Below are 57,446 nucleotides of genomic sequence, written 5' to 3'. Positions count from 1 at the left end.
CGTGACGTCAAAGCCCCGCTCTAACGCACGACCTCTTTCAACACAGCCGAAACCGGCGCCAGCGCCACCCGGCTCGCCCGGTCCTGCAGGCCCCAAAGCAGCAGTGCGGAAATCGTCTCGGGCCGCAGCCGCCCGACCATGATCACGCCGCCCTCTTCCTGCCCGGCGCGAAACGCCGCCTGATCCAGAAACCGCCGCACAGACGAAGCATTCTGTCCCTTGCTATCAAAGTCACGGAATACCGTCGCCGCCACCACGCCGGATTTCGCCGCCAGCTTCTGCGCCGTATTCAACCCTTTGGGAAACAACACCAATCCGTGTCCTGTCTCGGACAGAATGCCCGTCACCTGATCGGAAACCGCCTTGTCAGACTGCAGCCCCGAGCCATCGCCTTCCATCACCGCCACGACCTCGGGCAGCTCGCGCAGCGTGGCCCGCAGCAGCATTTCCGTGTCCGCAGGCGTGGCGCCCAACGGGATGTCGGACAGGGCCAGAACCTCGAACCCGGCCTTACGATACCGCGCCATTGCGGCCTGTCCCATCGGGCTTGTGGCATCCACCGCGAAGCTCAGCGGATAGGGAAAGCTCGACAGAGCTTCGATCCCAATCTTGCTGTCCCCCCGGTCGATCAAGACAATCGCCATCACAGGCTTGCCCTCGGGGTTGGCAAACGGCTCGGCATAGGTTTCGAACGGCGTGGCTGGCGTCATCACCACTGGCGCGGTCTGTGCCGTCTCGGCCCGGTCTGTCAGCGTACCGACTGGCGTGCCAATACGCGGCCGTGCCTCATCCGGCGCGGCCGGGTCCGTCACCGATGGCAACGGCACGGCCTCCCCGGCTCGTGGCGCGGGCGGCGCGCCTTCTTCGGCATCCGGCGTGGCATCTTCGGGCGCTGGCTGTTCCACTTGATCATCAGGCAAAGGCACGATCACCACAGGCACCGGAATCGGCTCGGCCTTTGGCGGAACCGGCTGCACCGGCTCGTCGGTCGTGACGTTCGGGGGGGCGGTCTGCGCAAAGCCGCTGTCCTCAGGTTGCGCGGGCGGCGCGGGCTGCGCAGGTTCGGTCGAGATCGAAAGATCCGCATCCGGCACCGGCGCCTGTGGGGCGGCGCCCGGTTGGTCGGATTGCACCGGCATATCGGCACCGGCGGGGGCATCGGGGCTGTTGCCATTCTCGGTGGGCGCTGTCAGGCCGCTGTCGGGACTGCCGGTTTCAGGCAGACCCGCAGGCAAGGTATCAGCTTTATCCAGCGGTCCCAGATCGTCCAGCCCCGGCGCTTCGGCGCGCGGTGCGGCGGCTGGCGTTTCAACCGGCTGAGCCCCCGGCAGGTCGGCCTCTTTATCCTCGCGCGCGCCATCGAAACCCGACCCGGCGGGCACATCCACGGCTTCGGCTTCGGGCCGCGGCGCATCAATCGTGCCAACAATAAGCGAGGCCATACCAACCCCAACCACGGCAAAAACCGCTCCCCAGACAAATCCGCTTACTACGCCGCGCGCCAATATTCTGCCCCTTCGACTATTCCGTCTCATTGTGCCTTGCAGGCCTTGCCCCCCTTGACGGTCCGGGGCAAGACTGAACAAGTATACCGCGACGATGCGACGGGCCTCTAGCCCCCAAAACACAAAGATAGGCCAGATGCTGCTTCTGATCGATAATTACGACAGTTTTACCTATAATCTTGTTCACTATCTGGGTGAACTTGGCGCCGATATCGTGGTGAAACGCAATGATGCGCTGGATGTACAGGCCGCAATGGCGATGAACCCAGCCGGGATTTTGCTGTCCCCCGGCCCGTGTGACCCGGATCAGGCCGGGATCTGCTTGGCGCTGACGGCAGCGGCGGCGGAAACCAAAACGCCACTGATGGGCGTCTGCTTGGGCCATCAGACCATTGGGCAGGCCTTCGGCGGCAAGGTCGTGCGCTGCCACGAGATCGTGCATGGCAAGATGGGATTGATCCGCCACAGCGGCAAAGGCCTGTTTGCCGGGCTACCCAGCCCGTTCGAGGCGACGCGCTATCACTCGCTGATCGTTGAGCGTGCCACCCTGCCCGACTGTCTTGAAGTCACGGCAGAGCTGGAAGACGGCACGATCATGGGGCTGCAACACCGAGACCTGCCGATCCATGGCGTGCAGTTTCACCCCGAATCCATCGCCTCGCAGCATGGGCATAAACTGTTGCAGAACTTCCTGAATGTTATGAAGGTTCCAGCATGAGCGATGCGTTGAAACCACTGATCGGGGCCGCGGCTGACCGCCCCCTGACCGAGGCCGAGGCCGAAGCCGCCTTTACCATCCTGTTCGAGGGCGAAGCGACCCCGGCCCAGATCGGCGGGCTTTTGATGGCGCTGCGCACGCGGGGCGAAACCGTTGGCGAATACACTGCTGCCGCCACCGTGATGCGGGCGAAATGCCACAAGGTCCGCGCCCCGGAAGGCGCGATGGATATCGTTGGCACCGGGGGCGATGGCAAGGGCACGCTGAACATCTCGACCGCGACCGCGTTTGTGGTGGCGGGTGCGGGCGTACCGGTGGCCAAGCATGGCAACCGCAACCTTAGCTCAAAATCCGGTGCGGCGGATGCGCTTACGCAAATGGGCGTGGGTGTGATGGTTGGCGTGCAAACCGTTGAAAAAGCGCTGGAAACCTGCGGGATCGCGTTCATGATGGCGCCAATGCACCACCCGGCCATGGCGCATGTCGGCCCGGTCCGGGCCGAGCTTGGCACCCGGACAATTTTCAACATCCTCGGACCGCTGACCAACCCTGCGGGGGTCAAGCGCCAGCTGACCGGCGTCTTTACCCGCGATCTGATCCGGCCCATGGCGGAAACCCTTGGCCAACTGGGCAGCGAGAAAGCCTGGCTGGTACATGGCAGCGACGGCACTGACGAGCTGGCGATTTCGGGCCTCAGCTGGGTCAGCGCGTTGAACGAAGATGGCAGCATTTCGGATTTCGAGGTGCACCCCGACGATTTCGGGCTGCCGGTGCATCCGTTCGAGGCGATCGTTGGCGGCACCCCTACGGAAAACGCTGTGGCCTTTCGGGCGCTGCTGGCCGGTGTGCCGTCGGCCTACCGCGACGCGGTGCTGCTGAATTCCGCCGCCGCCCTGCTGGTGGCGGGCAAGGTGACCGACCTGAAAGATGGCGTTGCGATGGCGCGCGACAGCCTTGACAGCGGAGCCGCAAAACAGAAACTCGACGCGTTGGCGCGCATCACATCGGAGGCATCATGACCGGCACCGTTCTGGACAAGATCAAGGCCTATAAGCTTGAGGAAATCGCGGCCGACAAGGCCGCCAAACCGCTGGAAACGGTCGAGGCTGAGGCCCACGCCGCGCCGCCCGTGCGCCCCTTTGCCGACGCTTTGTTCGAGGCGAGCCGCATCGGATATGGCCTGATTGCCGAGATCAAAAAGGCCAGCCCGTCCAAGGGGTTGATTCGTGCCGATTTCGACCCGGCGACCCTTGCCAAAGCCTATGAGGCCGGTGGGGCAACCTGCTTGTCGGTACTGACAGATACCCCTAGCTTTCAAGGCGCCAAAGAGTATCTGGTGCAGGCCCGCGCCGCCTGTTCGCTGCCGGTGCTGCGCAAGGATTTCATGTACGACACCTATCAGGTGGCAGAGGCCCGAGCACTTGGTGCCGATTGCATCTTGATCATCATGGCATCGGTCAGCGACGCGCAGGCAGCCGAGTTGGAAGAGGCCGCGACCCGTTGGGGCATGGATGCGTTGATAGAAGTGCACGACGCCGAAGAGATGAGCCGTGCCGCACTGCTGAAGTCGCGGTTGATCGGTATCAATAACCGCAATCTGAAAACCTTTGAAACTACGCTCGACACCACCCATAAGCTTTCGAAATACGCGCCGGGCGATCGCCTTCTGGTTTCCGAAAGCGGGCTGAGTACGCCCGAGGATCTGGCAGATCTGGCCCGATACGGCGCGCGCTGTTTCCTGATCGGCGAAAGCCTGATGCGTCAGGAGGATGTGACCACCGCGACGAAAACGCTGCTGGCCAACCCTTTGACCGCGCACGGGATGTAAGTATGAGCGGGCTGACACATTTCGACGCCAAGGGTGACGCGCATATGGTCGATGTCTCGGACAAGGCCGTGACGTCGCGGGTGGCTACGGCTGCGGGGTGGATCAAGATGGCACGCGAAACCTTTGATATTATTTCAGAAGGCCGCGCCAAGAAGGGGGATGTTCTGGGCGTCGCGCGTCTGGCCGGGATTATGGGTGCCAAGAAAACCCCCGATCTGATCCCACTCTGTCACCCGCTGCCGGTCACCAAAGTGGCGGTGGATCTGACGTTGGACCCCGACCTTCCCGGCGTGCAGATCGAAGCAACGGTCAAGACCACCGGCCAGACCGGGGTCGAGATGGAGGCGCTGACCGCAGTCAGCATCACCGCGCTGACTGTCTATGACATGTCCAAGGCCGTGGACAAAGCAATGGAGATCGGCGGCATTCGCGTGGTCCTGAAAGATGGCGGAAAATCAGGGCGGTACGAGGCGAAATGATCACGGTTGACGAAGCGCTTTCGCATCTTTTCTCACTGGTTTCGACCCTGCCGGAAGAGCTGATTCCGCTGACCGAGGCCGCAGGCCGGGTTCTGGCGCACGAGGTGCAGGCCACCCGCAATCAACCGCCCTTTGCCGCCTCGGCGATGGATGGCTACGGCGTGCGCGCCGATGAGGTTGCGCTGGACGCCAAGTTCAAAGTCATCGGAGAATCCGCTGCCGGACTAGGTTTTGACGGGGATGTGCGCGCAGGCGAGGCCGTGCGTATTTTCACCGGTGCGCCGGTGCCGGACGGCGTTGATTTCGTCCTTTTGCAAGAAGATTGCGACCGCTTCGGCTCGACCATCACGATCACCTCTGATCCGGGCGATAATGCCAACATCCGCCCCGCCGGGGCTGATTTTGTCATCGGTCAGCCCATCGCCGCCCCGCGCCGTCTGACCCCGGCCGACGTGGCGCTTCTGGCGGCAATGAACATCGCGCAGGTGCCGGTCCGGCGCAGGCCCGATGTGGCGCTGATCTCGACCGGGAACGAGTTGGTTATGCCGGGCGACACCCCCGGCCCCGATCAGATCATCGCGTCGAACACCTTCGGGCTTAAGGCGCTTTTGGATCAGGCGGGTGCGCACGCCCGTATCCTGCCGATCGCACGTGACAATGAAGCCTCACTGGCAATGGCCTTTGAGCTTGCCGAGGGCGCTGATCTGGTGATCACCATTGGCGGCGCATCCGTGGGCGATCACGATCTGGTCGGTCCAGTTGCTGCTGAATTGGGCATGGAGCAGGCGTTTTACAAAGTTGCCATGCGCCCCGGAAAACCGCTGATGGCCGGGCGCATGGGCAAGGCCGCGATGATCGGCCTGCCAGGGAACCCGGTGTCGGCCATGGTGTGCGGCCATCTGTTTGTGCTGCCGGTGGTTCACGCAATGCTGGGCTTGCCCGCCGGGCGGCGCGCAACACGGCAGGCTCGGTTGACAACGGATGTGGCGGCGAATGGCCCGCGCGAGCATTACATGCGCGCCCGCGTCGCCGACGGGCAACTAACGCTGTTTGATCGGCAGGACAGCTCGCTTTTGACCATCCTGAGCGAGGCCAACGCGCTGCTGTTGCGCCCTGTGGGCGATGGGCCGCGCGCGACGGGCGATCAGGTCGACTATATCCCGCTCTGAGGCGCAAGCGACCAGCCGCTTGACACAAAACAGGAACATGACTAGAACAAATCCAAACCGTCACACCGGAGGGAGATGTTCATGCTGACCAAAAAACAGCTCGATCTGTTGGAATTCATCCATAAACGGGTGCAACGTGATGGTGTTCCCCCATCCTTTGACGAGATGAAAGAGGCGCTGGATCTGCGCTCGAAATCGGGCATTCACCGGCTGATCACAGCGCTGGAAGAACGCGGGTTTATCCGCCGTCTGGCACACCGTGCCCGCGCCATCGAAATTGTCAAACTCCCCGAAGCCTTGGGCGGCGAAGCAAGCTTCACCCCGCGTGTGATCGACGGTGATCGCCCGACTGCATCACCGCGCGCTGCCATGCCGGTCAGCACGGTGCACGCGATGGAATTGCCGCTGGTGGGCCGTATCGCCGCCGGTGTCCCGATCGAGGCGATTTCACATGCGGCCACAACCGTGGCCGTGCCAGGTTCGATGCTGTCCGGTCAGGGCGAACACTACGCGCTTGAAGTAAAAGGCGATTCGATGATCGAGGCCGGGATCAACGATGGCGATGTGGTAATTATCCGCGAAACATCGGTGGCCAGTAACGGCGATATCGTCGTGGCGCTGGTCGAAGATCACGAGGCCACGCTGAAGCGGTTTTCGCGCCGCGGCAACGCGATCGCGCTTGAGGCCGCCAATCCCGCCTATGAAACGCGAGTGTTCCCCGAGGATATGGTCAAGGTGCAGGGCCGTCTTGTCGGGTTGATCCGCAGCTACTGAGCGGGCGCCGATGCCGCCTGTTTGCGCGGCTTCGGCCCAACACTCCAAAGCCGCACGCCCGTGAGGTCCCGAACCGAAATGATCCGCGATGGATCGCCGGAATACACCGCCAGCGCGCCGATTTGTGACAGGATATGTGGGTCAGTGACCCGGCACGGCAGGTTTTCCGGTAAAACCACATTGCTGATCAGCCACTCGCCTTGCAGACATGTGGCGTTTGTCGCCGCGCGTTTGCCGGACAGCGCCCGCAAGGTCAGCCCATTCACGCGCACCGTCTCAGGCCAGCGCACTGCTGCCTCGGCCTGATCCGCTCCGTCACCATCGTTTTCCAACCAGTTCCGTGCCGCAAAGCCTGCACCGCGCGGCTTGCTGAGCGCACGCCCCTGATCCGTCATCACTCCGACAAGGTTGCCGGTTGCGTCGATCAGAACCAAAGGGCGGTCCGCCCGCACCCACAGTCCTGCCGCCAGAAAACAGGCCCCCAAGCCGGTCCACCGCGCGCGCCCCTGCCACAAGATCACCACCAGCGCGCCAAACGCCATCGTCGGCAAGACCGCCCAAGGTGGGCTGACCACCTGCCCCAACGCGCCGTCCAGCCCCGCCACCCAATGCGCCACGCCCAAGATCCAGCGCAACCCAAGCCCCATGATCCACAGGGCCGGGCCTTCGGCGCCAAATGGCATCAGCAAGGCCGCCACAACAGCCGATGGCATCACCAACACCCCCATCAACGGCACCGACAACAGATTCGCAGGCAGGCCAAAATGCGATAGCTGATTGAAATGTGCGGCCCCCACCGGGCCTGTCGCAGCGCCCGCCACCGCAGAAGAGATCACAACCGCCATCACGGGGCGCAACCAGCGCGGCCCCAGCGTCCACCCTTGATCGCGGATCACGCCGAACACCGCGACCAAGGCGGTCGTGGCTGCGAACGACATCTGAAAACCGGGGCCAAGCAAAGCCTCGGGGCGCCAAACCAGCACGATCAATGCCGCGACAGCGACCGCCCGCAGAGACAACGCCCGCCGGTCGAACATCACAGCGATCAGCATGACGGCCACCATCACAAAGGCGCGCTCGGTCGCGATATTGCCGCCTGACAGCAGCAGATACCCCGCCGCAACGGACAGTGCGATGCCCGCAGACAACTTCTTGGCCGGTAAGCGCAGTCCGACAACCGGCGCCGCCGCAAACCCCAGTCGGAACGCAGCAAAAACGAACCCGGCCAGCAGCCCCATATGCAGCCCGGAGATCGCCAGAAGATGCGCCAGATTCGAGGCGCGCAGCGCCTCCAGCGTGTCCTGCCCCATTCCTGAGCGATCCCCGGTCATGATCGCGGCAGCAAATGCGCCGACTTCATCCGGCAAGGCACGCTGAACCTTATCTGACAGGACCATACGGGCCGCAAAAACCGGCATGCCCCCTTGGTTTGGTTCCAGCAACAGCACCGGCGTGCGACTGTAGCCCACGGCACCCACGCCTTGAAACCAGGCGTGGCGGCGGAAATCGAACCCACCGGGTTCAACCGGGCCAGAGGGCGGCGACAGGTGCGCGGTCAGGATCACTACCTGCCCCGGCGCAGGGTCATGCCAAGCCCGGTCACCGTGCAGCGACACCCGCACGCGCGCGGGCGTACGGGCTGGATCAGTGTCACGCAGAACCACCCTGTCCAGCGTCAACCTGAGCGCATCACTGCCCGAACGATCGATCCCGACCACGCGCCCCTCGACCGGGCCATAGTATCGCCAACCCAGAACCGGCTCCGCCACCGCATGCGCCCGGGCGCCCGCCAGCGCGACGCCCGCCGCAATCAGCATCACGGCCCAGATCAGCGGCGCCACCTCGGGCCGTGCGTGCCAGGCCAGCCCCGACAAAACCGTAACTGCAACTGCCAATCCGCCATAAATCGGCCAACCCGGCTCGCTCAGCAGCGCGAAATACCCCCCGATTCCGATCGACAGACAAACCGGCACCCAGTGAAAAAGATGGCCGCGCTGGCCAACAAGGGCCGCTCCGATCAGGGTGAACAGTTGCAACTCTTGTCCTCGCATCGGCGGGTCGATAGACAGGCGGCAACGCTAACCCCCACATGGTTACCGAAAGGTTAAGTCTCTCATGTCCTCGCAAATCGTCACCCGTTTCGCGCCCTCGCCCACGGGCTATCTGCATATCGGTGGTGCGCGCACCGCATTGTTCAATTGGCTCTATGCCCGTGGTCGGGGGGGAAAATTCCTGCTGCGGATCGAGGACACGGACCGCGAACGCTCCACTCCCGAGGCAACAGCCGCGATCCTGAAAGGGCTCGATTGGCTGGGACTGGACCACGACGGCGATGTGGTCAGCCAGTTTGACAGCGCGGACCGTCATGCCGAGGTTGCGCATCACCTTCTGGCCGAAGGCAAAGCCTATAAGTGCTTTGCCACCCAAGACGAGATCACCACCTTCCGCGATGCCGCGCGCGCCGAGGGGCGCTCGACCCTGTACCGCAGCCCTTGGCGGGACGCGGATTCCGCCAGCCATCCCGACGCGCCGTTTGTCGTGCGGATCAAGGCCCCGCAGGACGGCGCAACCGTGATCCGCGATCAGGTTCAGGGCGACGTGACCATCCGCAACGATCAGCTTGATGACATGGTTCTGTTACGTTCGGACGGCACTCCTGTGTACATGCTGGCCGTTGTCGTCGATGACCACGACATGGGTGTGACCCATGTGATCCGGGGGGATGATCACCTGAACAATGCCGCGCGCCAGATGATGATCTATGATGCGATGGGCTGGAACGTCCCGGTCTGGGCGCATATTCCGCTGATCCATGGCCCCGACGGCAAGAAACTGTCCAAACGCCACGGCGCTTTGGGGGTCGAAGAATATCAGGCCATGGGCTATCCCGCTGCCGGAATGCGCAATTACCTTGCGCGTCTGGGCTGGAGCCACGGAGATGACGAATTTTTCACCGATGCGCAGGCAAAAGAATGGTTTGATTTCGGCGGAATCGGAAAATCTGCGGCGCGGTTCGACTTCAAGAAGCTCGAGAATCTCTGTGGTCAGCATATCGCCGCATCGGATGATGCTGCACTGCTGCATGAGCTACAGGCATTTTTACGGATCACGAACCAGCCAGACCTAAGCCCGGCGCGGGCCACGTTGATACAGTCCGCGATGTACTGCCTCAAAGAACGCGCGAAGACCTTCCCAGAACTCGTTGAAAAAGCTGCATTTATCATGTCTGACCGCCCAATCGTACCAGATGACAAAGCTGCGGCTCAACTCGACAATGTATCCCGTGGTATACTGAAGCAATTGACGCCGCAGCTGCAAAATGCTAGCTGGACGCGTGACGATCTGGAAGCCGTCACCAACCGTTTCGCAGAAACGCAGGGCATCAAGTTCGGCAAGCTGGCAGGCCCCTTGAGGGCCGCTCTTGCGGGGCGTAGTGTGACACCCAGCGTTTTTGACATGATGCTGGTCCTTGGGCAGGCCGAAACGCTGGCCCGGTTGACCGACGCAGCTGCCTGAGGGGTGAATGAATTAACCTCTCCTCAAGGTAAATTGGAATAGCAAACGCCCATGTGGTCCGCACATGAGGCCAGTGATGAAGGGAACACCATGACTGAACCGACCAAAACGGCAACTCTGAGTTTTGACGGCAAGACCTTTGATTTGCCGATGTTCACCCCAACCGCTGGCCCGGAGGTGATCGACATTCGCAAACTTTACGGTCAGGCAGGCGTGTTCACCTACGATCCCGGCTTCACCTCGACCGCCGCCTGCGACAGCACCATCACCTATATCGACGGTGACGAAGGCATCCTTCTGCATCGCGGCTATCCGATCGACCAGCTTGCTGCGAAATCGCATTATCTCGAAGTCTGCTATCTGCTGCTTTACGGTGAATTGCCGACCGCGACCCAGCTGGAAGATTTCGAAACCCGCGTCACGCATCACACCATGGTGCATGAGCAGATGCACAACTTCTTCCGCGGCTTCCGTCGCGACGCGCATCCGATGGCCACGATGGTTGGTGTCGTCGGCGCCATGTCGGCCTTCTATGCCGACAGTGCAGACGTCAATGACCCCTGGCAGCGCGAGGTCGCCTCGATCCGTCTGGTGGCTAAACTGCCGACGATCGCCGCGATGGCCTATAAGTATTCGATCGGACAACCCTTCGTCTATCCGCGCAACGATCTGGATTATGCGGCGAACTTCCTGCACATGTGCTTCTCGGTCCCGGCCGAGAAATACGAGGTTGATCCGATTCTGGCCCGCGCCATGGACCGCATCCTGACCCTGCACGCCGATCACGAGCAGAATGCCTCGACCTCGACCGTGCGTCTGGCGTCGTCTTCAGGTGCCAACCCGTTCGCCTCTATTGCAGCGGGTATTGCGTGCCTGTGGGGCCCTGCCCATGGTGGCGCGAACCAGGCGTGTCTGGAAATGCTGCGCGAAATTGGCACCGTGGATCGTATCCCCGAATTCATCGCCCGCGCCAAAGACAAGAACGATCCGTTCCGTCTGATGGGCTTTGGTCACCGCGTTTACAAGAACACCGACCCGCGCGCCAAAGTTCTGAAAAACTCGGCGGACGAGGTTCTGGAACTGCTGGGCGTGCAAGATAACCCGCTGCTGCAAGTCGCCAAAGAGCTGGAGCATGTGGCCCTCAATGATCCTTATTTCATTGAGAAAAAGCTGTTCCCGAATGTCGATTTCTATTCGGGCATCATCCTCGAAGCGATGGGCTTCCCGACGTCGATGTTTACTCCGATCTTTGCGCTGTCGCGCACCGTCGGCTGGATCTCGCAGTGGAAAGAGATGATTGCAGATCCGCAGATGAAAATCGGTCGCCCGCGTCAGCTGTATCTTGGCGCCACCGCCCGCGACTATGTGGACGTCGAAAACCGCTAAGGTTTTAACAGCTTGAACTTAAAACGGCCGCCCAATGGGCGGCCGTTTTCATGCGTGGGCAAGCCTTCAATCAGCGGCTCAGCGGCCCTGATATTTCGCTGGGCGCTTTTCCAGAAATGCCATAACACCCTCTTGGAAATCACGGCTTTGCCCGCAAGCGCCCTGCTTGTGGCCTTCCACTGAAAGCTGCTGCTCCAGCGTGTTGTCCCAACTGCCACGGATCGCCTCTTTGACGTGACCATAGGCCAGCGTCGGCCCCTTCGCCAGATGTGCCGCCCGCGCCTTCCAGAGCGCTTCAAACTCGGCATCTGGCACGGCCTCCCAGATCAGCCCCCAGTCATCGGCCTGACGCGCACTGATCTTGTCGGCAAACAGCGCCGCGCCCATCGCCTTGGCCGAGCCCATATTCCGGGTCATCCAATAGGTGCCGCCCGCGTCGGGGATCAGGCCAATTCGGGTGAATGCCTGCAGAAAATAGGCGCTTTCCGTCGCAATCACCACATCCGCCGCCAGCGCCAGATTGGCTCCTGCACCGGCCGCCGCGCCGTTCACGGCACTGATCGTCGGGATCGGGCAATCATAGATCGCCTTGAGCATCGGCAGATATTCGTCACGCAGCGTGCGCTCCATATCCAGATTGCCCAAATTTGCCTGGTCGCTCAGATCCTGGCCTGAGCAAAACGCGCCACCGGCCCCGGTCAGAACCAGAACCTTGGCGTTGCGCCCGGCCTCTTGCGCAGCATGGGCAATCTCGGCTCGCATTTGGGTGTTGAGCGCATTCATCTTGTCTGCGCGGTTCAGCGTCAAAACCGCAATCGACTCGCTGATGTCCAGCGTAATGGTCTGATAATCCATGGATGGCCTCCCTGTCCGTTTGCGCGCAGCATATCCGCACGCCGGTCAGGGAAAAGCCAAAACCCCGCGTCACTCCTTCAGAATATCATTCAGGCGGGCCTGTTCCTCATCGCTCAACGCAGCACTGCCCTGCTCCGGTGCGGCCTGCCGTTTCCGCAGATACACCAGCCCCATCCCCAGCCCGCCCAACAGCATCAGCGGCCCAGCAGCCCAAAGCAGCCAGTTCGCCCCGCCGGTGGTCGGCCTCAGCAGCACATATTCGCCGTACCGATCAACGACATAGCGAACGACCGCCTCGTCACTGTCCCCCGCCACAAGGCGCTCGCGCACCATCAGGCGCAGGTCGCGGGCCAGTTCGGCATTGGAATCGTCGATGTTCTCGTTGCGACAAACCAGACAGCGCAAATCCTTGGAAATCGTCCGCGCCCGCGCCTCCAGCGCCGGGTCAGACAAAACCTCGTCTGGCTGCACGGCGAATGCAGGCGCGGCGATCAGGCACAGGATCAAAAATAGGCGCTTCATTCCGCAGGAACCCCCGCAACCTTGGCTTTGCGCGCCCCTGCCGCCACGCGATAGCGCCGGTCCGATAGGCTCAGCGCGCCACCAAGCGCCATCAAAATCGCGCCGCCCCAGATCCAGTTGGCCAGCGGCTTGAAGTAGGTCCGTACTGCCCACCCCCCGTCCGCCTGCGGATCGCCGATCACCACATAGATGTCGCGCAGAAACCTGCCGTCAATCGCCGCTTCGGTCGTGGGCATGCGCGCCACCGGATAATTCCGCTTTTCCGGGAACAGCTTGGCAATCGGGCGACCGTCTTTCGACAGGCTAACCGTACCGCGCGTGGCGAAATAATTTGGCCCCTCGACCTGCGCTACCTGATCAAGAACCAAAGTATAGCCCGAAACCTCGTAGGATTCCCCAAGCTGAACCACGCGAATATCCTCGGCCTCCCAAGCCATCATGCTGGCGATCCCCAGCATGGTAATGCCCAGCCCGCCGTGCGCCACGGCCTTGCCCCAATCAGCACGCGGCAAGCGCGTCATACGGCGCAACCGCCCCGCCCCTGCGCGCCCGGTGCGGCTCCAAAGATCCACCGCCGCGCCAAACACCAGCCAGCTCCCCAGAAACAGCCCGACCGGCCCCAGCAGGCTGCGCCCCGACTGCATCGCCCACGCCAGACCGGCCAACGCCAGCGCCAGCACAAATACCGGGATCAGTGGCTTTGCCGTCCGCGCGATCGACCCACGTTTCCACGGCATCATCGCGCCCACCGGCAGAACCAGTCCCAGCAGAACCATGAACGGCGTGAACGCCATATTGAAGAACGGCGCGCCGACGGACAATTTGCGATCAAAGGCAATTTCGGCCACCAGCGGCCAGATCGTGCCGATGAATACCACAAACGCACTGACAGCCAGCAGGATATTGTTCAACACCAGCGCGCTTTCACGACTGACCAGCCCGAATACGCCTTTGGCCTCCATCACACTGGCGCGCGCGGCATAAAGGATCAGTGCCCCGCCCATGAACACCGCCAGAATCATCAGAATGAACACGCCGCGCTCGGGGTCATTGGCAAAGGCGTGGACCGAGGTGATCACCCCGGATCGCACAATGAATGTGCCGATCAGGCTGAAGCCAAACGCCATGATCGCCAGCAAAATGGTCCAGCTTTTCAGCGCTTCGCGTTTCTCGACCACGATAGCCGAGTGCAGCAGTGCCGCCGCGATCAACCATGGCATGAAGCTGGCATTCTCAACCGGATCCCAGAACCAGAACCCGCCCCAGCCCAATTCGTAATAGGCCCACCATGACCCAAGCCCGATTCCGATTGTCAGGAAAACCCACGCCGCCAGCGTCCAAGGCCGCACCCAGCGGGCCCAAGCTGCATCGACCCGCCCCTCGATCAGTGCTGCCACGGCAAAAGAAAACGCCATGCTCAACCCGACATAGCCCAGATACAGGAACGGGGGATGAAACGCCAAACCCGGGTCCTGCAACAGCGGGTTCAAATCCTCGCCATCAAACGGTGGCACGGCCAGCCGCAAAAACGGGTTCGAAGTGAACAGGATAAAGGCAAAAAACGCCACCGAGATCGCCGATTGCACCGCAAGCACCCGCGCCCGCAGGCTGGGCGGCAAGTTGCCACCAAACCAAGCCGCCATTGCGCCAAACAGCGTCAGGATCAGCACCCACAGCAACATCGAGCCCTCGTGGTTGCCCCAGACGCCGGACACTTTGTACAGCATCGGCTTAAGCGAATGCGAGTTCAGGACCACCAGCCGCAGCGAGAAATCCGAGGTCACAAACGCATGCGTCAGCGCCCCGAAGGAAAAGGCCGTCAGCAGAAACTGCGCTGTTGCCGCAGGTTCGGCCACGGCCATCCACCCCGGCCAGCGCTTATGCGCCCCGATCAGCGGAACGACGGCCTGCACGCAGGCGACAAGGAAGGCGAGGATAAGGGCGAAGTGGCCAAGCTCTGTAATCATGACCTCGTTATAGAGCCTGGCATCGCGCGGGCCAATCGGTTTCAGCACGCACCGCGGTTCACATTGTCGCGGCCTTCACCGCCCCTCGCGCCCGCCACTTTCCCGCCAGTCTTCCAGCGCGGTATTGGCCTCTGGCGTGATCGCCTGTTGCTGCGCCGCCGCATCGCGCCCGGTATCTGCCGCGCCGGGGCTGCTGCCCTCAAGCGCCCGGATCGCGCCCACAACCTGCGGCACGCGGGTCATCGCCTCGGCCATACGAGCGTGGTACTCCTGCCCCTTGGTCTGATGTCGCGCCCCGAAATAGAATGACACGATCGCGCCCAGCAGCCACCACAAGGGCTCGGGGACGAGCGCGATTCCCTGCATTCGCGCCGCGAACCATACCGGATCGACCATCGCCGCCACGAACATGCCAAGCGTGCCAAGCGCCAACCCGGGTCGTGGCAGCCGGTTCAGTGCATCCATCAGACGGTCAAAAAGCCCACGTTGCGGGGCGATGAACTCGGCCCCGAACTGGTCCAGTGCTGCCCGCCGCACGATGACATCGCGCGCCGCACGCGCTTCGGTGTTTTCGTGAAACACCTCAACGGTGTCACGCAATACATTGCGATCATTGCCGAAAACCACATTGAACGCGCGCTCGATCAGCCCCATTTCGCCACCCTCTGACGGAATTCGGCGTCACTCAGATGATAGCGCGGGCTGATAAACGCCTCGGCCCGGTGGATCCAACCACCTTTGCCACCCGCCCGCGTGCGGGCGTATTTGCGGCTGGCCGGGCGCGAATCGGCCAGACGAAAGTAATAATTGCGCCGCGCGATCCCGTACGCATCAGCCAGATGCTTGGGCGCCGCCGCGTCCGCCACCTGCGCCGCCTGCGCCGTCTGCGCTCCAATCACCCCGTCCACCGCCACCTCATGGCCCATCTGCCGCAGCAGGCGTTGCAGGATCTTGACGGCATTCGCTCCGGCATTGACATACATGTCAAACACGCTGGGCCGCAGCCCCTCGGGCAAGGTATCAATCCGCGGGCGGGCATAGTATTCGGCAAGGAAAATCTCGACCGCCCGATCACGGCTCAGCGCGCGCACATCCGCCGTAGTTACCCGCCCGTCGCCGGTCAGATCCAGCCCAAGACGCCGCAGCGTATGAATGGTCACCCCGTAATTTGTCGCCCCGCCCGGATCATCCCGGTCATCTACAAAGCCACCCTCACGGGTGACGATCTCGTTCGCGATCTGCCTGACATCTTGCATGAAAAAACCCCGGCTTTATCCTGATACTTGGATAAGGCTGGGGCCAATTGGTTAATGCAGGTGCAATGCAGCGTGCGGGCGCGGCGAAATCAGCTGTCGGGCGCCTGATACACGCCCTGTTCCTTGAGCGCGTCCACGACCTCTTTCGGCATGTAGCTTTCGTCGTGTTTTGCAAGAATTTCAGAGGCTTCAAATACGCCGTTCACGTAGCGACCAGTGCCGATCATCCCCTGATTTTCCTCAAACAGATCCGGCAGAACCCCTGCATAGGTCACAGGCACAGACGCGCCGCCATCGGTCACGCTGAACCGGATCGTCTCGCCCTGACCGCGCTGCAATGTGCCTTCTTCAACCAGCCCGCCAATGCGAAACGTCTCGCGCGGGCCGGGCGGGTCCGCCATGACCTGACTGGGCGCGCGGAAAAAGTTGATGCCGTCCCGCATCCCATAGCCGATCAACCCAGTGGCCAGCAACAAGGCCACAGCCGCCAGCGCGACCACCTGAATCCGGCGTTTCTTTTTCAGCCCCTTCATCGGTCTCTCCCTGCCCGGTTACGGAAAACACGGAGCCAACATCAGCCCCGCCGTCTCTTCTTCACCTAACATCAGATTGGCATTCTGCAAGGCTTGCCCGCTGCTACCTTTTGTCAGGTTATCCAGCGCCGCGACCACAATCGCCCGCCCCGGAATACGGTCCGCCACCACCCCGATATGACAGAAATTCGAGCCACGGATATGCCGCGTGCTGGGATGCTGACCAAAGGGAAGCACCTGCAAAAAAGGCTCCTCGGCATAGGTGGCGGCCAGCGTTTCATGCACCGCGTCCGCATCGCCCCGCACATACACCGTCGCCAGAATACCCCGGTTCGCCGGAATCAGATGCGGCGTGAACTGCACCCTGACCGGCCGGCCGGCGACCGCGCTGAATTCCTGATCGAACTCGCCCAGATGCCGATGCGTGCCCCCGACGGCATAGGCGTGATAGCCCTCGCTCAGCTCGGCGTGCAGCAGGTTTTCCTTCAGGCTGCGCCCGGCGCCAGAGACCGCACATTTCAGGTCCAGAATGATCTCGTCCAGATCAATCACGCCCGCGGCGATCAGCGGCCGCAGCGCATATTGCCCGGTCGCCGCGTTGCACCCTGTGCCTGCCACCAACCGCGCGGTACGGATCTCATTGCGGTAAAACTCGGTCAGGCCATAAACAGCCTCTGCCTGACACTCCAGCGCGGCATGATCATTGCCATACCATTTCTTGTACTCCGCCGGATCACGCAGCCGGAAATCCGCCGAAAGATCGACAATTTTCAAGGACTTCGGCAAATCGCGGATCACTTCCTGACTGGTCGCATGCGGCAGCGCGCAAAAGCACAGGTCCACCCCCGAGAAATCAATTTCCTCGATCTTGACCAGATCGGGCAGCGCCAGATGGCGCAGGTGCGGAAACACGTCAGCCATTTTCAGACCGGCCTTGGAATTCGCGGCCATCGCCACGATCTCCATGGCGGGATGAGTGGCAATCAGCCGGACAAGCTCTGCTCCAGTATAACCCGAAGCCCCGAGAATGGCGATTTTATGCGGCATTCTTCTTGTTCCTTATGACGCGGGCCAATCGGGCCGCGCGGTGAGGTTGAAATATAACAGACGAACAGTAACCGCCTTGACCATGATCAATCAGGCGGCCTGAAACTCGATCTTTCGTCGCAGGAACTGCGTCGCCCGCGCTGAAACTGTGCGCGGGTCGCCTGTGGTCAAAAACATCGACTCGGTCCCGGTTCCGATCATCTTCGGGTGCCGGGTCAGGTAATCCGCCAGACTTTCAGCCACCAGATCAGCCTGTGAATAGACCTGCACATCCGGTCCAAGCGCGTCCTGAAACACGTCCTGCACCAGCGGATAATGAGTACACCCCAAAATCGCGGCTTCTGGCGTGGGCATCTTGCGCTTCAGCGCGTCCACATGGCCACGCACCAGCGCCTCGGCCAAGATCATATCGCCCTCTTCAATCGCATCGACAACTCCGCCGCAGGCCTGCGCCTCGACATCGACACCGATGGCGCGAAACGCCAGCTCGCGTTGAAAGGCGCGACTGGCCACCGTTGCAGGCGTCGCAAACAACGCCACATGCTTCACAGCCACCTCGCGCGGCGGCGAGTTGTCGCCCCACTGCCGCTCGGTCAGCGCCTCGATCAGTGGCACGAACACGCCCAAAACCCGCTTGTCGGTCGGGATCCAGCTTTCCTGCATACGCCGCAGCGCCGCCGCGCTGGCGGTATTGCAGGCCAGAATCACCAGATCACAGCCCGCCTCCCACAGCCGCGAAACCGATGCCGTGGTCAGATCATAGATGTCCTGCGCGTCGCGCACCCCGTAAGGTGTGTGCGCATTGTCGCCGAAATATACAAACGGCACGTCGGGCAAGCGTTTCGTGGCGGCATCCAAAACCGTCAACCCGCCCAATCCGCTGTCAAAAATGCCTACTGCCATGGCTCCGGCCTGTGTTGTCCCGGCTTACGCGCGGTGTTTCTCTTCGAACTCAAAGCCGTAGTCATAGGATTTGAGCGGTGTCGGAGACAGCTCATACGTCGCTTTGCGCAGGAAATCCATCATTGCTTTTGCATCCGAGCGTCGCGCCTGCAACTCTTCGCGCGCGATCGGCTGCCCGATGGCCACACGCACCGGTGTGTCCAACCGCTTGGCGAACTCCTTGATCAGCAACCCCATCCGCAGCGTCGAGTGCATGTGGCTTGCGATCTGAAACATCCGGCTGGTGTGGCCATCGAAGAACACCGGCACCACCGTGGCCTCGGATTTGGCAACCATCCGCGCGGTAAACCCGCGCCAGCCCGGATCCATCGGCTGCGCCAGCGGCTTGGCCGCGGTGGACACCGTGCCACCGGGGAAAATCCCGATCGCCCCGCCCTGTGCCAGATACCTCAACGCCTCTTTGCGGGTCTCAAGGTTCAGCTGCACCGCCTCTTTGGTCTGATCGAACGAGATCGGCAGGATCACCTTGCTCAAATCCTCGGCCTTGCGAAACACCTGATGCGCCAGAATGCGGAAATCGCCCCGCGTACGCGACAGGATATGCCCCATCATCAGCCCGTCCAGAATGCCATAAGGATGGTTGGCAATCAGGATCAGCGGGCCGGTTTTGGGGATATTGTCCAGTGATCCGGCCACCACCTCCAGTGACAGACCATAGCGTTCGACGATCACCTGCCAGAAATCCAGCCCATTCGCCACATCGACCTCGTACCCGCGCGCACGCTTGATCAGGCCAATGCGCCCGGTGACGTTTTCCATCACACGGATCATCGTCCGACCACTGCGGGTTTCCGCCGAATGGGCATAGCTTATGTCACGGGCAATATGACGGTGTTGTGTCATACGGATTATCCTCTGGAACTCGCCGCTTCAAATAAGCGGTTCGCGCGAGTCTGGCCAGCTTTTATGAACGTATTGTGAAGATCGGGGCCCAAGCCCCGATCCTGCGCCTTATTCCGCTGCGGTTGCCATGGGAGTTCCCCCAGCCCGAATCTGCGCCAACAAGGCTTCGCGGGTCTTGGCCGCCTTGGCCTCGTTTGCCTCTTTCACCGGGCCGAACCCACGGATCAGCAGCGGCAATTCCGCCAGCGCCACGATGCTGTCCAGCGTCGCGGGCGTCACCTTGGGCAGCACATCCGCCATATCTGCCTCATATTGCGCGATAAGCGCCCGCTCCATCCGCCGCTCGGCCGTGCGGCCAAACGGGTCCAGCGCGGTGCCGCGCAACCGCTTACCCTTCGCCAGAAGCCGCAACCACCGCAACATGCCGGGTCCGAATTCCCGCTTCACCGGGCGACCGTCGCTGCCCATCTTTGACAGGATCGGCGGCGCCATGTGGAAAGTCATCCGGTAATCGCCATCAAACTGCTCCGCCGCTTTCGCCTGCGTGTCCGACAGCAACCGCGCCACCTCGTATTCATCCTTATAGGCCAGCAACTTGTGATATCCCTTCGCCACAGCTTCTTTCAGGCGCGGGTCACTGACGCCGCCCACCAGCTTGCCATAGCGTTTCGCCAATCGGTTACCCTGATACGTCACCAGATGCGCCGCCCGGAATGCGATTTTCTCGTCCAGGGTCTTGGGCTTTTCGACCACCTTCGCAGGGGTCAACACCCGCGCGGCGTCCTGTGGGTAAAGCGCCGCCCAACGGCCAATCTCGAACGCGCGCAGGTTCTTCTCAACAGCCGCCCCGTTCAACTCGACCGCCTGTTCAATCGCGTCAAAGCTCAGTGGGATCAACCCGCGCTGCCACGCCGCCCCGAAGATCATCATGTTCGAGAAAATCGAATCCCCCAGCGTCACCTTGGCCAGCTCGGACGCATCAAACAGCATCACCCGATCCTGCAACCGCGCCTCAAGCGCCAGCGCCAACCGGTCCGACGGCAGCGAAAATTCCGTGTCGCGGGTGAAATCTCCGGTAATGATCTCGTGGCTGTTGACCACGGCCCCGGTCTGCCCGGTGCGCGTCAGCCCCAGCGTTTTCGCCCCGGCACTGACCACTAGATCGCCGCCGATCAGCGCATGCGCCTCGCCCGTGGCCACACGCACGGCGCTGATATCACCGGGCTGCTCGGCAATCCGGCAATGGATATGCACCGCGCCGCCCTTCTGCGCCAACCCGGCCATTTCCATCATGCCGGCACCCTTGCCATCAATCTGTGCCGCCTGCGCCAACACCGCGCCGATGGTCACAACGCCGGTGCCGCCGACGCCGGTAATCACCACGTTGAACGTGCCATCAATCGCGGGCAGCACTGGCATGGGCAGGTCTGGCAGGTCCAGCGACGCAGTCTGCGCCTTCTTCACCACCGCGCCTTCCAGCGTCACAAAGCTGGGGCAGAACCCTTTCACACAGCTGAAATCCTTGTTGCAGCTCGACTGATCAATCGCCCGCTTGCGGCCCAGCTCGGTCTCGACCGGAACGATCGACACGCAGTTCGACTGCACCCCGCAATCGCCGCAGCCCTCGCAAACATCGGTGTTGATGAATACCCGCTTGTCCGGGTCCGGGAACGTGCCCCGTTTGCGGCGACGGCGCTTTTCCGCAGCACATGTCTGGATATAGACAATGGCGGATACGCCCTTGATTTCGCGGTATTTCTCTTGAACAGACTGGAAATCCGCCCGCTCGAACTTTTCCACATCCTTGGGAAAGCGGTCCAGGTCCACCTCTTCCTTCGCATCATAGACAACAGCGATATTCCGCACGCCCATCGCCTTGATCTCGTCCACGATCCGATACGCTGTCAACCCGCCCTCATTCGGCTGCCCGCCAGTCATCGCCACCGCATCGTTGTACAAGATCTTGTAGGTGATATTCGCATCCGACGCCAAAGCCGCCCGGATCGCCTGCACGCCCGAGTGGTTATAGGTCCCGTCGCCAAGGTTCTGGAACACATGCCCGGTTTTCGAAAACGGCGCCTCGCCGATCCAGTTCGCGCCCTCTGCCCCCATATGGGTAAACCCAAGCGTCTCACGGTCCATCCACTGCACCATATAGTGACAGCCGATCCCGGCATAAGCGCGACTGCCATCCGGCACCTTGGTCGAGCTGTTGTGCGGACAGCCCGAGCAGAAATACGGCAAGCGGCTGGCGATCTCTTGCGCATTGTCATTGCGCCGTGCATCCGACAGCGCCGACAATCCGGCCTTGATGCCATCCGTGTCGCGGCCTTCCTCGATCAGGATACCGCCCAGCTTCTCAGCGATCCAGATCGGGTCCAGTGCGCCGCGCGTCGGAAACAGCTCTTCGCCGTGCATCGACCCCGCGCCGCCGCCCTTGTGCCAACCATAGACCCGCCGCCCGCGCCGGTCGTTAAAGATCGCTTCCTTGATCTGAACCTCGATCAGCTTGCGCTTTTCTTCGACCACCACAATCAGATCCAGCCCCTCGGCCCAGTCATGAAACCCGATCATGTCCAGCGGAAAGGTCTGCCCGATCTTATAGGTCGTGATGCCCAACCGCTCGGCCTCGGCTTCATCGATGTTCAGCAGGCTCAGCGCATGCAGCAGGTCCAACCAGTTCTTGCCGGCCGCCACGAAACCAATCTTGGCCCCCGGCTTGCCCCAAACCCGCTTGTCCATCTTGTTGGCGTGGCTGAACGCCTCGGCCGCGAACCGCTTGTAATCAATCATCCGCGCTTCTTGCGCGGTCGGCGTATCCACCAGCCGGATGTTCAACCCGCCCTCGGGCATCTCGACCTCAGGGAAAATCAGGTTCATCCGGTCGGGGCGGCCATCCACAACCGCAGTTGCCTCGACCGTGTCCTTCATGGTCTTGAGCCCGACCCAAAGCCCGGAAAACCGGCTCAGCGCATAGCCATAGATGCCATAGTCCAGAATCTCCTGCACACCTGCCGGGCTGACCACCGGCATATAGGCATCCACCATCGCCCATTCGCTCTGGTGCAACACGGTCGAGCTTTCACCGGTGTGGTCATCGCCCATCGCCATCAGCACGCCACCATGCTGTGACGTGCCGGCCATATTGGCGTGCCGCATCACATCGCCCGACCGGTCCACGCCCGGCCCCTTGCCGTACCAAAGCCCGAAAACACCGTCGAATTTGCCCTCACCGCGCAATTCCGCCTGCTGCGCGCCCCAAAGTGCCGTCGCGGCCAGATCCTCGTTCAGACCTTCGTGAAACTTCACATCCGCCGCTGTCAGCTGCTTGGCCGCCCGGTTCATCTGCATATCCACAGCGCCCAGAGGCGAGCCGCGATATCCGGTCACATATCCTGCCGTATTCAGCCCTGCGGCCGCGTCCCGTGCCTTCTGGATCAGCATCAATCGCACCAGAGCCTGTGTGCCATTCAGCAACACCGGCGATTTTTCCAGGTCGAAACGGTCATTCAAAGAAACTTTTTGGCTGGTCATGTGACGCCTCCCGCACGCAGTGTGACTTGCTCAAGTATAGGGCAACAATAGGTCAAATATACTGACCTTTGAAAGGAAAAAATGCGCATCCCCCAAGGGAACCCGCCGTTAAGACGTTTTACACCATAGTGTTTCGTGTATGAGGTGTGCGTGAATCGAAAGTTGCTGATATGGACTGGGACAAATTAAGAATCTTCCACGCGGTGGCCGACGCGGGCAGCCTCACCCACGCCGGTGATGTCCTGCATCTGTCCCAATCTGCGGTCAGCAGACAGGTGCGCGCGCTCGAGGAAAGCCTGAACACCACGCTTTTCCACCGCCACGCCCGCGGGTTGATTCTGACCGAACAGGGTGAACTGCTGTTTGAAGCCACGCGTGCGATGTCCAAACGGCTCGACTCTGCCGCCGCCCGTATCCGCGACAGCGAAGAAGAAGTGTTCGGCGAACTGCGTGTGACCACGACCACTGGATTCGGCTCGCTGTGGCTGGCGCCGCGCCTGCCCGCGCTTTATGAAAAATTCCCCGACCTGAAAATCGACCTGATGCTTGAGGAACGCGTGCTTGATCTGCCGATGCGCGAAGCCGATGTGGCGATCCGCATGAAAGAACCATCGCAGGCCGATCTGATCCGTAAACGGCTGATGTCGGTGCGGATGCTGCTCTATGCGTCGCCCGAATATCTGGCCCGCTACGGCACACCTGAGTCCATCGAGGACATCAATACCCACCGCCTGATCTGCCAGAATCCAACATCGGCGCAGGTCGGTGCCGGGGCCAACCTCGTGCAGCACCTGATGACCTACGACATCCGCTCGACCCTGACCGTGAATAACTATTTCGGCGTGCTTCAGGCGGTGATCAATCACCTCGGAATCGGTGTCCTGCCCGATTACCTGATGCAGGATTTTCCGAATCTCGTGCGCGTTCTGCCCGATGTTCAATCCGTCGAAGTACCGGTTTTCCTCGCCTATCCCGAAGAAATGCGCCAATCCAAGCGCATTGCCGCCTTCCGGGATTTCGTTCAGGACGAGATCATAACATACCGTAAACGGATGAAAGATCAGGCGCTTAGCTAACACCCTCCAAAGCTATGCACGCCATGCATACCGGGCATGCTGCACTTGCCGCATGAACGCGCTTGATCGTTTTACTTTCGCTGCCTATTTCAGCTTTCGACGATGATGGCGATGCAAATCACATCATCTTCATACCTCCCTGTTGGACTTCGGCCGAGCTTTACGCTCGGCCTTTTTTTTGGTCCCACCTGAGTGCAGAAAATTCCTTGCGCGGCGGTTTTCAACTTCCTCCAGCAGCGAATCCCCTCTACTGCTCCCCTTACGTTCCCCACTCCAAGGAGCCCGGAATGCCACAGACCGACACCACCAAACCCGCCTTCACCCTGCACCCGGCCTTTCACGTCACCGTGCAGCGTCCCGAGGCCCACCTGCCAGAGGTGCTGGAGGCAGTGCAGGCCGTCGATCCTCTGACCTATGGCTTCTATGATCAGGTCAGCTTCGCCACCACACCGGGCGTGCAGCGGTTTCGCTCGTGCCCCGGCGGGCGCAACCCCGCCAGCGAAACCGCCATGCAGGTGCCCTGCACTGAACTGTCCTTTGCCGTGCTCGACACCGATCCCGCGCATCTGAATCAGGTGCTTCAGGCGATTTTCGACAGCCACCCCTACGAAGAACCCGTGATCTTCGTCACGCAGGCCACTTATACCCGCCATGTCCCCGGCACCGGGCTGGATGCCCCCGCGAAATTCTGGAACCGTGACACGCCCGATTGGGTGCCCGCCACGCACCGCGACTAACTCAACACCGCCGCGCGGCTCTGTCCCCCTTCCCCCCCGCGCCCCCTTGTCGTAAAGAGACGCCGCAGCACCGCCTTCGGAGACATCACAATGCAAGACCCGGCCATCACGCCCGACCTGATCGCAGCCCATGGGCTCAAGCCCGACGAATACGCCCGTATTCTCGAGATCATCGGACGCGAGCCCACCTTCACCGAGCTCGGCATCTTCTCAGCCATGTGGAACGAGCATTGTTCGTACAAGTCCTCCAAGAAGTGGCTCCGCACCCTGCCCACCACCGGTCCGCAAGTGATCTGTGGCCCCGGAGAAAACGCGGGCGTGGTCGATATCGGCGATGGCCAGGCCGTCGTCTTCAAGATGGAAAGCCACAACCACCCCTCCTACATCGAACCCTATCAGGGCGCGGCCACCGGCGTTGGCGGCATCCTGCGTGACGTGTTCACCATGGGCGCCCGCCCCATCGCCGCGATGAACTCACTCAGCTTTGGCGCGACCGATCACCCCAAAACCCGTCAGCTGGTGCATGGCGTGGTCGAAGGCGTCGGCGGCTATGGCAACTGTTTCGGCGTCCCCACCGTGGGCGGCGAGGTTCGCTTTCACCCCGCCTATAACGGCAACTGCCTGGTGAACGCCTTCGCGGCCGGCTTGGCGGACGCGGATAAAATCTTCTACTCCGCCGCCTCTGGCGTCGGCATGCCCGTGGTTTACCTCGGCGCCAAAACCGGTCGCGACGGCGTCGGCGGTGCCACCATGGCCTCGGCTGAATTCGATGATACGATCGAAGAAAAGCGCCCCACTGTTCAGGTCGGCGATCCCTTCACAGAAAAACGCCTGATGGAGGCCACGCTGGAGCTGATGCAAACCGGTGCCGTGATCTCGATTCAGGACATGGGCGCCGCGGGCCTGACTTGCTCGGCCGTGGAAATGGGCGACAAGGGCGGTCTGGGCGTCAAACTGCAACTGGATGACGTGCCCCAGCGCGAACCCAACATGACCGCCTACGAGATGATGCTGTCGGAATCGCAGGAACGCATGTTGATGGTCCTGCGCCCGGACAAAGAGGCCGAGGCCCGCGCCGTCTTCGTCAAATGGGATCTCGATTTCGCCATCGTCGGCGAAACCATCGCCGAAGACCGCTTCCTCGTGCTGCATGGCAACGTGGTCAAAGCTGACCTGCCGCTGGCCACGCTCTCGGGCTCTGCCCCCGAATATGACCGCCCCTGGGTCGAAACCCCCGCCGCCGATCCGCTGACCGAAGTGCCCGAGATTGATCCCATCGACGGCCTGCGCGCGCTGATCAGCTCGCCCAACTATGCCGCCAAACAATGGGTCTATGAACAATACGACCAGATGGTCATGTCCGATACGGTCCGCACGCCCGGCCTTGGCGCGGGCATCATCCGCGTGCACGGCACCGAAAAGTCTCTGGCCTTCACCTCCGACGTGACCCCACGCTACGTCAAGGCCAACCCCTATCAGGGCGGCGCTCAGGCCGTGGCCGAGGCCTATCGCAACCTCACCGCCGTCGGTGCGACCCCGCTGGCCACCACCGATAACCTGAACTTCGGCAACCCCGAAAAGCCTGAAATAATGGGGCAGCTTGTTGGCGCGATCAAAGGCATCGGTGCCGCTGTCGCCGCCCTCGATATGCCCATCGTTTCCGGCAACGTCTCGCTCTATAATGAAACCGACGGCACCGGCATCCTGCCCACGCCCACCATCGGCGCGGTCGGCCTCATCGCCGCGCCCGAACTGGCCATCACCGGCACCGCCCGCGATGGTCACGTGGCGCTTGTGATCGGTGACACCACCGGCCATCTGGGCCAATCCGCCCTGCTGGCCGAAGTGTTCAACCGGGAAGAGGGCGACGCCCCCCACGTTGACCTCGCCGCCGAAAAACGCAACGGCGATTTCATCCGCGCCAACCATGTGCTGATCACCGCCTGCACCGACCTGTCCGACGGGGGCCTTGCCCTTGCCGCGTTTGAAATGGCCGAGGCTGGTGGCACCGGCGTCCACCTCGATACCGCCGACATGGCGCAGCTGTTTGGCGAGGATCAGGCCCGCTACCTCATCGCCTGCAACTTCGATCAGGCCGAGGCACTGATGACCACTGCAGCTCAGGCGGGCGTGCCAATCCACAGCGTCGGCAAATTCACCGGTGACACCGTGCGCTTTGGCCACGTCGAAGCCCCGCTGGCAGACCTTGCTGCGCTCTACCGGTCTGGATTTGAAACAGCGGTGGGCTGACCCGCCCCCGCCTTCACATTTGCAAAATATCCTCGGGGGGCGTCCGAATCCCGCAGGGTTCGGACGGTTGGGGGCAGACAGCCCCCTTGCCTCCGCGCTGACAGATTGCCGCCCTCTCCCTTGCGCCGCGACCCCTCCCGGCCTACATCTTGAACCGACGACGACAGGAGCATCCCCATGGCCATGCAAGCCCGCGAAATCGAAGACCTGATCCGCGCCGCCTTTCCGGCGGCCAAAATCACCATTACCGATCTGGCTGGCGACGGAAACCACTGGGCCGCCGAGGTGATCGACGAAAGCTTTCGCGGCCAGAACCGCGTGAAGCAGCAACGCGCGGTCTATGCTGCCCTCAAGGGCAAGATGGATGGTCCCAATGGCGACCTGCACGCGCTCGCCCTGACCACCAAGGCGCCCGAATGATCTCCATGGCCTGGATCGGCGGCACCCTTGCCGTCCTGCTCTTGGCCGCCATCACCGCCGAGGCCTGGATCAAGCGCAACCGGCCCCGCCGCCCGCTTGCCTCCTACCGCCCCGAGATGTCGCAAGCGCGGCGCAGCTTCAACTCCGGCGACGTGCTCCACGCTCCGTCGACCAGCGCCGCCTCAGACAGCGCCCGGCGCGACACTACGCGCAGCGAAGACCGGCACCCGCGCCTCGATACGAAAAACTGAACTGGCTGCGGCCATGGGACCACACCGCCCAGAACACTCGCAAGGACCAAACAAATGACCGACGCAAAAACCAACATCGACGAAACCGTGAAATCCAATGACGTGGTGCTGTTCATGAAGGGCACCAAGGACATGCCGCAATGTGGCTTCTCCTCCCGCGTCGCGGGCGTGCTCAACTATATGGGCGTCGCGTTCAAGGACGTGAACGTGCTGGCCGATGCCGACATCCGTCAGGGCATCAAGGATTATTCCGACTGGCCCACCATCCCGCAGCTTTACGTCAAAGGCGAATTTGTCGGCGGCTGCGATATCATCACCGAGATGACCCTCTCGGGCGAGCTTGACACCCTGTTCGAAACAAGCGGCGTTGCCTACGACAAAGACGCCGCCGAAAAGATCCGCGAAGCCAACGGCTAATCGCCAGGTCTGCACAAAGCAAAAGGCGGCCGGGGTTCCCCGCGCCGCCTTTTTTCTTGTCTCAAAGTCACGGACGGCCTCAGGCCTCTGCATCCTCCGGCGCATCCGCATCAGCATCCGCATCGGCCCCGGACAGCTTGTCCTCGACCTCGGCCGCCAGCGCCTCGGCGCGCGCGGCGATCTCGGCCAGCGTATCGGTGACAATCGCCGGGATCACCGGCACCTCCACCCGCTCCGGCTCTGGCGCAGGGGCTGCGCGCAGCCCCTCCAGCTCGGCGTCGCGCTCGGCAAGCGCCGCCTCGACCTCACCCAGCTTGTCCTCCAGCCCGGCCGTCTTGTCGGCCAGCATCAGCCCCGCCATCAACAGCATCCGCGCCTCGGGCAAGCGCCCGATCTGCGCTGCCAGAACCCCGGCCTCGGCGTCCAGCATCTTGGCGGCGGACTGCAGGTAATGCTCTTCGCCTTCCTGGCACGACACTTCAAAAGCGCGGCCACCGATCAGAATTTCCACCTCGGGCATCAGGTCTCCTCCCCGGTTGTGGCATCGCGCAACAGCGGTTCCAGCGCGATCACGATCGCGCCCGCTTCTGCGGCCTCTGCGGCGCGCGCGGTGTGCAGCGCTTCCAGTTCGGTCGCCATCGCCGCATTTATCAGGTCCGGCGCGCCCACGCCCTCGGCATTGGCCGCCCGCAGCGCGGTGTTGCTTTCCACCAACTGTTCGTTGATCTGACGCAGACGCTGCATTTCGCCGTCCAGCGCCGCCATCGCGGCGCGAGCCTCCGACAGCTCCAACTCAATCCCGGCCTCGCGCTTGTCCATCTTGGCCCGGATTGCCTTGACCCGTTCCTCCAGTTGCGCATTGGCCAACCGCTCGTCGTCCAGCGCCTGCCGCAGCTCTGTCAGCTCGGCTTCATCCACCACGGGCTCGGCCGCCTCGGGCGGAGCGGCGCTCAGCACCTCAACCCCGCGCGCAATCCGGTCCATCGCTGCGGTGATCCGGCGTTCCAGTTCGCTAATTTCGCTCATTCACCTCTGCCTTCTTACTGCTCAGGCTGCTCAACGATCCGGCAGCGAATCATTCTGGCAGCCCTTCAGGCCAAGTTTACCCAATGGTTCTAGAAAATGCGCCCCCTTCCGCGCCAATGGGTTACAGGGTGCGCTTGATCTTCACTCCCGGGCTGATATTGAGCACGCAACGATACGCCTAGATCAAAGGAAAGCCTCTCGTGGACATCTCTGCCCTGCGCACTGCAAACCCCGATCACTGGTCCAAGGCCGCGGCCATCCGCGCCCTGACGCTGGATGCCATCCACGCTGCCAATTCCGGCCACTCGGGAATGCCCATGGGCATGGCCGATGTCGCAACCGTGCTGTTCGAAAAGCACCTGAAATTCGATGCCGCAGCGCCGAAATGGCCCGACCGCGACCGCTTCATCCTCTCGGCCGGCCACGGCTCGATGCTGCTGTACTCGCTGCTGTATCTCACCGGCTATAAGGACATCACGCTAGAGGAAATCCGCAATTTCCGTCAGTGGGGCGCCAAAACCGCAGGTCACCCCGAATACGGCCATGCCGACGGGATCGAGACCACAACCGGCCCGCTGGGTCAGGGCATCGCCAACGCCGTCGGCTTCGCCATGGCCGAGGAAATCCAGCGCGCTCAATACGGCAAGAAGATCGTCGATCACTACACCTACGTGATCGCCGGTGATGGCTGCCTGATGGAGGGCATCAGCCAAGAGGCCATCGGCCTCGCCGGGCGTCACCAGCTCAGCAAGCTGGTCGTGTTCTGGGACAACAACAACATCACCATCGACGGCACCGTCGATCTGGCAGACCGCACCGATCAGGTGATGCGCTTCAAGGCCTCCGGCTGGCATGTGCAGGAAATCGACGGCCACGACGCCGCCGCCATCGACGCGGCGATCACCGCCGCCAAGAAGGCTGGCAAGCCCTCGATGATCGCCTGCAAAACCCACATCGCCCTCGGTTCCTCGGCGCAGGACACCTCCAAGGGCCATGGCGCGCTGACCGACGAGAAACTGATCGCCGACGCCAAAGCCGCCTATGGCTGGACCACCGGCCCGTTCGAAGTGCCCGCCGAGATCAAAACCGCATGGGAAGCCATCGGATCGCGCGGCGCCACTGACCGCGCCGCGTGGGACACCCGCCTCGCGACGATTTCCGAGCGTAAACAGGCCGAGTTCGCCCGCGCCTATGCGCTGGACGCCCCCAAGCGCCTCGCGCCGACCATTCGCGCGTTGAAAAAGCAGATCACCGACGAAGGCCCCAAGGTCGCCACCCGCAAATCCAGCGAAATGGTGCTTGAGGTGATTAACCCGGTGATGACCGAAACCGTCGGCGGCTCGGCAGACCTGACCGGCTCGAACAACACCAAAACCGGCGATCTGGGTGTCTTTGACATCGACAACCGTGGTGGCCGTTATATCCACTGGGGCATCCGCGAACACGGTATGGCCGCCGCGATGAACGGCATGGTGCTGCACGGCGGCATCCGTCCCTACAGCGGCACCTTCATGTGCTTCACCGACTACGCCCGCCCCGCCATGCGCCTCTCGGCGTTGATGCGCGTGCCGACCGTCTATGTGATGACCCACGACAGCATCGGCCTTGGCGAAGACGGCCCGACCCACCAGCCGGTCGAACATCTGGCCATAAGCCGCGCCACCCCCAACACCTATGTGTTCCGCCCCTGCGATACGATCGAAACCGCCGAGGCGTGGGAGATCGCGCTGACCTCCAAGGAAACCCCCTCGGTCCTGTCGCTGACCCGCCAGAACCTGCCGACCGTGCGCACCACGCACACCGCGAAAAACCTTGTCTCGCAAGGTGCTTACGTGCTGGCTGACTCCGAAGGCAAACGTCAGGCCATCCTGATCGCCACCGGCTCCGAGGTGGAAATCGCGCTGGCCGCCCGTGACCTTCTGCAAGCCGACGGCATCGGCACCCGCGTCGTCTCCATGCCCTGCATGGAGCTGTTCGAGGCGCAGGAAGAAGCCTACCGCAAGCGCGTCCTGCCCGCAGGCCCCGTGCGCGTCGGCATCGAGGCGTCGGTGCGTCAGGGCTGGGATAAATGGCTGCTGGGCGAGCGTGGCCGCGAAGCCAAAGCAGCCTTTGTCGGCATGAACAGCTTCGGCGCCTCCGCCCCGGCCGAGGTGCTCTATGAAAAGTTCGGCATCACCGCCGAGGCCGTCGTGGCACAGGTCAAAGCCCTGCTCTGATCCTTCCACAGCTACATCAAAGGCCCCGCGCGCCTGCGCCGGGGCCTTTTTTTGTGCAGCGACCATGCTCCAAAATCCAGCCAAGAACGGATGGGCTCAACTCAGACCACCTCACGCGGATTTCTGCAAAAGGCGCCTCGCTGTGTCAAATGTCGGCTTCGCGGACGAAGCGGACTTACGAGGCCTCGATATTCCAAGCATTGAACGGCTACGCTATTGTTGGCCGAAACCTAACAAGGGCGACATCTCCCATGCCAATGCCATGGACATACAGGCACGCTTCCAAGGAATGGCGGGCTTTTCTCGATGACGTGAAGGAGCGCATGTCGCTAGAGTCCGACAACATGGCTTATACGGCTGTGGATGCTGTTCTTCAGGTGTTTCGGCGCCGCTTGACGGCCCAGCAAGGCTTGGAATTCGCGGCTGTGCTTCCAAGCGTGCTTCGTGCGATTTTTGTGAATGGCTGGGATGTAAGCGAGGGTCCGGTGCCGTTTTCTGAACGCTCCGAGTTGATTGCCGAGGTAAAACGGGTTCGAGTGAACCACAATCTGACACCGGATAACGCAATTGAAGCGACAGCGTGGGCGGTCCGGCGCTGCACGAACAAGAGAGACTTCGAACGCGTGCTTCACATGATGCCAGAAGGCGCTGCCGCGTTTTGGCACGTCGATGTAGATGACCCAAAGGAGCTACAGCAACGGATCATCTAGCTGCGGCGCAGCAATCGACACGTCAGGCTCGAAGCCGCCAGTCACAAGATGACCACGCGCCTCAAGCCCTCAAGCCCCGCGCAGCCCCGCCACCGCGCGCCACAACGGCGTGATGATGCGGGTCACAATCGGGATCAGCACCAGACCCAGCGCCACGCCCAAAACGCCGTCAATTGCCGCCGTCGTCAGCCATTCCATCGCGGCTTCCATCTGCTGCGGCACCGCATGCCCAACCATCAGCGCAACCGCGTGGATCTGCTCGTACAGCCATGGAAGCCCCAAGACATCCAACCCGTGGATCACGATCGATCCGCCAACCCACAGCATCGCCGCCGTCCCCACCAGCGTCAGCACATGCAAAAACCCCGGCATCGCCTTCACAATCCCCCGTCCAAGCGAACGGGTCATCCCCAACCGGCCATTGTCCGCCATATGCAGCCCAACATCATCCGCTTTCACGATCAGCGCCACACTGCCGTACACCAGCACCGTAATGCCAATCCCCACCGCCGCCAGCACCGCCGCCTGCATCCAGATATTCCCGGTTGGGATCGCCGCCAATGCGATGGTCATGATCTCGGCTGACAGGATGAAATCGGTCTTGATCGCCCCCGCCGCCTTCTGCTCTTCCAGATGCGCCGGGTCATCGGGGATCGCCCCCTCCTCCTCATGCACCGCATGCGGGAACACCGCATGGTGGATCTTCTCCGCCCCCTCGAAACACAGGTAACACCCGCCCAGCATCAGCAGCGGCATGATCGCCCAGGGCGCGAAACTGGACAGCAGCAATGCAACCGGCAGCAAGAACACCAGCTTGTTCTTGAACGAGCCCTTGGCGATCCGCCACACGATCGGCAACTCGCGGCTGGCCTCGAAACCGTGGATATATTTCGGCGTCACGGCGGCGTCATCAATCACCGCGCCCGCCGCTTTGGCCCCTGCCTTGGCCGCCTGCCCCACCACATCATCCAATGAGGCCGCCGCCACCTTGGCGATTGCCGCCACATCGTCCAGCAATGCCAGAAGACCACTCATGCCCGTACCTCATTTTCAGCCGTTTCGCCCAACTTAGACGAAGCAGCCCTGCAAACAAGCCTTGATCCTGCGGCATCCTCCGGCAGGAAAGTCGTTAGCGCAACCAAGGCAGGTTTGCGCTAACACTTTAATAAATCTCTATTTTTTAACTTTCAGCAAAGCCAATGCCCGTTTATATCACGCATGAATTTCATTCGCTTCAGGAGTTGAGAACATGACCATCACCGTCGGCATCAACGGATTTGGCCGTATTGGCCGCAGCACCCTTTCGCACATTGCCGAAAGCGCGCGCGAAGATATCAAAGTGGTCAAGATCAACGCAACCGGCCCGCTTGAAACCGCCGCCCACCTGATCCGTTTCGACAGCGTGCATGGCCGTTTCCCCGGCACCGTGACCGTCGGCGACGGCACCATGGACCTTGGCCGCGGCGCGTTCGAGGTGATGTCGACCTATGACATGGATGAACTCGACTGGTCCGGCGTCGATGTCGTGCTGGAATGCACCGGCAACTTCAACGACGGCGAAAAAGCCGCCAAACACATCGAGCGCGGCGCCAAATCGGTGCTGATCTCGGCCCCGGCCAAGAACGTGCAGAAAACCATCGTCATGGGCGTCAACGACGACCAACTGACGGCGGATGATGTGATGGTCTCGAACGGCTCGTGCACCACCAACTGCCTGGCGCCGCTGGCCAAGGTGCTGCATGAAAGCATCGGCATTGAATCCGGCATCATGACCACGATCCACTCCTACACCGGCGATCAGCCCACCCTCGACCGCCGCCACAAGGACCTCTACCGGGCCCGCGCCGCCGCCATGTCGATGATCCCCACCTCGACCGGCGCCGCCAAGGCCCTCGGTGAGGTCCTGCCCACCCTCAAAGGCAAACTTGATGGCTCGTCGATCCGCGTGCCCACACCCAACGTGTCGGCCGTGGACCTGACCTTCATCGCCGCCCGCGACGTGACCGAAGAAGAGGTCAATCAGATCATCGCCGACGCCGCCGCCGGTCCGATGAAAGGCATTCTGGGCTACGATCCCGCGCCCAAAGTCTCGATCGACTTCAACCATACCGAGGAAAGCTCGATCTTCGCCCCCGACCAGACCAAAGTCATCGGTGGCCGTCTCGTGCGCGTTCTCAGCTGGTATGACAACGAATGGGGCTTCTCCTGCCGCATGGCCGATGTGGCCGTTGCGATGGGCCGCCTGCGGGGCTAAGCCTTCGCCACAGCTTGCACCTTTTGCGGCGCTTGGGCATAGTTCCCCCAGCGCCGCAATACGGGAACAGGGCCGGGCATGACCAATCAGATATCGATCGTGCTGGGGCTGTTGATTGTCTCACTGGTGGTGGCAGACATGCTGCTGACCGGGGGCGACACCATCCTGTTCCTTGCTCGCAAATTCGGCGATCTGATCGAATGGACCGCCTTCTGGCGCTGATCCCCGCCCCCGACGCCACGTTACCCCCGGCACCACTTGCCAGGCTCCGCCGCGCCGACCATCCTGCCCCCAATCACAAAGGGAACCGGTGATGAGCCTCATTTCGACACTTCTGGAACTGGCGCTTCCCGCCGCAGGTGCGGTTGGCCTCGGCTGGCCGGTGACCAAGACATGGCGCACCAAGCGCAAGGTCGAAGCCGCCGTGCCGCCACGCGGCAAGTTCATCCAGATTTCCACCGGCAAGCTGCACTATGCCGACAGGGGCACCGGCCCGGCCATTCTGATGATCCACGGGCTGGGCGGACAGCTGGGCAATTTCGACATGGGGCTGATTGATCTTCTGGCGCGCGACCACCGGGTCGTGGCGATTGACCGGCCCGGCATGGGCTGGTCCGAGCGTCCCGCCCATACCCCCGCCAATCCCCGCGCGCAGGCCGCGCAGATGATCGAGGTGATCGACGCGCTGGGGCTGGACCGCCCGCTGATCGTCGGCCATTCGCTGGGCGGTGCAATCGCCCTGTGCCTGGCGCTCGAGCACCCCGAGAAAACCCGCGGCCTGGCCCTGCTGGCGCCGCTGACCGTGGCCACCGCGGAACCGGCGCCGCCGTTCAAACCGCTCGCCATTCCCTCGGGCCTCAAGCGGTTTGTCCTCAGCTGGACCTTTGCCACCCCGGCCTCGATCCGCAATCAGCAGGATGTGTTCGATTATATCTTCGGCCCCGAGGACGTGCCCACCGGGTACAGCGTCGATGGCGGCGGGCTGCTGGGTCTGCGCCCGAAATCCTTCCGCAACACCTGCCGCGATTTCCTCGCCTCCGGGCGCGATCTGAAATGGATGAGCAACGGCTATGACGGGCTGCGCGTGCCGGTGCATATCCTGTTTGGCCGCGAGGACCGTATCCTTGATCCGCAGATACAAGGCGTCGAGCTGACCAACCACCATCCGGCGATAAAACTCACGCTGACATACGGCGGCCATATGCTGCCGCTGACGCAACCTGAGGCCTGCAACAGCTTCATCCGCACCGCCATGGCAGACGCGGACAGCGCCACAGCGCTGACCGCCTGACCAAACGCCCGGCGCATTATTTTCCCAGCTTGGCCAGCAGCTTGGCCTTCACAGCCGGGGTCACGAAGCGCGAGACATCGCCATCCAGCCGGGCGATTTCCTTGACCAGCTTGCTGGCAATTGCCTGATGCTTGGCCTCGGCCATCAGAAACACCGTCTCGACCGAACTGTCGAGCGCGCGGTTCATCCCGACCATCTGGAATTCATATTCGAAATCCGCGACCGCCCGCAGCCCGCGTACGATCACCTGCGCACCCACATCATGAGCGCAGTTGATCAGCAGGTTTTCAAACGGATGCACCACGATCTCGGTGCCGGTCTGCTCTTGCAACCGGGCCATCTCGACCTCGATCATCGCGACCCGCTCCTCAAGGGAAAATAATGGCCCCTTGTCACGGTTGATTGCCACCCCGATCACCAGCCTGTCCACCAAAGTGGCCGAGCGGCGGATGATGTCGATATGACCCAAAGTGATCGGGTCAAATGTACCCGGATAAAGTCCGATACGCATTTGCGCGCTCCTCCCTCAAGAAGCAAAAGGTATTGTCGCGCGCACGCAATATTATTGCGCCCCGGAATGCAAGGGCTAATGCCCCATAATCATCCCTTCCAAGGCATCCTTCTCCATTGCCAGCTCCTGAAGCCGCGCCTTGACCACGTCGCCGATGGTGACAATGCCGACCAGAACACCGTCTTCGACCACCGGCATATGCCGGAACCGGCCCTCGGTCATCCGCGTCAGCACCGTGTCGGCGCTGTCATTGCGCGCACAGCAGACCGGATTGCGGGTCATCATGTCCTCGACATGCTCGTGCAGACAGCTCGCGCCGCGCACCGCCAATGCCCGCACGATATCGCGCTCTGACAGAATGCCGCTGGCCACCTGCCCGTCCAGTGACACGATCACGCCCCCAATCCGGCGTTCCGCCAGAATTTGCGCCACATCGGAAATCAACGTGCCCGGCCTGACGGTCACCACCGCATCGTCGCCCTTGGCCCTGAGGATCTGATGAACAAGCATGTAGGCAACCTCCGCAATATCGTTTCATTACCCCAGCGTCCCCCGCCTGCGACAATCTGTCAAGTCATAGCTTCAAGCCGCTCCACCTCCGCCCGCAACCCCTCGGCCAGCTCCACCGCAAACCGGTTCAGCCGCTCCATCCGCCGGTCATCGGCATGGCGTATCAGGTAAAAACTGCGCGTCAGACTGACCTCCTCGGTCAGAACCTTGCGCAACCCCCGGGTCGAGGGAATGGCGAAATCGTGCACGATCCCGATACCGCCGCCCTGACGGATACAGTGGAACTGCACCGAAACCGAATTCGACGCCAGCGGCACCTTCTCCACGCCGACCTCACTCAGATAATCCAGCTCCTTGTCGAAGATCATGTCGGGAATATATCCGATCATCCGGTGCCCCTTCAGATCCTCCATCGTCTCGATCTTCGGATGCTGAATCAGATACCCGCGCGCCGCCGCCAGATGCAGTTTGTAATCGGTGATCTTCTGCACCGTCAGCCGCCCCGCCGTCGGCGGGCTGACCCCAATCGCCATATCCGCCTCGCGCTTGGACAGGTTGAACACCCGCGGCAGCGCCACGATCTGCACCTCCAGATCCGGGTTGGCCTCGACAATCTGCGCGCAGACCTGCGGCAGCAAATAGTTGGCACAGCCATCCGGCGCGCCGATCCTGATCTGCCCCGACAGATTGCCCGACTGCCCCGCCAGCTCCTCCATCGCCGCGCCCATCGCCTGTTCGGCACGCTCCGCATGCGCCAACAACCGTTGCCCCGCATCTGTCAGCGCATAGCCCTGCGGGCTTTTGCCAAACAACGGCGTGCCCAGTTCCTCCTCCAACCGCGCCACCCGGCGGCCAACCGTGGCCGGGTCCACCTTCAGGTCGCGCCCCGCCCCCGACAGGCTTTCCTCCCGCGCTACCGCCAGAAATACCTTCAGATCATCCCAGTTCATGCCCGCACCCTCTGCATTTTTGCAAAACCTTTTTGGAAACTTGCCTCTGTTCATCGGAAATTTGCAAGCCTAAGCTGCCGCAAATTGCGTAAGCGGAGGAGTCCCCATGCAAGAGCTGACCCACTACATCAACGGCGAGCACGTCAAAGGCACGTCTGGCCGTTTCTCGGACGTGTTCAACCCCGCCACCGGCGAAGTGCAGGCAAAATGCCCGCTGGCCAGTGTCGAAGAGATGAATCAAGCCGTTGAAATCGCCGCCGCCGCCCAACCCGCCTGGGCCGCCATCAACCCGCAGCGCCGCGCCCGCGTGATGATGAAATTCGTCGACCTGCTGAACCGCGACATGGACAAACTGGCCGAAGCCCTGTCCCGCGAGCACGGCAAAACCCTGCCCGACGCCGCCGGAGACGTGCAGCGCGGCCTGGAAGTCGTCGAATACTGCATCGGCGCGCCGCAGCTGCTGAAAGGTGAATTCACCGACAGCGCCGGCCCCGGCATCGACATGTATTCCATGCGCCAGGCGCTTGGCGTGTCGGCGGGCATCACGCCCTTCAACTTCCCCGCCATGATCCCGCTGTGGATGTTCGCCCCCGCCATCGCCTGCGGCAACGCCTTCATCCTGAAGCCGTCCGAGCGTGACCCCTCCGTGCCCTTGATGCTGGCCGAACTGATGGAAGAAGCGGGCCTGCCAAAAGGCATCCTGCAAGTCGTCAACGGCGACAAGGAAGCCGTCGACGCGATCCTGCACCACCCGGTCATCCAATCGGTCGGCTTCGTCGGCTCGACCCCGATTGCCGAATATATCTACGGCACCGGCTGCGCGAACGGCAAACGGGTGCAGTGCTTCGGCGGCGCCAAGAACCACATGATCATCATGCCCGACGCCGATCTCGACCAAGCCGCTGACGCGCTGATCGGCGCAGGCTACGGCGCTGCGGGCGAACGCTGCATGGCGATCTCGGTTGCCGTGCCCGTGGGCAAGGAAACCGCCGACCGCCTGATCGAAAAGCTGGTGCCGCGCATCGAAAAGCTGAAAGTCGGGCCCTATACCGCTGGCAACGACGTCGATTACGGCCCCGTCGTGACCGCCGCCGCCAAAGCCAACATCCTCAAGCTGATCGAAACCGGCGTCGAGCAGGGTGCCGAACTTGTGGTCGATGGCCGCAACTTCAACCTGCAAGGCTACGAAGACGGCTTCTTCGTGGGCCCGCACCTCTTTGACCACGTCACCAAAGACATGGACATCTACAAAAAAGAGATCTTCGGCCCCGTCCTGTCCTGCGTCCGCGCCAATTCCTATGAAGAGGCACTGGCACTGGCGATGGACCACGAATACGGCAACGGCACCGCGATCTATACCCGCGACGGCGACGCCGCCCGTGACTTCGCCAACCGTATCAATATCGGCATGATCGGCATCAACGTGCCCATCCCGGTGCCGCTGGCCTATCACACCTTCGGCGGCTGGAAGAAATCGGCCTTCGGCGACCTGAACCAGCATGGCCCGGACGCGTTCAAGTTCTACACACGCACCAAAACCATCACCTCGCGCTGGCCCTCGGGCATCAAGGACGGCGAAGAGTTCAACTTCAAGCCGATGGACTAAGACCAATACCGGGAAACGCCCTGTCCGGGGCGTTTCCCAACCACCGCTGACCCAACGGGGCGCCTTCGGCGCACAGGATAAGCCCTGCGGGCAGATTGGGGTTCCACCCCAAACCCCGGAGTATTTCTGTCAGAAAGAAACCTGCCTGCTTCTTTCTGATCCAAATACTCAAATTCCGGCAAACAGGTCGGGTCCAGCCGGTGCCGGTTGCCGAGGCGGCGACAAATATGCTGAAGTCATCAGGTCATCAAGCATTGTCAGGGAGGATTGTCATGCCCACAGCTCAGCCCGATTTCACCCTCGGCGTGGAAGAGGAATATCTGCTTGTCGATCTGGATACGCTTGATCTGGCCCCTGCGCCAGAAGCCCTGATGCAGCGGTGCGGGGCGGCCCTGCAAGGTCAGTTCAGTCCGGAATTTCTGCAATGTCAGGTCGAAATCGGCACGCGCGTCTGCGCTGATGTTGCCGAAGCGCGCGACGATCTGAAGCGCCTGCGCTCGACCGTGGCGGAGATTGCGCGCGACTTCAACCTTGCGCCCATTGCCGCCTCTTGCCATCCGTTTTCCGACTGGCGCGATCAGCATCACACCGACAAGGACCGTTACAATCATCTGCGTGGTGATCTGGCGGGCGTGGTGCGGCGGATGCTGATCTGCGGCATGCATGTTCATGTCGGTGTCCCCGCCCCTGATCAGCGTATCGACCTGATGAACCAGCTGCGGTATTTCCTGCCGCATCTGCTGGCACTCAGCTGTTCCTCGCCGTTCTGGCAGGGCGAGGATACCGGCCTGTCGTGCTATCGCCTGACCGTGTTCGACAATCTGCCCCGCACCGGTCTGCCGCCGCAATTCGACAGTTGGGGCAGCTATGAGCGGTCGGTTCAGACCCTGATCGATCTGAAGTTGATCGAGGACAGTTCGAAAATCTGGTGGGATCTGCGGCCCTCGGCCCGGTTTCCCACCATCGAAACCCGGATCTGCGATGTCTCGCCCCGGCTTGAGACCGCGCTGACCCTTGCCGCGCTGGTTCAGGCCCTGACCCGGATGCTGTGGCGGCTGAGCCAGAAAAACCAGCGCTGGCGGCTGTATGACAACTTCCTGCTATCGGAAAACCGCTGGCGGGCGCAGCGCTATGGTCTGACCGGCGGGTTGATTGATTTCGGCGCCCGCGCGATCACCCCATTTGAAGCCCTGATCGACAACCTGATCGAACTGGTCGCCGAGGATGCCGACGCGCTTGGCACCCGGCCCGAGATCGAGAACATGCGCAATATTCTGGCCACCGGTACCTCTGCCGATCAGCAGCGCCGCATTTATCAGGACGCTGTGCATGCGGGCGACACATCGCAAGCCGCGCTTGGCGCCGTGGTCAAACATCTGATCGAGGAGTTTCACGCCGATCTTTGATCCCCATTCATGGCCTGTCTGCCGTTGCTGGCGAACCGGCCTTCATCTCATCATCCGACCCCGCACTGCTCTGGGAGGAGCCTCATGGATTTCGCACTGACCGAAGAACAAACCGCCATTTTCGACATGGCCCGCGCCTTTGGCGAAGAACGTATCGCCCCCAACGCCCGCGCCTGGGAAGCCGCAGGCATCATCCCCAAAGAGCTGTGGCCCGAGATTGGCGCGCTTGGGTTTGGCGGCATATACGTGTCCGAAGACAGCGGCGGCGCGGGCCTCAACCGGCTTGACGCCACCCTGATCTTCGAGGCGCTCAGCATGTCCTGCCCCTCGGTCGCGGCGTTTCTGTCGATCCACAACATGTGCGCCAAGATGCTTGACGCCTTTGGCAGTGACGACATCAAGGCCCGCTTCCTGACCCCGGCGATCAGCATGGACACGGTCCTGTCCTATTGCCTGACCGAACCCGGCGCCGGTTCTGACGCCGCCGCGCTGAAAACCCGCGCCACCCGCAGCAACGAAGGCTATGCGCTGACCGGCACCAAGGCGTTCATCTCGGGCGGCGGATATTCCGACGCCTATGTCGTGATGTGCCGCACCGGCGACGACGGCCCCAAGGGCATTTCCACCGTCGTGGTCGAGGATGGCACCGAGGGGCTCAGCTTTGGCGGGCTCGAAGACAAGATGGGCTGGCGCAGCCAACCCACCCGGCAGGTGCAATTCGACGACTGCAAGATCCCCGCCAGCAATCTGGTTGGCGACGAGGGGGAAGGCTTCAAATACGCGATGAAGGGGTTGGACGGCGGGCGGCTCAATATCTCGGCCTGCTCGCTGGGGGCGGCGCAGGCGGCGCTGAATACCACACTGCAATATATGGGCGAGCGCAAGGCCTTCGGAAAATCCATCGACCAGTTTCAGGCGCTGCAATTCCGCCTCGCGGATATGGAGATCGAGCTGCAAGCCGCGCGCATCTTCCTGCGTCAGGCCGCGTGGAAGCTGGATCAGGGCACGCCCGACGCCACGCAATTCTGCGCCATGGCGAAAACCTTTGTCACCGAGGTCGGCAGCCGCATCGTCAACCAATGCCTGCAACTGCACGGCGGCTATGGCTATCTGGCCGACTATGGCATCGAAAAGCTGGTGCGTGACCTGCGGGTGCATGAAATCCTCGAAGGCACCAATGAAATCATGCGCATGATCGTATCGCGCCAATTGCTGAGTGACCGCACATGAGCGATGTTTTCATCCGCACCGAAGGCCACGCCGGCCGCATCACCCTGACCCGTGCCAAGGCGCTGAACGCGCTCAGCTATGACATGTGTCTGGCGATCGAAACCGCGATCGACCAATGGGCCAAAGACGAGGCTGTTCGCCTCGTGATCCTCGATGCTGAGGGCGACAAGGCGTTCTGCGCGGGCGGCGACATCGCCCAGCTGTATCAGACCGGCAAGGCGGGCGATTATGCCTATGGCCGCAATTTCTGGGCCGATGAATATAGGCTCAATGCCAAGCTGGCCGAGTATCCCAAACCCATCGTCAGCTTCATGCAGGGCTTTGTCATGGGCGGCGGCGTTGGCTTGGGGTGTCATGTCAGCCACCGGATCGTCGATACAAATTCGGTGATCTCGATGCCCGAAACCGGCATTGGCCTTGTGCCCGATGTGGGCGGCTCGCTGGTGCTTGCGCGCGCGCCGGGGCGGCTGGGCGAATACCTTGCCGCCACCAGCCTACGGCTGAACGGTGCCGATGCGGTCTATGCGGGCTTTGCTGACCACCTGATCCCCCGTGACCGTTGGCAGGACCTGATGCAGGCGCTGATCGCCACCGGCGACCCTGCCCCGCTGGCCGCCGCCGCCGATACCGACACCCAAGGCAGCTATCCGCAGATGCAGCACTGGATCGACCGGTATTTTGGCGGCGAAACCCTGTCTGACATCGTCAACAGCCTCAACGCCCCCGGCGATGACACCGACGAGTTGGCATTCGTCGCCAGTGCCCTCAAGGCGATCCGCCGCAATTCGCCACTGTCGATGGCCTGCGCGATCGAAATCATCCACCGCCTGCGCGGCCCCTCTGCCGATATCCGCCGCGCGTTGGAACTGGAATACCGCTTCACCTACCGCGCGATGCAGCACGGCGATTTCCTCGAAGGGGTCCGCGCCGCCATCATCGACAAAGACCGCAACCCGCAGTGGAAACATGGCCTCGACAGCCTTCCGGCCGTCGCCGTCTCGCAAATGCTGCTGCCACTCGGCAAAGACACACTCACACTGGAGGAGGACACCACCATGCAAATCGCATTCATCGGCTTGGGCAATATGGGCGCGCCCATGGCCACCAACCTGGCCAAAGCAGGCCACACCGTCACCGGCTTTGACACCGCAGGCACCACCGCCGAAGGCGTCACCAACGCCGCCACCGCCGAAGACGCGGTGAAAACCGCCGACGTCGTCATCACCATGCTGCCCAACGGCGCGATCCTGCGCAGCGTCGCGGCACAGGTGATCCCTGCGATGAAACCCGGCGCCACCCTGATCGACTGCTCCACCGTCGATGTCGAAAGCGCCCGCGCCGCCGCCGAAATGGCGACCGCCGCTGGCCTGCAATTCGTCGATGGCCCGGTCTCGGGCGGCACTGTGGGCGCGATCAACGGCACGCTGACCTTCATGGCCGGTGGCTCCGATGCTGCCTTCGCCACCGCCAAGCCGCTGTTCGACATCATGGGCCAGAAGGCCGTGCATTGCGGCGAGGCGGGCGCCGGTCAGGCCGCCAAGATCTGTAACAACATGATCCTCGGCGTCACCATGATCGCCACCTGCGAGGCCTTCGCCCTTGCCGACAAGCTCGGCCTCGACCGGCAGAAGATGTTCGATGTGGTCTCGACCTCGTCGGGCTACAGCTGGTCGATGAACGCCTATTGCCCCGCGCCCGGCATCGGCCCGCAATCGCCCGCCGACAACGACTATAAACCCGGTTTCGCCGCTGAACTGATGCTCAAGGACCTGCGCCTCAGCCAGCAAGCCGCCGAGGCCGCTGATGCCGACACCCCGATGGGTCAGGCCGCCGCCGCCCTCTATGAACAGTTCGTCGAAGCCGAAAACGGCAAAGGCATGGACTTCTCTGCCATGCTGCCCCGGTTCGAAAAACGCGGCCGCGGCTAAACCACTAAAATCGTGACACGCCCCCATTACCTGCGGTAGCATCAAATTACTGTTTTTGCATATAATGGGGTATTCGAAATGTTCACGAAAAACGAAGGAACCGTCGACCGCGTTCTGCGCGTGGTCGTCGGTCTGGCGCTGATCGCTGGTTACTTCCTCTATCCAGAGGGCAGCTACAGCGGGCTGTTCCTGCTGGGGATCATCCCCCTGGTCACTGGCCTTCTGGGCAGCTGCCCGCTCTACTCCATCTTCGGGATCAGCACCTGCCCGATGAAGAAGTAAGCCAAATCCCGCTGAGCGGCCCCCCGCTCAGCGGCCCCCCTGACCTTGAAATTCATATGCCGAACTCCGAATATATTACTATTCCAAGGAGGAAGCTATGACCAACACACTCAAAGCACTGATGATCACCGCCCTCGTTGCCCTTCCCGTCGCCGCATCGGCCGGGAATGGCGGTAACGGCGCTGGCGCCATGAAAGGCGCGACCCACGCCACCCAAAGCCTGTCGCAGGATCAGGTCCGCGCCAAGGTCCGCACGCAGACCAGAAGCCGCGAACAGGTCCAACTGAACACAATGCTGGACGTGCAGCGGCGGTTGCAGTTTCAGGACTCGCTCAAGATCCAACGCCGCAGCGAGACCCAAACCGGCTTCATCACCCGCTAAGGCGCCCGACACACGAAAGCCGCCCTTCGGGGCGGCTTTTTCTCAAACCCGATCAGATCGCGCGCCCGAAGCACGCCCTGCCCCCGCCGTCACCTGCCATTTTCCGCATAAGATCGCCAATTTTGGCGCAATCGCGGCATATCCCCAAAATTCAAATCCATTTCGCCGCAATTGCGGTATTTCGCCACCAAACCATCCCCGGCTCGCCCATTTTCGGCCCAAACCCGCCGCTACTCCATCCCGACCGGAGCGGCACACACGCATGTCTCATTTTCACCAATGAGGCCCACTTGGGCCTTTCATATTCAATTGCATTTCGCAGTTCAGTTAACGAGGAAAACGAATAAAAATGGCGACCATTTACGAAATCGGCGATTCTGACTATTTTCACCAACCCAGCCAGACCATGGCGGTCGGCGACACATTTGAAGCCACCTCGACCATCGGCGACTTTGGCGACAAGGTCTGGGTCTACCTCGAAGCTGGCCAAAGCTATACCATCTCCGCAACCGGTATTGTGCCCGAGGGCCAACAAGTCCTGTATTTCAACAACTACCAAGGCGCAAATGGTGCGGTCACCGAAACCGGCCACGTGGCTGATTCCTTCGGCATGATTTCCGACGCCAGCGTCGTCGACGGCACAACCTCCTATGTTCTGACCGCATCCATCTCCGGCAACTATGAAATCACCCTGTCGCGCGGCAACTGGGATTCGGGCGTGCTGACAACTCAGATCACCGTCACCGAGGCGACGCTTTTCAACTTCACAAATGGCGCCGATACCGACACCGGCACCAGTGCCGCCGACGATCTGAACCTGCTCAATGGCAACGACGTCTTCGCCGCAGCAGGCGGAGCCGACATCATCAACGGGGCCGCAGGTGACGATTCCATTCAGGGCGACGCAGGCAATGACACCCTGATCGGCTCGGGTGGCAACGACACGCTGGATGGCGGTGCCGATAACGACGTGCTGAACGGCGGCAATGACCTCGACGTTCTGAATGGTGGCGTGGGCAATGATACGCTCTCAGGTGGCCGCGATGCCGACACGCTTGACGGTGGTGCCGACAACGACGTTCTTGAAGGCGGCGCAGGCGCCGACATGCTGACCGGTGGCTCCGGTGCCGATGTCTTTGTCTTCAACACCACCAGCGGCCAGGACACCGTGACCGACTTCGAAAACGGCGTCGACAGCTTCGACGTGCAGGCCCTTGGCGTCACCGGCATGGCCGATATGACCCTGACTCAGGTCGATGCCGACGTTCTGGTTGATCTGGGCGGCGGCAACACCGTCACCATCGAAAACTTCGATCTGGCGGATATCGACCTGGCCGACTTCGGCCTCAGCGCCGCCCCGATCATGGGCAGCTCCGGCAAAGACAACATCAGCGGCGGCAGCGCGGCGGATGCGATCTACGGCGAAGGCGGCAACGACAAGCTGATGGGCAATGAAGGCAACGACACGCTCGACGGTGGCAACAACAACGACCGCCTGTATGGCGGAGCGAACGACGACAACCTGTCCGGCGGTCAAGGCAACGATCAGCTTTGGGGCGGCACCGGCGCCGACACCATCGACGGCGGTCGCGGTCGGGATGTCATGCACGGCGATGCGGGGGCCGATGTGTTCGTCTTCGCCGCCAACTCGGGCACCGACACCATCACCGACTTCGAAGCAGGCGTGGACATGCTCGACCTCTCGGCGCTTGGTCTGGGTGGGATCGGCGATGTGGCGATCACACAGTTTGGCGCGGATACCCTCGTCAGCCTCGACGCCGGGTCCGGCAACACCGTCACCTTGCTTGGGGTCGACGCGCTGGACCTCGACATCACAGACTTCTCGTTCTGATCAAACAAAGCAAACTCCCCCCGCCGGGTTTCTCGCGGGGGGATTTTCAGGTCGCAACCGGCTTGCCTCGCGGGTCGGCCGGACTTTGGCATATGCATGTCATGTGCATGCGATGTGCATGCAAATCACACACCGCTATTCAGCAGCCACCTTGCGCCCAGACAGCATCGCTTTGAGGTAGTGACCGGTATGGCTGCGCGGCTCTTCCGCCACCTGTTCCGGCGTGCCCACGGCCACGATCTCGCCGCCGCCATCGCCGCCCTCAGGACCGATATCGATGATCCAGTCGGCGGTTTTGATCACGTCCAGATTGTGCTCGATCACCACAACCGTATTGCCCTGATCAACCAATTCATGCAGCACTTCCAATAGCTTACGCACATCTTCGAAATGCAGCCCCGTCGTCGGCTCATCCAGAATATACAGCGTTCGCCCGGTCGATCTGCGCGCCAGCTCCTTGCTCAGCTTGACCCGCTGCGCCTCGCCGCCTGACAGCGTCGTGGCCTGCTGCCCGACCTTGATATAGCCAAGCCCGACCCGCATCAGCGCATCCATCTTTTCGCGGATGCTGGGCACTGCCTTGAAAAACTCCTGCGCGTCTTCGACATTCATATCAAGAACGTCCGCTATGCTCTTGCCCTTAAAGCGAATTTCCAAAGTCTCACGATTGTATCGCGCGCCCTTGCAGGTCTCGCAGGTGACATAGACATCGGGCAGGAAATGCATCTCGATCTTGATCACCCCGTCACCCTGACACGCCTCGCAGCGCCCGCCCTTGACGTTGAAACTAAAACGCCCCGGCTTGTAACCTCTTGCTTTTGCTTCAGGAAGCCCGGCGAACCAATCGCGGATCGGGGTAAAGGCCCCGGTATAGGTCGCCGGGTTCGACCGCGGTGTGCGTCCGATCGGGCGCTGATCAATGTCGATCACCTTGTCCAGATGCTCCAACCCCTTGATCGTCTCACAAGGCGCCGGCGTCTGCCGCGCCCCGTTCAGCCGCATCGAGGCGGTTTTGAACAGCGTTTCAATCGTCAGCGTCGATTTCCCCCCGCCCGAAACACCACTCACGCAAACGAATTTTCCCAAGGGAAATTCAGCAGTTACATCACGAAGGTTATTCCCGCTGGCCTTGACCACGGTCAGCTTTTTCTTGTTGCCCTTGCGCCGCTCGGTCGGCACCGCAATCTCCCGCGTACCGCTCAGATACTGCCCGGTCAGACTGGCAGGGTCGGCCATGATCTGCTCGGGCGTGCCCTTGGCCACCACCTGTCCGCCATGCACCCCGGCCCCCGGCCCGATGTCAAAGACATAGTCCGCCTCGCGGATCGCTTCTTCGTCATGCTCGACTACAATGACCGTATTCCCCTGATCGCGCAGGTTCTTCAGCGTCAGTAACAGCCGGTCATTGTCGCGTTGGTGCAACCCGATGGACGGCTCATCCAACACATACAACACCCCCGTCAGGCCCGAACCGATCTGGCTGGCCAAGCGGATACGCTGGCTCTCGCCGCCGCTCAATGTTCCACTTGAACGTGACATCGTAAGGTATTCTAATCCCACGTTATTCAGAAACCCAAGCCGCTCCCTGATCTCCTTCAGGATCGCGCGCGCAATCTCGTTTTTCTGTGCGGTCAGGTGTTCAGGGACGGTCTTGCACCACTCAAACGCCTCGCGGATCGACATCTGCACGACCTGCCCCACATGCAGCCCGGCAATCTTGACCGCCAGCGCCTCTTCGCGCAGCCGGTACCCGCCACACGCCCCGCACGGCCGGTTGTTCTGATAGCGCTCGAACTCCTCACGCACCCAGTTGGAATCCGTCTCGCGATACCGCCGTTCCATATTCGGAATCACGCCCTCGAACACCCGGCTGACCTGATAGACCCGCCCGCCCTCGTCATAGCGAAACTGTATCTCTTCCTCGCCTGACCCCCGCAGGAACACCTGCTGCACATGTGGCGGCAGGTCTTTCCATTTGGTGTTTTTATCGAATTCGTAATGCTTTGCGATGGCTTCGATGGTTTGCAGAAAATACGGGCTTTTCCCCTTGCGCCACGGTGCCAAAGCACCGTCGCTGATCTTCAGCGCGGCATCGGGCACGACCAGACGTTCGTCGAAAAACAACTCCATCCCCAAGCCGTCACAGGTCTGACAGGCCCCGAAGGGTGCGTTGAACGAAAACAGCCTCGGTTCGATCTCGGGGATGGTAAAGCCACTGACAGGGCAGGAAAAATTCTCGCTGAAGGTGATCCGCTCGGGCGTATCCGTCGCGGTTTCAAGGATCGCGATCCCGTCCGCCAGATCCAGCGCGGTGCGGAAACTGTCGGCCAGACGCGTCTCCAACCCCTCACGCACGACAATCCGGTCCACGACCACGTCGATGTCATGACGGAATTTCTTGTCCAGAACCGGCGGATCATCCAATTCGTGAAACTGCCCGTCCACCTTGACCCGCTGAAAGCCCTGTTTACGAAGCTCCAGAAACTCTTTGCGATACTCGCCCTTGCGATCGCGCACGATGGGCGCCAGCAGAAAGGCGCGCGTGCCCTCCTCCATCGCCATTACGCGGTCGACCATGTCCTGCACCTGCTGCGCCTCGATGGGCAGGCCGGTGGCGGGGGAATACGGCGTACCGACGCGGGCAAACAACAGCCGAAGATAGTCGTAAATCTCGGTCACGGTTCCCACGGTCGAACGCGGGTTCTTGCTGGTGGTTTTCTGCTCGATCGAAATCGCCGGGCTCAGGCCGCTGATGTGATCCACATCGGGCTTTTGCATCATGTCCAGAAACTGCCGGGCATAGGCCGACAAGCTTTCGACATACCGCCGCTGCCCTTCAGCATAGATCGTATCAAACGCGAGCGAGGATTTCCCCGACCCCGACAGGCCGGTGATCACAACAAGCTGATCACGCGGAATATCGACGTCGATGTTCTTTAGGTTGTGCTCGCGCGCGCCGCGCACCTCGATTTTCTTGAGATCAGCCATTCGTGCCCCCGTGTGACAGTAAACAGATAGTTGACGCGCCCGGAATTTCCAACAGAAAAATAAGAACATGTCAGGAACATTAACCATCCCTGACTCGAGGTTTCGCTGAAATATTCATCGCAAAACCCTATGCCGTGCTGGAAAAAGCCATTTACATTCCACTATTGGAATTTATATTTCGCACACATCTTGAATTCACCGAAGACTCGGCTCAAATCTCAGTCAACCAAGAGACTAGCGACAAAGGACGTTCCCATGTTCGGCTTCATGCGCCAATCTGCCCCGGCTTTGCCTTTGACCGAAGCGATTTCTCAGGTCGCGTCCGGCGAAATGATTCTGGTCGACATCCGCGATCACAACGAACTGACGCAGACGGGGAAGGCCGATGGCGCGCTGCATATTCCGCTGATGCGCCTATCGATGGTGGCAGACCCTCGGCATCCGGATTTTCACCCGGATCTCGACCTGACCAAGCCCATCGGGCTCTATTGCGCCTCTGGCGCGCGGTCGGCAATGGCGGTCAATGTGATGCGTAAACTGGGCTATGAAAACGTCCATAACCTCGGCGGGCTAAGCCACTGGGTGGCCGCTGGCGGGTGCTGCGTACCAAAATAAGAGCGAAAAGGCCCCCAAACAGGGGGCCCCTTTTGCGCAGTCAGACGTTCCGCATTTAGAAATGAATTGCTTTGCCAAAGGCGTCCAGAACGCTTTCGTGCATCATTTCTGACAGGGTCGGATGCGGGAAGACCGTTTGCATCAGGTCCTCCTCGGTGGTTTCCAACTGGCGCCCCACCACATAGCCCTGAATAAGCTCGGTCACTTCCGCCCCGATCATATGCGCGCCCAACAGCTCGCCGGTTTTGGCGTCAAAGATGGTTTTGACCATCCCCTCCGGCTCGCCAAGGGCGATGGCCTTGCCGTTGCCGATAAACGGAAAACGACCGACCTTGATGTCATATCCCGCCTCAACGGCCTTCGCCTCGGTCAGGCCAACGCTGGCCACCTGCGGATAACAATAGGTGCAGCCCGCGATGCTTTCGGGCTTCACCGGGTGCGGCGTCCCGCCCGCGATCAGTTCGGCGACCATGACGCCTTCGTGGCTGGCCTTATGCGCCAGCCAGGGCGCACCGGCGATGTCGCCAATGGCATACAGCCCGTCAACAGCCGTCCGGCAATAGGCATCGGTCACCACATGGGTGCGGTCGATCTGCACCCCAAGCGCCTCAAGCCCCAGATCCTCGACATTGCCGACGATCCCAACCGCAGAAATCACCGTGTCGAATTCCTGCGTCTCGACCTTGCCGCCGATTTCGATATGCGCCGTTACCTTGCCCTTGGCCCGGTCCAGCTTTTTCACCGCCGCCTTTTGCAGGATCTTCATCCCCTGCTTTTCAAACGCCTTCTTCGCAAAGGCGGAAATCTCGGCGTCCTCGACCGGCAGAATGCGGTCCATGACCTCGACCACAGTCGTGTCCGCTCCAAGCGTGTTATAGAAGCTGGCGAATTCGATCCCGATCGCGCCCGACCCGATCACCAACAGCTTTTTCGGCATCCGCACCGGCGTAAGCGCATGTTTATAGGTCCAGACCAGATCGCCATCGGCCTCAAGCCCCGGCAATTCGCGCGCCCGCGCACCGGTGGCCAGAATGATCGATTTCGCGGTCAATTCTTCGGTTCCGCTGTCGGTCGTGACGCTGACCTTGCCCTTGGCAGGCAATGTCGCCTGCCCCATGAACACCGTGACCTTGTTTTTCTTCAGCAGATGACCGACACCGCCGTTCAGCTGCTTGGCCACCCCGCGCGAGCGTTTCACCACCGCGTCCAGATCAAAGCCAATGCTGTCGGCGCTCAGACCAAATTCCTTGGCCCGGTGCATCAGATGAAAGACTTCGGACGACCGCAACAGCGCCTTGGTCGGGATGCAGCCCCAGTTCAGGCAGATACCGCCCATATGCTCGCGTTCGACCACGGCGACGCTCAGCCCCAACTGCGCACCGCGGATCGCCGCAACATATCCACCAGGTCCCGCCCCGATCACAATTACATCAAACGACTTGGCAGCCATGCGCCCCTCCGATTCCAAATTTAGTTTGATATTAAACTATTTTCAGAAACGCATCAACGCAGCATATCAAATCGCCGCGCTTCGCCACACAGCAAAGCGCCAACGTATTGATAACAAGAAAGGTTTCAGAAAACCCCGGCGCTGACAGGCTTACCCCTGCTGCAATTCTCGCACTTTTTTACCGTATCCGCCGGTCTCGAGAAACTCATTCTCCAACGCCGATCCATGACGATGCAGGGCATCATTGCGATACGGGAAACGCCCGAATTCCCGAATGACTTCCCGGTGCGCCTGCGCGTGCAACAGGTTGGCGGCACTATCCGCCGACATCCGCTCGTGCATCAGCCGCACACAGCGGTCCTGATCACACAGGTTTTCCGAATGCATCAGCGGCATATAGAAAAACTGCCGCGCGGGTTCATCAATCGCCAGATCCCACTTGCGGTCGATCGCCACCTTGGCCGCCGCAAGCGCCGCCTGATCGCTGGAAAAGGCCTCGGCGGAACCGCGGAACATGTTGCGCGGAAACTGGTCCATCAGAATGATGTAGGCCAACATCCCGCTGGGGTACGTCATCCACAGCCCATATGACCCCTCAGAGGCGGACGTCCACGCCGATTTGAAGCGGTCGGTAATCATCTGATCCAGTGCAGGATCTTCCTGATACCATCCTTTGGGTCCGACCTCATCCAGCCAAAATGCCAGAATCTCGTCCACGCTCACCATCGGGGTTCTCCTCTTTCCGCTCCGGTAATTTCCTTCATGTAAGTGTTACATATCAAAAGGCGAATAAGGACAGTAAAAAATTGCGACAAACCGGTTACATTACAACACGCTGCCGCTTTCCGCGTCATCGTGAGCGCTATCAATGGCGTATTCCCGCGCAAACTCGACCGCGACCGAGGTCGCAGACGGCGACACCGGCGCATAGGCCATCGAGTCGTCGTGCTTGGGCGACGCACGTTGGGTCATCCGGTATCCGGCATAAACCGACAGCGCGATCATCAGCCCAGCCATCAACAGGAAGTAACCCGGCGGGCCAAACGCTCCCATCATCCAACCGGTGATCAGCGGGCCTGCAATCGCCCCCACCCCGTTGATGAACACCATCCCCCCCGAGGCCGCCGCCATATCCTCATTGTCCAGAAAGTCGTTGGTATAGGCGATCAGCAGGGAATACAGCGGGTTCGACGTGCCCCCGATCAAGAACGCCGACACCAGCAGAATGGTGAACGACCCACCCAGCGCCATCCCGACGACCGCGCCCATCCCGCCCACGGCCGAGGTGATCAGGATCAGCATCCGCCGGTCCATCCGGTCCGAAGCCCAGCCCAGCGGATATTGCAAAAGCGTGGCCCCGATATAAAACGTGGCCACGAAGATCGAAATCTCGGTCAGCGTCAGGCCCACCTGCGCGCCATATACCGCCGCCATGCCGAATTGCGCCGCAAAGACGCCGCCCAACAGAAACATGCCAACACAGCCCAGCGGTGACACGTTCATGATCTGCCGCAGGTTCATTGGCTTGGTTGTGTCGAAGGCCGGCGTCGGACTGACCGACAACAGGATCGGCGCGACCGAGACCGAAACCAGAACCGACGGAATCACGAACAGCACATATCCCGAAGGATCGGCCACCAGCAGCAAGCCCTGTGCGGCGACAATCCCCACCATCATCACGATCATATACAGCGACAGCGCCTGACCGCGGGTCTCGTTCGTGGCCGCATTGTTCAACCAGCTTTCCGCCGTCACATAGACGCCCGAGAAGCAAAACCCGATGATCACCCGCCCCACGGTCCAGACCCAGGGGTTGGTGAACGTCGGATACAGGATCAGCACCGCCGAGATGAACGAGGCCAGCGCCGCAAACACCCGCACATGCCCCACCCGGCGGATCATTTCAGGCGCCATGCGCGATCCGCCAAGAAAGCCCACGAAATAGGCCGACATCACCACCGACATCTCGAAGGTGGTAAAGCCCTCCAACTGGCCGCGCACCCCCAAAAGCGTGCCTTGCAGGCCGTTGCCAACCATCAACAGCAAAATCCCCAGAAGAAGCGCCCAGGCATTGGATAGAAACTGAAACATCGGACTCTCCAGAGAGGGGATAAACGCGTCTGGCTGCAATAGGCCATTCCCAGATGCGCATAGGGGTTGATTGCGACACATCCGTGTCGCAGACCGAAGTGTTGCCTGTCAGCGCGCCGGGATCAACAGCGACGCATCACCATACGAGAAGAAACGATACCCCTCGGCAATGGCATGGGCATAGATATGGCGCACGGTGTCCTGCCCCATCAGCGCCGAAACCAGCATCATCAGCGTCGATTTCGGCAAATGGAAATTGGTCATCAGCGCATCGGCCACGTTGAACGTGAAACCGGGATATATGAAAATATCGGTGTCGCCTTGCCAGGGCGCGATCTGCCCGCCGCGCGCCGCCGTTTCGATCAGTCGCAACGCGGTGGTGCCCACAGGTATCACCCGCCCGCCTGCCGCTTTGGTCGCGGCAATCTCGGCGGCGGCCGTGGCGCTGACTTCGCCCCACTCGGCGTGCATCTTATGCGTGGTCACATCGTCAACCTTGACCGGCAGAAACGTGCCCGCCCCGACATGCAGCGTCACATGGGTGAACGCCACGCCCTTGGCCCGCAGCGCCGCCAGCAGCGCATCATCAAAATGCAACGAGGCCGTGGGCGCCGCCACAGCCCCTGAATGGCGGGCAAAGATCGTCTGGTAATCGGTCTTGTCCTGCTCATCCGCCGCGCGTTTGGCGGCAATATAGGGCGGCAACGGCATCGCCCCGGCCTGCGCCAGCGCCGCGTCGAAATCATCGCCCAGCAGGTTGAACTCCAGTACTGCCTGCCCGTCCTCCTTGGCCAGCAGCGTCGCCGACAGCGCATCCGAAAAGCGGATCACCTCGCCCTCGCGCACCTTCTTCAGCGGCTTGAGCAACGCCGCCCAAGCCCCACCCGCCCGCGGCTCCAGCAAGGTCGCCTCGATCCGCGCCTCGGTCTCGCCCTCGGGGCCCATGCGCCGCCGCGTGCCAGACAGGCGCGCCGGAATCACCTTGGTGTCGTTCAGCACCAGCCGGTCACCGGGGCGCAGCCAATCGGGCAGGTTGAATACCTGCGCATCGGTAATCTGGTCACCCTCGGCCACCAGCAACCGGGCGCTGCTGCGCGGGCTTACCGGGCGGGTGGCGATCAAAGCCTCCGGCAGATCAAAATCGAAATCACTCAGGTTCATTGGCTTACCTTGGGGGCTGGGCGACGGAATATGTCGCGGAACATCCCCGGTGTAAAGATCGACAATGGATTGACCTGCACTTTGGGGTTTTCCGCCGTCCCGCGCAGCCGGTAACTGAACCCCAACAGCCCCTCGCCCTTCCGCGTCAGGATCGAGCCGATGCCGTTGAGCAAATAAATCGGCGAGAACGTGCCCTGCATATCCATCGCCCCGCTGTTGAGGTCATATATCCCGTCCATCGAGATCCCGATCGACGCCCCGATCGCGCTGCTTTTGCGCACGATCACCTGATCCGGGGTCAGGCGAAACTTGGCGTCCACTTCGGAAAACAGAATGCCACGCCCGCCCAGCTGCTCCAGCAAGCCAATCACACTGACCGCATTCAACAGCTCTGCCATCGCCGGCGCGTCGCGCAGCCAGACATTGCCAACCTTCAACCGGCCATCGAAACTTCCCGCTTCGCCAACAGGTTTCAGCGTCAACACCAGCGCGCCCTTGTGGGCCTTCTTCAACAGCCCCGCTGCAGAGAACACCGCCCCAGCGTCATCGGACCGGATTTCAAACGCACTACGCCCGCCGCTGGGTTTGATCACGCCCGTGATCGGCGCGCTGCCGTTCACCCGCCCGGTAAAGCGGCCGTCCATCCCGCCCTTGGTGGTGAACTCCCCCTTGAACCCGCTCAGGCTGATGCCATCGGTGATCTGCAACCGCTCCAGCGACAATGACACCGGCCCACCGCCGCCTCCACCGCCGCCGCCGCCGCCGACCGCCGTCTGGCGCAAATCAATCCGCCCACCCGAGATCTGCACAGCCGGGGCCACGCCTTTGCCGCGCCCGATCAACGTGACCGGCGCATCCAGCCACCCCCCGGCCTTGACCCGCGAAAACGTGGCGCGGCTCAACTGGCCATCGGCGCCAATCTTCAGCGCGCCGGTGGCGCTCAGTCCGGGGGCGACCAGTGACAGACCGTCAATCACCGGCGGCGCCCCCAACGCGCCCGCCACCTCCAGCCGCCCTTTGCTGCGCCGCGACAGTGACCAGCCAATATCCGGCTGGCTCAGCCCCAGCCCCGCCAGATCGGTGCCAAGTCGAAATTGGATCGGCTGATCGCGCACAAGGTTCAGCTCGAACGCGCCGGTCCCTGCGCCCGACACCGTGCGCGGTGGCAAACCGATACCGAACTCGTCGATAAACCCCTGCGACAGCTCGACCGTCCCGGCGACGCGGGCCTTGCCCTGATCGGCTTTCTTCAGGCTGGTGTCATACGCGGCATCGAACGGCACCTGACCGATCCGCCCCTTGCCCGCGATCTGCAACGCATCATTGCTGGCCGTCACCGCCAGCCGCGCCGCCGACAGCACCCGACCCGGCACGATCTTGTCACTGCGCACCCCGCTCAGCTGCGCCGTGACCGCGAACTCCACCTCTTCGGGCGGCAGTTTCTTCTTCAACCGCAGCTTCAGAACGCCTTTCGCATCCGCCCGACCATCCGCCAGCGTCACCGGGCGACCCGCTTTGCTCAGCAGGTTCAGCGGCGGCGCATCCAGCAGCGCCAGGCTGGCGGTGATCGTGCCGGACGTGCGCAAGCGCACCTCGGCTGGCGTGTCCTTGATCCGCACATCCGGGATGATCAGGCTGGTGCCCGAAATATCCACCGCCCCGCCCTGCGCCGCCTGCACCTTGCCGCGATCCGCCGTCACCACAAAGCGCGTGCCCATCAACGAGGCATGACCAGACCCGCCGGTGATCGGCGGCAAGGTCTTGACGAAGGTGGCGCTGGCCTCGTCGAACTGGAACCCCAGATAGGTCTCTGCCGGTTCGGTCGGCGCCTTGCGAAACGCCAACTGTCCCTTGGACAACCGCGCCGAGTGCAGGTTTTCCGTGATCCACTTGCGGGTTTTCTCTTTCATCGCCTCAGGCCACAGCGACAGAACCAGCTCCGGGTCGATCCGCTCCATCTGGCCGTTCAGCGCTGCCTGCCAGCCCTCTGGCTCGGCCTTCAGCGACCCATCCAGAACCAGCACCTGCCCCGCCTCAGACAGGGTCATCTGCCCAAGCGTCAGCACAAACGGCTCCAGCCCCAGACGGATGTCCATCGTCGCCGCATCAAACTTGACCGGCTGTGGGAACATGCCCGCCGGGTTCGCCGTCACGCCCGACATCCTAAATTGCCCCAGCATTTCGCTCGGCCAGCCATTTTTCATCCCAAGCAACAGCGCCTGCCCCTCGATCCGCGCGCTGATCCACTTGCTGGTCACCGAAAGCTCGTCAAACTGCAGGGTCTGGGTGGCGGGCAAGTATGTGAAATAGGCTCGCGCAGCATCGAACGGCACCGGCGTGGTCTGATCGGTCGGCTGCAACGCACCCTGCGCAATCTGCAAGGTGCCACTCATCGGCCCGAAATTACCCGCCTCATCGATTGACGCCCGCAGCGCCCCCGAAATCGGCGCCCTCAGCGCGTGCAACCACGCCAAAGCCGCCGTCTGATCCGCAATGTCACGCGCAGCCATATCCTCGAAGTTCATGCCAAACTGCGCGGCGGGTGAACCGATACGGCTTTCGAAATTCACCGCCATCGTACTGACGTAGTCATAGCCCCCAAGCAGCGCCAGATCGCCGCTGATCCGCAAATCGTCGCCCGCACGGACCAACCGGACGCGCCCTCCATCCACCGTCCAGGCCCGCTCGGCCCGCATGTCCTCATAGTTGATCGTTAGCGCCTCGGCATCGACCTGACGCAGCGCAATCAGCTGCGGGCTCAGCATCAGCTTGTCCAGTTCTTCGATCAACTGGGGCACGCTGACGGCCTTTTCCACCGCCGGCAGCGCGGTGCCAAACGACAGGTCAAACGACCCATCCGCGCGGCGCCGCACATTGACCGCCGCCCCCGACAGGCGCACCCGGCCCAACTGAAACCGCCCGCGCAACAAGGGTTTCATGG

At 61.8% G+C, this 57,446-nt stretch carries 52 protein-coding genes and 1 pseudogene (2 of these 53 cut by a window edge); 29 read left to right on the top strand and 24 right to left on the bottom strand.

The window, feature by feature from the left end:
* Nucleotides 1-24: the 3' end of a pseudouridine synthase gene (locus tag BSF79_RS00795; RefSeq protein WP_090266907.1), read on the top strand. Its footprint begins 534 nt before the window's first position; 24 of the gene's 558 nt are visible here — the last part of the coding sequence; the start codon falls outside the window, past its left edge; it ends in the stop codon at nucleotides 22-24.
* Here BSF79_RS00795 and BSF79_RS00790 read toward each other — a convergent pair.
* Nucleotides 21-1,505, bottom strand: coding sequence for a divergent polysaccharide deacetylase family protein (locus tag BSF79_RS00790; protein ID WP_175545223.1), 1,485 nt, complete (start codon nucleotides 1,503-1,505; stop codon nucleotides 21-23). The two genes, BSF79_RS00795 and BSF79_RS00790, sit on opposite strands and share 4 nt — an antisense overlap.
* 136 nt (nucleotides 1,506-1,641) lie before the next feature.
* On the opposite strand from BSF79_RS00790, the gene BSF79_RS00785 reads away from it, so the two are divergent.
* The 6 genes from BSF79_RS00785 (at nucleotide 1,642) to lexA (ending at nucleotide 6,473) form a co-directional block, all read left to right on the top strand.
* Entirely contained in the window at nucleotides 1,642-2,223 is a 582-nt protein-coding gene (locus BSF79_RS00785; RefSeq protein WP_090266900.1) for an anthranilate synthase component II, read from the top strand.
* Entirely contained in the window at nucleotides 2,220-3,242 is a 1,023-nt protein-coding gene (gene trpD / locus BSF79_RS00780) for an anthranilate phosphoribosyltransferase (protein ID WP_090266895.1), read from the top strand. Before BSF79_RS00785 ends, trpD begins: the two co-directional genes overlap by 4 nt.
* Nucleotides 3,239-4,051, top strand: a complete 813-nt coding sequence (gene trpC, locus BSF79_RS00775; RefSeq protein ID WP_090266890.1) for an indole-3-glycerol phosphate synthase TrpC — start codon at nucleotides 3,239-3,241, stop codon at nucleotides 4,049-4,051. The genes trpD and trpC overlap by 4 nt, the downstream gene beginning before the upstream one ends.
* 2 nt (nucleotides 4,052-4,053) lie before the next feature.
* Entirely contained in the window at nucleotides 4,054-4,530 is a 477-nt protein-coding gene (gene moaC / locus BSF79_RS00770; RefSeq protein ID WP_090266887.1) for a cyclic pyranopterin monophosphate synthase MoaC, read from the top strand.
* Nucleotides 4,527-5,699, top strand: a complete 1,173-nt coding sequence (locus tag BSF79_RS00765) for a molybdopterin molybdotransferase MoeA (RefSeq protein WP_090266883.1) — start codon at nucleotides 4,527-4,529, stop codon at nucleotides 5,697-5,699. Before moaC ends, BSF79_RS00765 begins: the two co-directional genes overlap by 4 nt.
* Before the next feature lie 81 nt (nucleotides 5,700-5,780).
* The gene (gene lexA, locus BSF79_RS00760; protein ID WP_090267825.1) at nucleotides 5,781-6,473 is read left to right on the top strand and encodes a transcriptional repressor LexA; all 693 of its coding nucleotides are present in this window, start codon (nucleotides 5,781-5,783) and stop codon (nucleotides 6,471-6,473) included.
* Here lexA and BSF79_RS00755 read toward each other — a convergent pair.
* Nucleotides 6,467-8,524 carry a ComEC/Rec2 family competence protein gene (locus BSF79_RS00755; RefSeq protein ID WP_090266880.1) on the bottom strand — a complete coding sequence of 686 codons (2,058 nt, stop codon included), beginning with the start codon at nucleotides 8,522-8,524 and terminating at the stop codon, nucleotides 6,467-6,469. The two genes, lexA and BSF79_RS00755, sit on opposite strands and share 7 nt — an antisense overlap.
* A 64-nt stretch (nucleotides 8,525-8,588) precedes the next feature.
* Here BSF79_RS00755 and gltX point away from each other — a divergent pair, with 64 nt between their 5' ends.
* Nucleotides 8,589-9,989 carry a glutamate--tRNA ligase gene (gene gltX / locus BSF79_RS00750; protein WP_090266872.1) on the top strand — a complete coding sequence of 467 codons (1,401 nt, stop codon included), beginning with the start codon at nucleotides 8,589-8,591 and terminating at the stop codon, nucleotides 9,987-9,989.
* A 90-nt stretch (nucleotides 9,990-10,079) separates the two neighbouring features.
* Nucleotides 10,080-11,375 (top strand): citrate synthase, encoded by a 1,296-nt coding sequence (gene gltA / locus BSF79_RS00745; RefSeq protein WP_090267823.1) that lies wholly within the window; start codon nucleotides 10,080-10,082, stop codon nucleotides 11,373-11,375.
* A 78-nt stretch (nucleotides 11,376-11,453) separates the two neighbouring features.
* Here the strand turns inward: gltA and BSF79_RS00740 are convergent, their stop codons facing one another.
* From BSF79_RS00740 to BSF79_RS00695, 10 genes are all read right to left on the bottom strand, one after another.
* Complete coding sequence (locus tag BSF79_RS00740) at nucleotides 11,454-12,230, bottom strand: enoyl-CoA hydratase-related protein (RefSeq protein WP_090266867.1); 777 nt, start codon at nucleotides 12,228-12,230, stop codon at nucleotides 11,454-11,456.
* A 69-nt stretch (nucleotides 12,231-12,299) separates the two neighbouring features.
* Entirely contained in the window at nucleotides 12,300-12,752 is a 453-nt protein-coding gene (locus BSF79_RS00735; protein ID WP_090266863.1) for a cytochrome c-type biogenesis protein, read from the bottom strand.
* The gene (locus BSF79_RS00730) at nucleotides 12,749-14,719 is read right to left on the bottom strand and encodes a heme lyase CcmF/NrfE family subunit (protein ID WP_090267820.1); all 1,971 of its coding nucleotides are present in this window, start codon (nucleotides 14,717-14,719) and stop codon (nucleotides 12,749-12,751) included. Before BSF79_RS00730 ends, BSF79_RS00735 begins: the two co-directional genes overlap by 4 nt.
* Before the next feature lie 75 nt (nucleotides 14,720-14,794).
* The gene (locus BSF79_RS00725; protein WP_090266860.1) at nucleotides 14,795-15,373 is read right to left on the bottom strand and encodes a holin family protein; all 579 of its coding nucleotides are present in this window, start codon (nucleotides 15,371-15,373) and stop codon (nucleotides 14,795-14,797) included.
* Entirely contained in the window at nucleotides 15,364-15,975 is a 612-nt protein-coding gene (locus BSF79_RS00720; protein ID WP_090266856.1) for a holin-associated N-acetylmuramidase, read from the bottom strand. Before BSF79_RS00720 ends, BSF79_RS00725 begins: the two co-directional genes overlap by 10 nt.
* Before the next feature lie 89 nt (nucleotides 15,976-16,064).
* Nucleotides 16,065-16,508, bottom strand: a complete 444-nt coding sequence (gene ccmE / locus BSF79_RS00715) for a cytochrome c maturation protein CcmE (RefSeq protein WP_090266852.1) — start codon at nucleotides 16,506-16,508, stop codon at nucleotides 16,065-16,067.
* An 18-nt stretch (nucleotides 16,509-16,526) separates the two neighbouring features.
* The gene (gene argC, locus BSF79_RS00710) at nucleotides 16,527-17,555 is read right to left on the bottom strand and encodes an N-acetyl-gamma-glutamyl-phosphate reductase (protein WP_090266849.1); all 1,029 of its coding nucleotides are present in this window, start codon (nucleotides 17,553-17,555) and stop codon (nucleotides 16,527-16,529) included.
* A 90-nt stretch (nucleotides 17,556-17,645) separates the two neighbouring features.
* The gene (locus BSF79_RS00705) at nucleotides 17,646-18,458 is read right to left on the bottom strand and encodes a glutamate racemase (protein ID WP_090266846.1); all 813 of its coding nucleotides are present in this window, start codon (nucleotides 18,456-18,458) and stop codon (nucleotides 17,646-17,648) included.
* Nucleotides 18,459-18,482: 24 nt separating this feature from the next.
* Complete coding sequence (locus tag BSF79_RS00700; protein WP_090266844.1) at nucleotides 18,483-19,361, bottom strand: lysophospholipid acyltransferase family protein; 879 nt, start codon at nucleotides 19,359-19,361, stop codon at nucleotides 18,483-18,485.
* A gap of 108 nt (nucleotides 19,362-19,469) precedes the next feature.
* Nucleotides 19,470-22,895 (bottom strand): indolepyruvate ferredoxin oxidoreductase family protein, encoded by a 3,426-nt coding sequence (locus BSF79_RS00695; protein ID WP_090266840.1) that lies wholly within the window; start codon nucleotides 22,893-22,895, stop codon nucleotides 19,470-19,472.
* 170 nt (nucleotides 22,896-23,065) lie between these two features.
* Between BSF79_RS00695 and BSF79_RS00690 the strand changes: the two genes are divergently transcribed.
* The 6 genes from BSF79_RS00690 (at nucleotide 23,066) to grxD (ending at nucleotide 28,046) form a co-directional block, all read left to right on the top strand.
* Nucleotides 23,066-23,971: a LysR family transcriptional regulator gene (locus tag BSF79_RS00690; RefSeq protein WP_090266837.1), complete on the top strand. Its 906-nt coding sequence runs from the start codon at nucleotides 23,066-23,068 to the stop codon at nucleotides 23,969-23,971.
* A 287-nt stretch (nucleotides 23,972-24,258) separates the two neighbouring features.
* The gene (locus BSF79_RS00685; RefSeq protein ID WP_090266833.1) at nucleotides 24,259-24,708 is read left to right on the top strand and encodes a YqfO family protein; all 450 of its coding nucleotides are present in this window, start codon (nucleotides 24,259-24,261) and stop codon (nucleotides 24,706-24,708) included.
* 90 nt (nucleotides 24,709-24,798) lie between these two features.
* Nucleotides 24,799-26,958, top strand: coding sequence for a phosphoribosylformylglycinamidine synthase subunit PurL (gene purL, locus BSF79_RS00680; protein ID WP_090266829.1), 2,160 nt, complete (start codon nucleotides 24,799-24,801; stop codon nucleotides 26,956-26,958).
* A gap of 177 nt (nucleotides 26,959-27,135) precedes the next feature.
* Complete coding sequence (locus BSF79_RS00675; protein ID WP_090266826.1) at nucleotides 27,136-27,378, top strand: BolA/IbaG family iron-sulfur metabolism protein; 243 nt, start codon at nucleotides 27,136-27,138, stop codon at nucleotides 27,376-27,378.
* Nucleotides 27,375-27,629 carry a hypothetical protein gene (locus tag BSF79_RS00670; protein ID WP_090266824.1) on the top strand — a complete coding sequence of 85 codons (255 nt, stop codon included), beginning with the start codon at nucleotides 27,375-27,377 and terminating at the stop codon, nucleotides 27,627-27,629. The genes BSF79_RS00675 and BSF79_RS00670 overlap by 4 nt, the downstream gene beginning before the upstream one ends.
* 54 nt (nucleotides 27,630-27,683) lie before the next feature.
* On the top strand, nucleotides 27,684-28,046 hold the full coding sequence (gene grxD, locus BSF79_RS00665) for a Grx4 family monothiol glutaredoxin (RefSeq protein ID WP_090266822.1): 363 nt from the start codon (nucleotides 27,684-27,686) through the stop codon (nucleotides 28,044-28,046).
* A 79-nt stretch (nucleotides 28,047-28,125) separates the two neighbouring features.
* Here the strand turns inward: grxD and BSF79_RS00660 are convergent, their stop codons facing one another.
* On the bottom strand, nucleotides 28,126-28,566 hold the full coding sequence (locus BSF79_RS00660; RefSeq protein ID WP_090266818.1) for a cell division protein ZapA: 441 nt from the start codon (nucleotides 28,564-28,566) through the stop codon (nucleotides 28,126-28,128).
* Nucleotides 28,566-29,072 carry a hypothetical protein gene (locus BSF79_RS00655; RefSeq protein WP_090266814.1) on the bottom strand — a complete coding sequence of 169 codons (507 nt, stop codon included), beginning with the start codon at nucleotides 29,070-29,072 and terminating at the stop codon, nucleotides 28,566-28,568. The genes BSF79_RS00660 and BSF79_RS00655 overlap by 1 nt, the downstream gene beginning before the upstream one ends.
* A gap of 200 nt (nucleotides 29,073-29,272) precedes the next feature.
* Between BSF79_RS00655 and tkt the strand changes: the two genes are divergently transcribed.
* The gene (gene tkt, locus BSF79_RS00650; RefSeq protein ID WP_090266811.1) at nucleotides 29,273-31,288 is read left to right on the top strand and encodes a transketolase; all 2,016 of its coding nucleotides are present in this window, start codon (nucleotides 29,273-29,275) and stop codon (nucleotides 31,286-31,288) included.
* A gap of 251 nt (nucleotides 31,289-31,539) precedes the next feature.
* Complete coding sequence (locus BSF79_RS00645) at nucleotides 31,540-31,998, top strand: DUF2267 domain-containing protein (protein ID WP_090267818.1); 459 nt, start codon at nucleotides 31,540-31,542, stop codon at nucleotides 31,996-31,998.
* A gap of 69 nt (nucleotides 31,999-32,067) precedes the next feature.
* Here BSF79_RS00645 and BSF79_RS00640 read toward each other — a convergent pair whose 3' ends face one another.
* A complete protein-coding gene (locus BSF79_RS00640; RefSeq protein ID WP_090266807.1) occupies nucleotides 32,068-33,033 on the bottom strand; it encodes a DUF808 domain-containing protein in 966 nt (321 codons plus the stop codon).
* Nucleotides 33,034-33,247: 214 nt separating this feature from the next.
* Here BSF79_RS00640 and gap point away from each other — a divergent pair, with 214 nt between their 5' ends.
* From gap to BSF79_RS00625, 3 genes are all read left to right on the top strand, one after another.
* Nucleotides 33,248-34,252: a type I glyceraldehyde-3-phosphate dehydrogenase gene (gene gap / locus BSF79_RS00635; RefSeq protein ID WP_090266804.1), complete on the top strand. Its 1,005-nt coding sequence runs from the start codon at nucleotides 33,248-33,250 to the stop codon at nucleotides 34,250-34,252.
* A gap of 78 nt (nucleotides 34,253-34,330) precedes the next feature.
* The gene (locus tag BSF79_RS19660; protein WP_090266797.1) at nucleotides 34,331-34,474 is read left to right on the top strand and encodes a hypothetical protein; all 144 of its coding nucleotides are present in this window, start codon (nucleotides 34,331-34,333) and stop codon (nucleotides 34,472-34,474) included.
* Nucleotides 34,475-34,565: 91 nt separating this feature from the next.
* Nucleotides 34,566-35,543, top strand: a complete 978-nt coding sequence (locus BSF79_RS00625) for an alpha/beta fold hydrolase (RefSeq protein ID WP_090266793.1) — start codon at nucleotides 34,566-34,568, stop codon at nucleotides 35,541-35,543.
* A 16-nt stretch (nucleotides 35,544-35,559) separates the two neighbouring features.
* Here the strand turns inward: BSF79_RS00625 and coaD are convergent, their stop codons facing one another.
* The 3 genes from coaD to BSF79_RS00610 form a co-directional block, all read right to left on the bottom strand.
* A complete protein-coding gene (coaD, locus tag BSF79_RS00620) occupies nucleotides 35,560-36,054 on the bottom strand; it encodes a pantetheine-phosphate adenylyltransferase (RefSeq protein ID WP_090266790.1) in 495 nt (164 codons plus the stop codon).
* A gap of 75 nt (nucleotides 36,055-36,129) precedes the next feature.
* Nucleotides 36,130-36,564 (bottom strand): CBS domain-containing protein, encoded by a 435-nt coding sequence (locus BSF79_RS00615; RefSeq protein ID WP_090266787.1) that lies wholly within the window; start codon nucleotides 36,562-36,564, stop codon nucleotides 36,130-36,132.
* A 59-nt stretch (nucleotides 36,565-36,623) separates the two neighbouring features.
* A complete protein-coding gene (locus BSF79_RS00610) occupies nucleotides 36,624-37,514 on the bottom strand; it encodes a LysR family transcriptional regulator (protein ID WP_090267815.1) in 891 nt (296 codons plus the stop codon).
* Between the two features lie 106 nt (nucleotides 37,515-37,620).
* On the opposite strand from BSF79_RS00610, the gene BSF79_RS00605 reads away from it, so the two are divergent.
* The 8 genes and pseudogenes from BSF79_RS00605 (at nucleotide 37,621) to BSF79_RS00575 (ending at nucleotide 46,200) form a co-directional block, all read left to right on the top strand.
* Nucleotides 37,621-39,120 (top strand): CoA-acylating methylmalonate-semialdehyde dehydrogenase, encoded by a 1,500-nt coding sequence (locus BSF79_RS00605; RefSeq protein WP_090266784.1) that lies wholly within the window; start codon nucleotides 37,621-37,623, stop codon nucleotides 39,118-39,120.
* Between the two features lie 272 nt (nucleotides 39,121-39,392).
* On the top strand, nucleotides 39,393-40,526 hold the full coding sequence (locus BSF79_RS00600; protein WP_090266781.1) for a carboxylate-amine ligase: 1,134 nt from the start codon (nucleotides 39,393-39,395) through the stop codon (nucleotides 40,524-40,526).
* Nucleotides 40,527-40,610: 84 nt separating this feature from the next.
* A complete protein-coding gene (locus BSF79_RS00595; RefSeq protein ID WP_090266775.1) occupies nucleotides 40,611-41,756 on the top strand; it encodes an acyl-CoA dehydrogenase family protein in 1,146 nt (381 codons plus the stop codon).
* Nucleotides 41,753-42,772 (top strand): annotated as a pseudogene (locus tag BSF79_RS20260) (enoyl-CoA hydratase/isomerase family protein); the annotation flags it as partial. The gene BSF79_RS00595 and the pseudogene BSF79_RS20260, both read left to right, overlap by 4 nt.
* The gene (gene mmsB, locus BSF79_RS20255; RefSeq protein WP_483887643.1) at nucleotides 42,761-43,684 is read left to right on the top strand and encodes a 3-hydroxyisobutyrate dehydrogenase; all 924 of its coding nucleotides are present in this window, start codon (nucleotides 42,761-42,763) and stop codon (nucleotides 43,682-43,684) included. The pseudogene BSF79_RS20260 and the gene mmsB, both read left to right, overlap by 12 nt.
* 78 nt (nucleotides 43,685-43,762) lie before the next feature.
* Nucleotides 43,763-43,966 (top strand): YgaP family membrane protein, encoded by a 204-nt coding sequence (locus tag BSF79_RS00585; RefSeq protein WP_090266769.1) that lies wholly within the window; start codon nucleotides 43,763-43,765, stop codon nucleotides 43,964-43,966.
* 97 nt (nucleotides 43,967-44,063) lie between these two features.
* Nucleotides 44,064-44,348: a hypothetical protein gene (locus tag BSF79_RS00580; protein WP_090266766.1), complete on the top strand. Its 285-nt coding sequence runs from the start codon at nucleotides 44,064-44,066 to the stop codon at nucleotides 44,346-44,348.
* Nucleotides 44,349-44,697: 349 nt separating this feature from the next.
* Complete coding sequence (locus BSF79_RS00575; RefSeq protein WP_090266763.1) at nucleotides 44,698-46,200, top strand: calcium-binding protein; 1,503 nt, start codon at nucleotides 44,698-44,700, stop codon at nucleotides 46,198-46,200.
* A gap of 135 nt (nucleotides 46,201-46,335) precedes the next feature.
* On the opposite strand, the gene uvrA is transcribed toward BSF79_RS00575, so the two are convergent.
* Complete coding sequence (gene uvrA, locus BSF79_RS00570) at nucleotides 46,336-49,188, bottom strand: excinuclease ABC subunit UvrA (protein ID WP_090266759.1); 2,853 nt, start codon at nucleotides 49,186-49,188, stop codon at nucleotides 46,336-46,338.
* A gap of 255 nt (nucleotides 49,189-49,443) precedes the next feature.
* Between uvrA and BSF79_RS00565 the strand changes: the two genes are divergently transcribed.
* Nucleotides 49,444-49,803 (top strand): rhodanese-like domain-containing protein, encoded by a 360-nt coding sequence (locus BSF79_RS00565; protein WP_090266756.1) that lies wholly within the window; start codon nucleotides 49,444-49,446, stop codon nucleotides 49,801-49,803.
* A gap of 55 nt (nucleotides 49,804-49,858) precedes the next feature.
* Here BSF79_RS00565 and lpdA read toward each other — a convergent pair whose 3' ends face one another.
* From lpdA to BSF79_RS00540, 5 genes are all read right to left on the bottom strand, one after another.
* Entirely contained in the window at nucleotides 49,859-51,253 is a 1,395-nt protein-coding gene (gene lpdA / locus BSF79_RS00560; RefSeq protein ID WP_090266752.1) for a dihydrolipoyl dehydrogenase, read from the bottom strand.
* A gap of 150 nt (nucleotides 51,254-51,403) precedes the next feature.
* A complete protein-coding gene (locus tag BSF79_RS00555) occupies nucleotides 51,404-51,979 on the bottom strand; it encodes a DUF924 family protein (protein ID WP_090266747.1) in 576 nt (191 codons plus the stop codon).
* Between the two features lie 99 nt (nucleotides 51,980-52,078).
* Complete coding sequence (locus tag BSF79_RS00550; RefSeq protein WP_090266743.1) at nucleotides 52,079-53,344, bottom strand: MFS transporter; 1,266 nt, start codon at nucleotides 53,342-53,344, stop codon at nucleotides 52,079-52,081.
* A 108-nt stretch (nucleotides 53,345-53,452) separates the two neighbouring features.
* Nucleotides 53,453-54,505: a tRNA preQ1(34) S-adenosylmethionine ribosyltransferase-isomerase QueA gene (gene queA / locus BSF79_RS00545; protein ID WP_090266739.1), complete on the bottom strand. Its 1,053-nt coding sequence runs from the start codon at nucleotides 54,503-54,505 to the stop codon at nucleotides 53,453-53,455.
* Nucleotides 54,502-57,446 carry the 3' portion of a YhdP family protein gene (locus tag BSF79_RS00540; RefSeq protein WP_090266733.1) on the bottom strand. 337 nt of this gene lie beyond the right edge of the window, so 2,945 of the gene's 3,282 nt are visible here — the last part of the coding sequence; its start codon lies off the right edge, out of view — the gene reads right to left on this strand; it ends in the stop codon at nucleotides 54,502-54,504. Before BSF79_RS00540 ends, queA begins: the two co-directional genes overlap by 4 nt.

Source organism: Thalassovita taeanensis, from assembly GCF_900110775.1.
Lineage (GTDB): Bacteria > Pseudomonadota > Alphaproteobacteria > Rhodobacterales > Rhodobacteraceae > Litorimicrobium > Litorimicrobium taeanense.
This window is presented reverse-complemented; position numbering and strand designations above follow the sequence as displayed.

Bases quoted from the DNA above. Each gene is read 5' to 3' on its own strand.
- BSF79_RS00785 (WP_090266900.1), top strand. From the start codon at position 1,642: ATGCTGCTTCTGATCGATAATTACGACAGTTTTACCTATAATCTTGTT.
- trpD (WP_090266895.1), top strand. From the start codon at position 2,220: ATGAGCGATGCGTTGAAACCACTGATCGGGGCCGCGGCTGACCGCCCC.
- trpC (WP_090266890.1), top strand. From the start codon at position 3,239: ATGACCGGCACCGTTCTGGACAAGATCAAGGCCTATAAGCTTGAGGAA.
- moaC (WP_090266887.1), top strand. From the start codon at position 4,054: ATGAGCGGGCTGACACATTTCGACGCCAAGGGTGACGCGCATATGGTC.
- BSF79_RS00765 (WP_090266883.1), top strand. From the start codon at position 4,527: ATGATCACGGTTGACGAAGCGCTTTCGCATCTTTTCTCACTGGTTTCG.
- lexA (WP_090267825.1), top strand. From the start codon at position 5,781: ATGCTGACCAAAAAACAGCTCGATCTGTTGGAATTCATCCATAAACGG.
- BSF79_RS00755 (WP_090266880.1), bottom strand. From the start codon at position 8,524: ATGCGAGGACAAGAGTTGCAACTGTTCACCCTGATCGGAGCGGCCCTT.
- gltX (WP_090266872.1), top strand. From the start codon at position 8,589: ATGTCCTCGCAAATCGTCACCCGTTTCGCGCCCTCGCCCACGGGCTAT.
- gltA (WP_090267823.1), top strand. From the start codon at position 10,080: ATGACTGAACCGACCAAAACGGCAACTCTGAGTTTTGACGGCAAGACC.
- BSF79_RS00740 (WP_090266867.1), bottom strand. From the start codon at position 12,230: ATGGATTATCAGACCATTACGCTGGACATCAGCGAGTCGATTGCGGTT.
- BSF79_RS00735 (WP_090266863.1), bottom strand. From the start codon at position 12,752: ATGAAGCGCCTATTTTTGATCCTGTGCCTGATCGCCGCGCCTGCATTC.
- BSF79_RS00730 (WP_090267820.1), bottom strand. From the start codon at position 14,719: ATGATTACAGAGCTTGGCCACTTCGCCCTTATCCTCGCCTTCCTTGTC.
- BSF79_RS00725 (WP_090266860.1), bottom strand. From the start codon at position 15,373: ATGGGGCTGATCGAGCGCGCGTTCAATGTGGTTTTCGGCAATGATCGC.
- BSF79_RS00720 (WP_090266856.1), bottom strand. From the start codon at position 15,975: ATGCAAGATGTCAGGCAGATCGCGAACGAGATCGTCACCCGTGAGGGT.
- ccmE (WP_090266852.1), bottom strand. From the start codon at position 16,508: ATGAAGGGGCTGAAAAAGAAACGCCGGATTCAGGTGGTCGCGCTGGCG.
- argC (WP_090266849.1), bottom strand. From the start codon at position 17,555: ATGCCGCATAAAATCGCCATTCTCGGGGCTTCGGGTTATACTGGAGCA.
- BSF79_RS00705 (WP_090266846.1), bottom strand. From the start codon at position 18,458: ATGGCAGTAGGCATTTTTGACAGCGGATTGGGCGGGTTGACGGTTTTG.
- BSF79_RS00700 (WP_090266844.1), bottom strand. From the start codon at position 19,361: ATGACACAACACCGTCATATTGCCCGTGACATAAGCTATGCCCATTCG.
- BSF79_RS00695 (WP_090266840.1), bottom strand. From the start codon at position 22,895: ATGACCAGCCAAAAAGTTTCTTTGAATGACCGTTTCGACCTGGAAAAA.
- BSF79_RS00690 (WP_090266837.1), top strand. From the start codon at position 23,066: ATGGACTGGGACAAATTAAGAATCTTCCACGCGGTGGCCGACGCGGGC.
- BSF79_RS00685 (WP_090266833.1), top strand. From the start codon at position 24,259: ATGCCACAGACCGACACCACCAAACCCGCCTTCACCCTGCACCCGGCC.
- purL (WP_090266829.1), top strand. From the start codon at position 24,799: ATGCAAGACCCGGCCATCACGCCCGACCTGATCGCAGCCCATGGGCTC.
- BSF79_RS00675 (WP_090266826.1), top strand. From the start codon at position 27,136: ATGGCCATGCAAGCCCGCGAAATCGAAGACCTGATCCGCGCCGCCTTT.
- BSF79_RS00670 (WP_090266824.1), top strand. From the start codon at position 27,375: ATGATCTCCATGGCCTGGATCGGCGGCACCCTTGCCGTCCTGCTCTTG.
- grxD (WP_090266822.1), top strand. From the start codon at position 27,684: ATGACCGACGCAAAAACCAACATCGACGAAACCGTGAAATCCAATGAC.
- BSF79_RS00660 (WP_090266818.1), bottom strand. From the start codon at position 28,566: ATGCCCGAGGTGGAAATTCTGATCGGTGGCCGCGCTTTTGAAGTGTCG.
- BSF79_RS00655 (WP_090266814.1), bottom strand. From the start codon at position 29,072: ATGAGCGAAATTAGCGAACTGGAACGCCGGATCACCGCAGCGATGGAC.
- BSF79_RS00645 (WP_090267818.1), top strand. From the start codon at position 31,540: ATGCCAATGCCATGGACATACAGGCACGCTTCCAAGGAATGGCGGGCT.
- BSF79_RS00640 (WP_090266807.1), bottom strand. From the start codon at position 33,033: ATGAGTGGTCTTCTGGCATTGCTGGACGATGTGGCGGCAATCGCCAAG.
- gap (WP_090266804.1), top strand. From the start codon at position 33,248: ATGACCATCACCGTCGGCATCAACGGATTTGGCCGTATTGGCCGCAGC.
- BSF79_RS19660 (WP_090266797.1), top strand. From the start codon at position 34,331: ATGACCAATCAGATATCGATCGTGCTGGGGCTGTTGATTGTCTCACTG.
- BSF79_RS00625 (WP_090266793.1), top strand. From the start codon at position 34,566: ATGAGCCTCATTTCGACACTTCTGGAACTGGCGCTTCCCGCCGCAGGT.
- coaD (WP_090266790.1), bottom strand. From the start codon at position 36,054: ATGCGTATCGGACTTTATCCGGGTACATTTGACCCGATCACTTTGGGT.
- BSF79_RS00615 (WP_090266787.1), bottom strand. From the start codon at position 36,564: ATGCTTGTTCATCAGATCCTCAGGGCCAAGGGCGACGATGCGGTGGTG.
- BSF79_RS00610 (WP_090267815.1), bottom strand. From the start codon at position 37,514: ATGAACTGGGATGATCTGAAGGTATTTCTGGCGGTAGCGCGGGAGGAA.
- BSF79_RS00605 (WP_090266784.1), top strand. From the start codon at position 37,621: ATGCAAGAGCTGACCCACTACATCAACGGCGAGCACGTCAAAGGCACG.
- BSF79_RS00600 (WP_090266781.1), top strand. From the start codon at position 39,393: ATGCCCACAGCTCAGCCCGATTTCACCCTCGGCGTGGAAGAGGAATAT.
- BSF79_RS00595 (WP_090266775.1), top strand. From the start codon at position 40,611: ATGGATTTCGCACTGACCGAAGAACAAACCGCCATTTTCGACATGGCC.
- mmsB (WP_483887643.1), top strand. From the start codon at position 42,761: ATGCTGCTGCCACTCGGCAAAGACACACTCACACTGGAGGAGGACACC.
- BSF79_RS00585 (WP_090266769.1), top strand. From the start codon at position 43,763: ATGTTCACGAAAAACGAAGGAACCGTCGACCGCGTTCTGCGCGTGGTC.
- BSF79_RS00580 (WP_090266766.1), top strand. From the start codon at position 44,064: ATGACCAACACACTCAAAGCACTGATGATCACCGCCCTCGTTGCCCTT.
- BSF79_RS00575 (WP_090266763.1), top strand. From the start codon at position 44,698: ATGGCGACCATTTACGAAATCGGCGATTCTGACTATTTTCACCAACCC.
- uvrA (WP_090266759.1), bottom strand. From the start codon at position 49,188: ATGGCTGATCTCAAGAAAATCGAGGTGCGCGGCGCGCGCGAGCACAAC.
- BSF79_RS00565 (WP_090266756.1), top strand. From the start codon at position 49,444: ATGTTCGGCTTCATGCGCCAATCTGCCCCGGCTTTGCCTTTGACCGAA.
- lpdA (WP_090266752.1), bottom strand. From the start codon at position 51,253: ATGGCTGCCAAGTCGTTTGATGTAATTGTGATCGGGGCGGGACCTGGT.
- BSF79_RS00555 (WP_090266747.1), bottom strand. From the start codon at position 51,979: ATGGTGAGCGTGGACGAGATTCTGGCATTTTGGCTGGATGAGGTCGGA.
- BSF79_RS00550 (WP_090266743.1), bottom strand. From the start codon at position 53,344: ATGTTTCAGTTTCTATCCAATGCCTGGGCGCTTCTTCTGGGGATTTTG.
- queA (WP_090266739.1), bottom strand. From the start codon at position 54,505: ATGAACCTGAGTGATTTCGATTTTGATCTGCCGGAGGCTTTGATCGCC.